Origin of the sequence: Streptomyces sp. NPDC015242 (genome assembly GCF_043079125.1) — a bacterium.
GTDB lineage: Bacteria > Actinomycetota > Actinomycetes > Streptomycetales > Streptomycetaceae > Streptomyces.
Genome location: NZ_JBIBUF010000012.1, coordinates 226,248 through 283,259 on the forward strand (window position 1 = coordinate 226,248; position 57,012 = coordinate 283,259).

Genomic DNA, 57,012 nt, shown 5'->3' on the forward strand with positions numbered 1-57,012 from the left:
CCGAAGGTCCGGCTGCCGAGCGCGAGCACCATCGCGCCGGTCAGCGTCGCCACGTCCACGATCGCGTCCGGCTTCTCCTGCGACGCGGCCCACAGCGCGTCGGCCAGCACCAGCCGGCCCTCGGCGTCGGTGTTGAGCACCTCGACCGTCTTGCCGCTGTACATCCGCAGCACGTCACCCGGACGGGTCGCCGACCCGGACGGCATGTTCTCGGCCAGGGCCAGCCAGCCGGTGACGTTGACCTCGAGGCCGAGCCGCGCGGCGGCGACGACCGCGGCGAACACCGAGGCCGCACCGCTCATGTCGCACTTCATCGTCTCGTTGTGACCGGCCGGCTTCAGCGAGATGCCGCCCGAGTCGTACGTGATGCCCTTGCCGACGAAGGCGAGGTGCTTCTTCGCCTTGGACGAGGTGTACGACAGCTTCACCAGGCGCGGTCCCGCGGCCGAGCCGGCCCCGACGCCGAGGATGCCGCCGTAGCCGCCCTTGGCCAGCGCCTTCTCGTCGAGCACCTGCACCTTGATGCCGTGCTCCTTGGCCGCGGCCTGGGCGATCGCGGCGAAGGACTCGGGGTTGAGGTCGTTGGGCGGGGTGTTGACCAGGTCGCGGGCGCGGTTGAGCTCCTCGGCGACGGCGACGGCGCGCTCGACCGCGGCCTTGTACGCCCTGTCGCGGGGCTTGCCGCCGAGCAGGGTGACCTCGGCGAGCGGGGCCTTGCCGTTCCTCGCCTTGGGGTCCCTGCCGTTCTCCTTGTAGGCGTCGAAGGAGTACGCGCCGAGCAGCGCGCCCTCCCCGAGGGCACCGGCGTCGGCTGCGTCGGCCACCGGCAGGGCGAAGGCGGCCTTCTTGGCGCCGGCCAGGGTGCGCGCGGCGACGCCGGCCGCCTTGCGCAGGGCTTCGGCGTCGTAGCCGGCGTCCTTCTCGGGCACCGCGCCCAGGCCCACCGCCAGCACGAGCGGTGCCTTGAAGCCGGACGGCGCCGGCAGCTTCGTCACCTCGCCCTCGGCACCGGAGGCGCCGAGCGTCTCCAGGACGCCGGCGAGCCTGCCGTCGTACGCCTTGTCCACGGCCTCGGCGCCCGGTGCGACGACCGGCCCCTTGGCTCCCTTGGCGACACCGATCACGATCGCGTCGGCCCGCAGACCGGACGCCGCGGCGGTGCTGAGAGTGAGAGCAGTCACGGTGGTGAAATCTCGCTTCCGATGTGAAGTTGCACGTGGTCGAACGGTGTGGGTCGACCGGGCCCGACAGCCGACCCTATGCGGACCTCGCAGAGCGGGTCTCACAGGGCCTTTCCCGGTGCGGCGAACACTCGACGACGAGACTACGCGCGTGGCCCGGTTCGCTCATTCCTGCGGGCGTTCACCTGACGGTGGCACAGTGGCCATTTCTTGATCCCTCACACCGGTGAACCAGGTCACACTCGTCGAAGATCCGGTGAGCGTCCCGCTCACCGCTGCGCGATCCCCGCGGTCCCTGCTCCCATGACGCACGAGGACCCCGGGGGATCTTCTGGGGGAGGGACCATGGCGCTGCGTGCGCGCAGATGGAGAAACACGGCCGCCGCCGTGACGGTGGCGGGCATGATCGGGACGGGGGCACCGGCCCCGGGGGCGGTGGCCGCGGAGGTGCCGCGCGTCGATCTGCGGGTGCTGGTGGTCGACAACGGCGACAGCCCCGTCAGGGCGGTCACCGCCCGGCTCAGGGAGACGGGCGTCCCGTACACCACGGTCGACCTGAACGACACCGGGCGACCGAGGATCACCGAGTCGTTCCTGAGCGACACGGTCGACGGCCGGCCCCGCGCCAAGTACCAGGGCGTCGTCCTGCCGAACGAGGCCCCGTTCGGCGCCGGCTCCGCCGAGCAGACCGCCCTGGAGACCTACGAGCGGACGTACGGCGTCCCGCAGGTCGACGCCTACACCTGGGCCCACCCGGCGGTCGGCCTCGACTACACGAGCGAGGGCGGCTGGGCCGGCACCCTCGACGGGCGCGAGGCGTCCGTCACCGCGGCCGGGAAGGCCGGCTGGTTCGGCTACCTCGACGGCGCCTTCCGCTTCGAGGACAACGCGCCCGGCGTCCAGGAGAGCTACGGCTACGTCGCCCGGCCCCGGGCCGGGTACACCAGCTACGTCGACCTCCCCGTGCCCGGCGGCACCGGCCGCGGCAGCCTGGTCGGCGAGTACGCGCACGACGGCCGCCGCGAACTCGTCGTCACGTTCGCCTACAACGGCAACCAGCAGCAGTTCCGCCTGCTGGCCCGCGGCATCGTCGAGTGGCTCACCCAGGGCGTGCACCTTGGCCGGACGCGCAACTCCTTCGCGGTCCACGTCGACGACGTCCTCGCCCCGGACAGCCGCTGGGACACCGTCCGCAACTGCACCCCGGGCGACTTCGACTGCGCGGACGGCGACGGCGAGGGCACCACGCCGATCCGCATGACCGCGGCCGACGCCGCCCACGCCGCGCAGTGGCAGCGCGAGCACGGCTTCACCATGGACATGGTCTTCAACGCCGGGTCGGGCGAGGAGTGGAGGGCCCAGCACGGCGGCACCGACGCCCTCGCCGACCGGCTGCTCGCCGACAAGGCGCAGTACCGCTGGGTCAACCACACCTGGACGCACCCCTTCCTGGGCTGCGTCCAGGACACCTCCACCGTGCCGTGGAGGTGCGCGAAGAACCCCGACGGCTCGACGGCGTACATGAGCCGCGCCGAGATCGCCGCGCAGATCCGCGACAACCACACCTGGGCCGTGAACAAGGGCCTGGCCGTCGACCGCACCGAGCTGGTCACCGGTGAGCACTCGGGCCTCAGGACGCTGCCGCAGCAGCCGGACGACAACCCGAACCTGGCCGGCGCCCTCGCCGACACCGGTGTCCGGTGGATCGCCTCGGACAACTCCCGCGAGCCCGGGCAGCGGACCGTCGGCAGGGCACTGACCGTGCCGCGCCACCCGATGAACGTGTACTACAACGTGGGCACGGCGGCCGAGATGGCCGACGAGTACAACTGGGTCTACACCTCACGCGCCGACGGCGGCAGCGGCGTCTGCGAGGACAACCCCACCTCGACGTGTCTCGACGAGCCGCTCGACCCGGCCACCGGCTACGCCGAGCACATCGTCCCGCAGGAGGCGCGCACCGCCCTCGGGCACGTCCTCGCGGGCGACCCCCGGCCGCACTACGCCCACCAGTCCAACCTGGCCGAGGACCGGCTGCTCTACCCGGTCATGGAGCGGGTGCTCGACGGCTACCGGGCCCTGTTCGCCGACAACACCCCGCTGGAGAACCCCCGGCACAGCGCCATCGGCACCGAGGTGCAGCGCCGCGCCGCCTGGCAGAAAGCCCTGGCCGACAACCGTGTCACGGCGTACCGCGTCGGGAACACGGTCACCGTCACCGCCCCGTCCGGGACGCAGATCCCGGTGACCGCCCCGGAGGGCACCAGGCAGCAACTCGTCCTGGGCACCACCGCCTTCGGCACCCCGTACGCGGGAGCCCGCTCGGCCTGGGCGACGCCGGCCGCACTCCGGTCGGACCTGACGCTGAAACTCCCGTAGAGGGAGCGCCCGAAGGGGCGCGGGGAACTGCGCGACCAGCCACGAAGAGCCCGCACCCGGGATCCGGCAGCAGTTCCCCGCCCGCCGTCCGCACACAGGGGGAAACACCGCATGAGGCGCACAGGCCGTCATGTCACCATGCTCACCGAAGGCACCTACCCGCACGTCCACGGCGGCGTCAGCACCTGGTGCGACCAGCTCGTCAAGGGCATGCCGGAGGTCGACTTCCACCTCGTCTCGCTCACCGGCAGCGGCCGCGAGCCCGTCACCTGGGAGCTGCCGCCCAACGTCCGGCAGCACACCGCGGTCCCCCTGTGGGGCCCGCGTCCCGGCCGGCGCCGGCCCCCGTACGGCAGGGCCCGCCGCCGCTTCACCGAGACCTACGAGCGCTTCCTGCTCTCCTTCCTCGACCCCGGCTCCCACGCCGACTTCGGCGAGTCCCTGAGCGAGCTGGCCGAACCGGCCAGGGACGGGCACCTGCCGGCGGCCCTGCGCACCGAGGGGGCGCTGCGGTCACTGATGTGGATCTGGACCATGCCGCATCTGCCGACGGCCGCCGCCCGCCCCACCCTGCACGACGCGCTCACCGCGACCGACCTGCTGGAACACGCCCTGCGCCCGCTCGGTGTGCGCATACCCGCGCACACCGACGTGGCCCACGCCGTGAGCAGCGGCCTGGCGACCCTGCCCGCGCTCGCCGCCCGGCACCTGGACGGCGTGCCGTTCCTCCTCACCGAGCACGGCATCTACCTGCGCGAGCGCTATCTCGGCCACCGCCGTGACACCCGGCGCTGGCCCGTGAAGGCGTTCATGCTGGGCTTCCACCGCGAACTGAACTCCCACGGCTACCGGTCCGCCGACCTGATCACCCCGTGCAACCGGTACAACCGCCGCTGGGAGGAGCGCGGCGGCGCCGACGCCGACCGCATCCGCACGGTCTACAACGGCGTCGACCCGGCCGCCTTCCCGCACGCAGGCCCCGAGCCCGAGGTCCCGACCCTGTCCTGGTGCGGCCGGATCGACCCCATCAAGGACCTGGAGACGCTGATCCGCGCCTACGCCCTGGTGCGCGCCGGGATCCCGGCGGCCCGGCTCAGGCTCTTCGGCCCGGTCCCGCCCGGCGGTGAGGCCTACCGCACCCGCCTGGAGAAGCTCGCCGCCGAACTGGGCGTCACCGACGGCCTGACGTTCGAGGGCCGCGTCAGCGAGGTCTGGCGGGCCTACGCGGCCGGGCACCTCGTCATGCTGTCGTCGATCTCGGAGGGCTTCCCGTTCTCCGTCATCGAGGCCATGTCGTGCGGCCGTACCACGGTGTCCACGGACGTCGGCGGCGTGCGCGAGGCCGTCGGCGACACGGGTCTGGTGGTGCCGCCGCGCGAGCCCGAGAAGATGGCCGCCGCGGCGCTGGCCCTGCTCCGGGACGGCCGGCGGCGCCGCGAACTGGGGGAGTTGTCACGGCAGCGGGTCATCGACCGGTTCACGCTGCGCCGCTCGGTGGACGCCTTCCGCACCATCTACGAGGAACTCGCGGGCGGGGACGAGGTGTACGAGCCGGCGCTGGAGACCGTGGCCGACTGGACCCTGGAGCTGCGCGACCCCTGGTACGCGGCCGTCGCGACGGACGGAGCCGACTGGTGAGCGAAGACGTCCGGACGCCCCCGGGCCCCCGCCCCGGCACCACCCCCCTGCCCGGCGTCCCCCGGCAGCGCACCCCCGGCTGGGCCCGCCCCGACCCGGTCGACGAACTCGCCGGCCGGCTGGAGGACTTCATCGCCGCCGCCGTCCACCCGGACGAGATAGCCGCCCTGCTGGAGTCCGACGGCCTCTCCGACGACCGGATACGCGAGCAGTACGGCGAGAAGAGCTCCTTCGCGCTCGCCGAGACCCTCTACGCGCGCGTCGCGCGCCGCCATCCCGAACCCGAAGGCCCGGCCCCCGACCCCTGGCGGATCGGCCTGCTCGGCTGCCTGCTGCGCGGCGTCGTCTTCGCCCTGCCCGGCCTCGCCCACGTGCTCGGCGCACCGCTGTTCACCGGCCCGGACGACCTCGGCCTCCCCGCCGGCACCGTCCCGCTGCTGGCCGGTGCCCTGTGCGGCTGGACGTGGAACCAGGGCCTCGCCCACCGCGCGTACACCTGGCTGGGGCTGGGCGACCGCACGGCCGCCCGGCGCGCCCTGCTGCTCGGCGCCCCGGCGGGCGCGCTGCTCGGTGCCCTGGTCGCCCTGGTGTGCGCGGGCGGCGCCGGTCCTGCCGTGCTCGCCTTCGCCGCCGGACAGTCCTGCTACCTGGCCGCGGCGACCGTCCTGCTGGTGCTGGGCCGTGAACGGCACCTGCTCACCGCCCTCGCGCCGATGGCGGCGGGCGCGGTGCTGTCGCTGGTCCACCCGCTGCCCCGGACCGCCGGACTCGCCCTGCTGCTCGGTTCCCTGGCCGCGGTCGCGGTGCTCGCCCTGCGCGAGGTGGCGCCCGCACTGAAGAACGCGGGCGGCTGGACCGCGGGCCTCGCCGCCCTGCTCCCGCTCGGCGCGCCGGGCACCGTCCCCGCGCCCCGCGGCCCCGCCGGCCCCCGCCTCACCACCTCCCTGCCCTACGCCCTGTTCGGCCTGGGCACGGGCGTCCTCGTGCTGTACGCGGCCCTCGGCGATGTGCTCGCCGGCGAGACGCACAGCGCCGTCTCCGCCCCCGCCGCCGTGGCGCTCACCCTCTCCATGGGCCCCGCCGAATGGCTGCTGTACCGCTTCCGCAGCGGCAGCCTGGCCGGGCTGCGCGCCTCCGGCACCGCCCGGGAGTTCCGGCGCGGGACGGTCCTCACGCTCGGCAGGTGCCTGGCCGCCTACCTCGCCGCGCTCCTCGCGCTGAGCGTCGCGGCGGCGGCCCTGTGGCCGCACGCCCCCGTCCCGGGCGGGGTCCGGACGGCCGGGCTGCTCCTGCTGGGCGTCCTGCTGTGGACCGGCCTGCTGCTCCAGTCGTTCGGCGCGGTCACCGGCGCGACGGCGGTGTGCTGTGCCGCGGCCCTCGCCCAGACCCTGCATATGGCCACCGGCACCGGAGACCCGCACGCGGCGGGCGCGGTGGTGTACGGCACGGCGGCCGCCGTCCAGACCCTCGTGGTGTGCGCCCTGCTGGGAAGGGCGACCGCCCACCGATGAGCACTCTCCTGGTCCCCTACTACGAGCACCCCGCGCTGCGCCCCGCCGAGTGGGACGCGATCGTCGCGGCCGCACCGCGCCTCTACGGCGTCGTGCTCAACCCGGCCAGCGGCCCCGGCGACCGCCCCGACCCGGCGTTCGCCGAGGTCGCCGGCCGGCTGCGGGCCGCGGGCGTGCGGGTCCTCGGGTACACGGACACCGGCTACGGCCGCCGCGCCGCCGCCGACGTCGTCCGCGACCTCACCCGGCACCGCGACTGGTACGGCACCGACGGCGCCTTCCTCGACCAAGTAGCGTCCGGACCCGGGGACTTCGCGCACTACCAGCGGCTCGCCGTCACGGCCTGGGGCGTGGGCTGCGGCACCCTCGTCCTCAACCACGGCACGGCACCGCATCCCTGCTACGCCCGTATCGCCGACGTGCTGGTCACCTTCGAGGGCACCTGGGAGACGTACCGGACGCTGCCTCCGCCGGCCTGGCCCGGCGGCCCGGACGTACGCCTGTGCCACCTGGTCCACGCCGTTCCGCCCGGCGCCGACCCGGCGAGCCTGGCGCGGGCGCGGGGCGCGGCGGTGTACTGCGCGGTGCCCGGGGCGGGGGATCATCCATGGGGCACCCTGCCGCACACCCTGGAGACCACCTCGTGAGACACCCGCTGCTGCCCGTCGTCCTGCTGCTCCTGCTCCTCGCGGGGTGCACCCAGGCCCCCGACGACAAACCCCGCCCCCGCTGGCAGCCCCGCCCCGGCACCGCCTGGCAGTGGCAGCTCAGCGGGCGCCTGGACACCTCCGTCGACGTGCCCGTGTACGACATCGACGGCTTCGACCACTCCGCGGACACGGTCGCCGGGCTGCACGACGACGGCCGCAAGGTCATCTGCTACCTGTCGACGGGCGCCTGGGAGGAATTCCGCCCGGACGCGGGGAAGTTCCCGAAGACCGTCCTCGGCCGGGGCAACGGCTGGCGGGGCGAGCGCTGGCTCGACATCCGCCGCACCGACGTGCTGGAACCCCTCATGGCGGCCCGTCTCGACATGTGCCGCGACAAGGGCTTCGACGCGGTCGAGCCCGACAACATGGACGGCTACCGCAACGACACCGGCTTCCCGCTCACCGCCGCCGACCAGCTCCGCTACAACCGCCTCATCGCCCGTCTCGCCCACGACCGGGGCCTGGCCGTCGGGTTGAAGAACGACCTCGACCAGATCCCGGAACTGGTCGGCGACTTCGACTTCGCGGTCAACGAACAGTGCGCCCAGTACGGCGAGTGCGGGGCCATGAAGCCGTTCATCGCGGCCGGCAAGGCGGTCTTCCACGTCGAGTACGAGGTGCCCACCGGCCGCTTCTGCGCCGAGTCACGGAAGCTGAAGCTGAGTTCACTGCTCAAGAAGTACGAACTGGACGCGTGGCGGCAGGAGTGCTGAGCCCGATCCCCGTGACCGTGGTGCCCGCCACCCGGTCGGCGAGGGACCGCCGGGCGGGCAGGAGGACCGGCAGCGCGTTCAGCAGGAACAGCGCCACGGCCACCGCCCACACCAGCACCGACAGCATGACCAGGCCCTCGATCAGCAGCACGCAGGCCACGGCGTAGACGGCGACGTCGGCGGCGGTGGTGACGGCGGCCCGCCGCGCGGCCCTGACCCGGCGCGGCGGGTACGGGCCGACCCGCAGCCCGACGACGGCCTTGCCCACGGTGCTCCCGGTCAGGGCCAGGCACGCCCACTGGTAGAGGAACACCGTCAGCACCAGCAGCCCGAAGGCCTGCTCGGCGTAGAGCACCGACGTGTTCCACAGGGACAGCCCGAGCTCCCGGGAGGCGCCGGCCACGTCACCGCGCGAGGAGAGCAGATCGAGGCCGCCGCGGGCGGCCAGCTCGGGCACGTCGGTGACCAGGGCCGATATCCGGTGGAAGGTCAGCGCGGCCAGCGCCGAGACCAGCACCAGCACCAGAGCGAAGTCGACCGACCAGGCCACGGCGCGGCGCAGCTTCGGCATGAGCGTCCCCCGATCGCGTGATGTGTCCGGGTCACGAAGCTAGCGGCCGGACGGCCGGGGCGGGACGGGGGCGCAAAGACCGTTTCAGTCCAGTGACAGAACGACCAGCGCCGTCGTCGCGGCCGTCTCCGCCAGTGCGCCGAAGACGTCCCCGGTCACTCCGCCGAACCGCCGTGTGCAGTGCCGCAGCAGCGCCTCGGCGGCGGCCGGGGCGAGCAGGGCCGCCGACGCGGTCCGCACCGCGTCGTACGGCCCGAGGACAGCCCCGGCCGCCGTCGCCACCGCGGTGACGGCGACCGCGGCGACGAGTGCCGCCCGCGCCGGCACCACACCCGCGACGGCCGCCCCCAGCCCCTCCGGCCGCGCCGCCGGCACCCCGGCGCGGGCCGCCAGCGTCAGGGCCAGCCGGGCGAGCGTCGCGGAGACGACGGCGGCGCACGCGCCGCGGGCCCAGGAGACCTCGTAGGCGTGGGCGAGCGCGGCGACCTGCGCGAGCAGGGCCAGGACGAGGGCGATCACCCCGAACGGGCCGATGTCCGACCGCTTCATGATCCGCAGCGCGTCCTCGGCGGGCTTCGCGCTGCCCAGCCCGTCGGCGGTGTCGGCGAGCCCGTCCAGATGGAGCCCCCGGGTGAGCACGGCCGGCACGGCGACGCCCGCCACGGCGGCGAGCAGCGGGCCCGCGCCGAGGAGCAGCAGCACCAGCCCGGTGGCGGCGGCCGCGGCGCCGACCGCGAGACCGGCCAGCGGCGCGCACAGCATGCCGCCGCGCGCCGCCTCCCGGTCCCACCGCGTCACCCGGACCGGGAACACCGTGAGCGTGCCGAAGGCGAAGCGGACACCGTCGAGGGGCGAGGTTCCGGTCACCGGCGCAGGCTACCGGCCGGTCAGGAGAGGGGAGACGGGGGGCGAGGATAAAGTTCACATATGGGATGGCTGGAGCGGAACATCATCGAACCCGGCAAGCTTCCGCTGCTCCTGGCCCTCCTCGCCTTCGTGCTGACCTTCGTGATCACCCGGGCCATCACCCGTCTCATCCGGGCGGGCAAGGGCCCCTTCCGCAACATCAGCGGCAGCGGCGGCGTCCACGTCCACCACGTCGTCCCCGGCGTCATCCTCACCATCATCGGCGGCTTCGGCGCGGTCGCGGGCGGACAGCACGGCTTCGGCTCGTGTCTCGCGGCCGTGCTCTTCGGCATCGGCGCGGGCCTCGTCCTCGACGAGTTCGCCCTGGTGCTGCACCTCGCCGACGTCTACTGGACGCCGGACGGCCGCAAGAGCGTGGAGATGGTCGTCCTGACCGCCTCCCTCGTCGGACTGCTCCTGCTCGGCTTCTCGCCGCTGGGCGTCGACGACCTCTCCGAGGACCAGCAGGACAACCGTGCCGCCGTCCTCGGGAACATCCTGGTGAACTTCGCCTTCGCCCTCGTCGCTCTGTTCAAGGGCAAACTCCGCCTCGCGGTCGTGGGCCTGGTCATCCCGCTGGTCGCCCTGGTCGCCGCCGTGCGGCTGGCCCGGCCGGCCTCTCCCTGGGCGAAACGGTTCTACCGCAACCGGCCCAGGGCCCGGGCCCGGTCCGGACTGCGGGCCTACCGCCACGACCGACGCTGGGCCGGCCCCCGGCGCGCCTTCCAGGACTGGATCGGCGGCGCCCCCGACCCGCGGCCGACCCGGTCCCTGGAACGCCGCTGACCCGCCGGGCGGGCCCCGCCTAGTCCGTCAGCCCCGCCGGCTTCCCGGCTGCCGCCGGCCCCCCGTCCGGCGCCGGCTCCGGCACGGAAGCCGCGTCTTCGCCGGCTGCCGCGCCCTCGACGACCGAGGTGCCCGCGACGACCGAGGTGCCCGCGACGGCCGCCGGGTCCTCGGCGGCCGCCGTGTCCTCCGGCGTCTCCGACTCCTTGGGCTTCTCCGGCAGTTCCGCCGCCAGGGCCGCGGCCGCCTGGACCAGGGGCAGTGCCAGCAGGCCCCCCGTGGCCTCGCCGACCGTCACCCCGTGGGTGAGGAGCGGTTCCAGGGCCATCCGGTCCAGGGCCTTCGCCTGCCCGGGCTCCCCGCTGTCGTGCGCGGCCAGCCACCAGTCCGGAGCCCGGAACGCGATCCGCTGCCCGACCAGCGCGCACGCGGCCGTCACGACCCCGTCGAGCACCACCGGCAGCTTCCGCACCGCGCTCTGCAGCAGGAAGCCCGTCATCGCGGCGAAGTCGGCGCCGCCCACCGTCGCCAGCAGCTGCAGCTGGTCCCCGAGCACCGGCCGGGCCCGGCGCAGCGCGTCCCGGATCGCCGCGCACTTGCGCATCCACGCCAGGTCGTCGACGGCCAGCCCGCCACGCCCGGTCACGACCGACGCGTCGACCCCGCACAGCGCCGCGACCAGCACGCCCGCCACCGTCGTCCCGCCGACGCTCACATCACCGAGGACGACGAGATCCGTACCCGAGTCGGCCTCCTCGTCGGCCACCGCGATCCCGGCCCGGAACGCCGCCTCGGCCTCCTCGAGGGTCAGCGCGTCCTCGATGTCGATGCGCCCGCTGCCGCGCCGCACCCGGTGCCGTACGGCGTCCTCGGGCAGGGTCTCGGGGTCGCAGTCCAGGCCCATGTCGACGACCCGCACCGGCACGCCCAGCCGGCGGGCCAGCACCGACACCGGCCGGCCGCCCTCCAGCACCTCGCGCACCAGCTCCCCGGCGCTGCCCGCCGGCCGGGCCGAGACGCCCAGCTCGGCGACGCCGTGGTCACCGGCGAAGAGCACCACCCGCGGACGTTCGACCGGCCGTACCGGCACGGCCGATTGCGCCGCCGCCAGCCACTCGCCCAGTTCGTCGAGGCGGCCCAGCGATCCGGGCGGCACGATCTGCCGCTCCCGGCGTGCCTCGGCGTCACGGCGGACCCCGCCGTCCGGACGCTCGATCAGATCGGTGAAGTCGTCGAGATTAAGCGAGCTCATTCGCCGAACAGTACCGGCACCGGCCGAACGGCAGGGCGCCACATCACCACACCGCGGAGGCGACGTCGTTGCACCCGGGATCGGCATCCCCTACGTTCCGGTTTGCAGTGGATTGTCGGGATCTGGTGGTCCGGTGGTCGTCCACCGGCCCGGCCGTCCGTCCCTGCGCACGCCCTCGCGCCCGGGAGCCGCCCATGACCGCCCGTCCCGCCTCCTCCGCAGCCCACGTCCCGCAGGCGACCGCACGGGTCCACGAACCGCGCCGCGAGGACTGCCCCTGGTGCGGTTCCGCCCGGCTGCGCAACCGGCTGCGCACCGGCGACCTGCGGCAGTACAAGCCGGGCGGTTTCACGGTCGACGAGTGCCGGGACTGCGGCCACACCTTCCAGAACCCCCGCCTGACGGCCGAGGGACTCGCCCTCTACCACCGCACCGTGCGCGGGGCGCCCAGGGACCCGGCGAGCGACGGCCTCCTCGCCCTGCGCGGCAGCCGGGGGCGGCACCGCTCGGCCGCCCGCGCGATGCGGCGCTTCGGGGAACCGGAGAGCTGGCTGGACGTCGGCACGGGCCACGCGCGCTTCCCCGCCACCGCCCGGGAGTTCTTCCCCTACACCGCCTTCGACGGCCTGGACCCCACTCCCCGCGTGGTCCGGGCCCGCTCCGCCGACCGCGTGGAGGAGGCCCACGTCGGCAGCCTGACCGACCCCCGCGTCACCGCACCGCTGCGCGGCCGCTACGACGTCGTCAGCATGCTCCACCACCTGGAGGGCACGCCGGACCCGCGCGCCGAACTCCAGGCGGCCCTCGGCGTCCTGCGCCCCGGCGGCCACCTCCTGGTCGAGACCCTGGACCCCCGCAGCGTCTTCGCCGCGCTCCTGGGCCGCTGGTGGCTCGCCTACGACCAGCCCCGCCACCTCCACCTGATCCCGCCGCGCAACCTGCGGGCCCAGCTGGAGGCGGCCGGCTGCACGATCGTCACCCTGGACCACCGCCCCGCCCACGTCCCCCACGACCTCTCCGGCGCGCTGGCCCTGTCCCTGTCGCACGCCCTGCCCGCCCCGGACACGCCCTGGCGCGCCATCCCCCCGCCCCCCGTCCACCGCCACGCCCGTGAGGCACTGCTGCGCGCGGGAGTCCCCCTGGTGGCCCTGGCGGCGGCGGCCGACCACCTCATCGCCCCGGTGGCGCGCCGCACCCGTTTCGCCAACGCGTACCGGCTGATCGCGCGCAAGGCGGCCTGAGGGCGGGCCCCCGCGCCGTCAGCCCCGCAACACCACGGCCTGCCCCGCCACCACCAGCAGGACGTGCTCGCACTCGTCCGCGAACCGCGCGTTCAGCCGCCCGAGTTCGTCCCGGTACCGCCGCCCCGACGCCGTCGCCGGCACGATGCCCGAGCCCACCTCGTTGGACACGGCGACCACGGTCCGGCGGGTGGCCCGGACCGCGTCCGTCAGCTCCCGCACCCGCTCCCGCAGCACCTTCTCGCCCCGCTCCGCCCACACCGCGTCGTCCCACGCCCCGGCCGCGTCCATCGCGTCCGTCAGCCACAGCGACAGGCAGTCGATGAGCAGCGGCGGCCCCTCGGCCGCCAGCAGCGGCACCAGATCGCAGGTCTCGGCCGTCCGCCACGACCCGGGCCGCCGCTCCCGGTGCGCGGACACCCGCGCCGACCACTCGGTGTCCCCGTTGCGCGACCCGCCCGTCGCCACGTACAGCACGTCCGGGAAGGCCTCCAGACGCCGCTCGGCCTCCACCGACTTCCCGGACCGGGCCCCGCCCAGCACCAGCGTCCGGCGCGGCACGTCCGGCACGTCCTCGTACGCCCCGACCGCCAGCGTCGCCCCGTCCGGCACGGCCCGCGCCCCGGCCGCTGCGAGCCGCCGCCCGAGCTCGGGGCCCGGCGGCACGTCGTGGTCCAGGTGCACGGCGACCACGTCGGTCGTCGGCCCCACCGCCCCCACCGCCCGCAGCCTCGCCAGCGCGTCCGGCCGCCCCACGACGTCCGTGAGCACCATGTCGTACGGCTCGGCCGGCTCCCCCAGACCCGCCGGCGCCCCACCCGGCGGCAGGTACAGCAGCCGCTGCCCCTCCGGTCCGGTCACCGCGTACCCGGTGCCCGGCGCGTCCAGGGCCACCGCCCGCACCCGGTGCCCGGTCAGCAGCGTCAACTCGCGTCCGTCCGGCACCCGCCCCGGCTGCGGCAGCCCCGCCGGCACCTCCACCGCCGGCCCGTCGTGCGGATGCGACAGCAGCACCTGCCGTACGCCGGTCAGCGAGCGGCCCGCGCGCGCCGCGGCGAACGCCGCCCCGGGCGTCAGGTCCAGCAGCAGCACCCCGTCCACGAGCAGCGCGGTCGCCGCCCGCGCGTCCGGGCCCACGGCGGCCGCACAGGCCGCGCAGGGGCAGTCGGGGCGGGGCAGTCCCGCCGGGGCGCCGGTGCCGAGCAGAGTCAGTTCCACGCCCCGATTCTCACCCCTGCGCCTGCGACACGCGTGACGGAGACGCCCCTCCAGGGGCGGGGGGAACTGCGCGAACACCCCCCACGGCCCGCGCCCGCCCCACACCCCGCGCTCCCGCGGGGCCTGTGACGCCCCACCGGCGGAGCGCATAGGCTCGGGTCGGGAGCCGGACCGGGATCCGGCTCCCGCTGTGCAGTGTGCTCACACACCTGGGAGGCGTACATGGCGGCATGGACGTGGCGGTTCGAGAAGACCGACGGGACGGAGGTCGAGCCCGCGGTGCCGCCGGAGGAGTTCCCCACCCAGGGGGACGCCGAGTCCTGGATCGGGGAGCACTGGAAGGCGCTGAAGGAGGGCGGCGCCGACCAGGTGCGGCTGTTCGAGGACGCGACGGAGATCTACGGGCCGATGAGCCTGCACGCGGCCGAGGCCTGAGCCCCCGGGCGGGGGCCGACGGCCCTCGCCCACCCCCCACCGCGGGTGGGTCAGCCCCGCACGCCGCACAGGTGCAGCAGTGCCGCCACCCCGCGGTACGGGTCCGTCCGCCCGGCCTTCTCCTCCACCGCGAGGAGGGTCTCCACGTCGGCCGGGACCCCGGCGCCGTCCGCCGCCGTGTCGGTGAACACCCGCACCCCGTACCAGGCGTGCAGCGGCGCCCCGATCCCGGCGAGCGTCGCCGTGAGGTCCTTCAGCCGGTCGGCCCGTACGTCGAGCCCCAGCCGGTTGCGGTAGCCGACCGTGTCGAACGCGGCCAGCGCGCCTGCCCAGTCGCCCGACAGCCCGGGCCGGATCGCGAGCGCGTCGCCGTTGCGCACGAGGAGCGACAGCAGCCCGCCCGGCGCGAGCACCCGGGCCAGGCCCGCCAGCAGCGGGTCGGGCTCCTCCACGTACATCAGCACCCCGTGGCAGAGCACCACGTCGAAACTGCCGGGCAGGAAGTGCACGCCGGTGTCCCGGCCGTCGCCCTCGATGATCCGCATCCGCTCCCGGATGCCCTCGGGTTCCCCGGCGAGGGACTCCCGGGCCGCTGCGATCATCGTCGCGTCCTGCTCCAGGCCGGTCACCTCGTGCCCGGCCCGGGCCAGCCGCAGCGCCTGCGTGCCCTGGCCCATGCCGACGTCGAGCACCCGCAGGCGTCGGCCGACCGGAAAGCGCCCGACTATCTGCTCGTCCAGCTGGCGGGCCACCAGCTCCTGCCGGACGACATCGCGCAGCCCGCCCAGCCTTTCCAGCCAGGCATCCGCCGCACCCCCGGAGAACGGCGTCGTGGTCAGGGCCGCTCCCCGCGCTTGACCTGCGGCTTGGGCAGCCGGAGCCGGCGCATCTGGAGAGAGCGCATCAGGGCGTAGGCGACCGCGCCGCGCCGGTTCTCACCCGCGAAGCGCTCGTTCAGCTGCTTCTTCAGGCGGAAGGCCGTGACGAACGAGTCGAGCACGATCAGCACGATCACCACCAGCCACAGCAGCAGCGCGATGTTCTGCAGCGCCGCCACCCGCACCATGCTCAGCACGAGGATGACCACGGCCATCGGCAGGAAGAACTCCGCGATGTTGAACCGGGAGTCGACGAAGTCCCGGGCGAACCGGCGCACCGGACCCTTGTCCCGCGCGGGCAGGTAGCGCTCGTCGCCACTGGCCAGCGCCTGGCGCTGGCGCTCCAGCGCGGCACGGCGCTCCTCACGCTGGCGCTTGGCGGCCTCCTTGCGCGTCATCGACGTGTTGGCCACGCTGCGGCGCTGGCTCTGGGCCTGGCTGCGCTTCGGCGTGGGGCGGCCCTTGGGGGCCTGGGGGTCGCGGGGCTGCTTGGAGAAGTTCACCGGCGCCTTGTCGGCGTCCTGGGCCTTCTCGTCCTTGGCACGGCTACGGAACACAAAACCCAAGGGTAAGGGCTTCCGGGCATGGACCCCAGCCCGGTGGGGAACGATCCGGCAACACCAGTCGTCTGTAAGGGGACAGAGGGGACGTTGTGTACGCACCCGGTCGTCTCCGGGCCGTGCACCCCGGGTGACCCCGGGGATCACCTACTCCCTACGCCGGATCGGGAGCGTACGCAGTCGTCCTTGGGGATGAGCGCATCCGTCCCCGAACAGTGCGGTAATGGATGCAGGGCCCGTACTGTGGGTTCTGTCGCTGGAGCTGGAACCGGAGTCGGTCAGAAGGGGGCGCGCGAAGCCCATGAGCGGTGTCATGAAGCGTATGGGAATGATCTTCCGCGCGAAGGCGAACAAGGCCCTTGACCGGGCCGAGGACCCGCGCGAGACCCTCGATTACTCGTACCAGAAGCAGCTGGAGCTGCTCCAGAAGGTACGGCGCGGTGTCGCCGACGTGGCGACCAGCCGCAAGCGCCTGGAGCTCCAGCTGAACCAGCTGCAGTCGCAGTCCGGCAAGCTGGAGGACCAGGGCCGCAAGGCCCTCGCGCTGGGCCGCGAGGACCTGGCCCGCGAGGCGCTCTCCCGCCGGGCCGCGCTCCAGCAGCAGGTGACCGACCTGGAGACCCAGCACGCGACGCTCCAGGGCGAGGAGGAGAAGCTCACCCTCGCGGCCCAGCGGCTCCAGGCCAAGGTCGACGCCTTCCGCACGAAGAAGGAGACGATCAAGGCGACGTACACGGCGGCCCAGGCGCAGACCCGCATCGGTGAGGCCTTCTCCGGCATCTCCGAGGAGATGGGCGACGTCGGGCTGGCGATCCAGCGCGCCGAGGACAAGACGGCTCAGCTCCAGGCCCGCGCCGGCGCGATCGACGAACTGCTCGCCTCCGGTGCCCTGGACGACCCCTCCGGCATGCACAAGGACGACATCCAGGCCGAGCTGGACCGCCTCTCGGGTGGTACGGATGTAGAGCTGGAGCTGCAGCGCATGAAGGCCGAGCTCGCCGGTGGGACCGGTGGCGGGCAGCAGGCCATCGAAGGCGGTGGCACGAGCCAGCAGCAGTCCTCGCAGCAGCCGCAGGACACCCCGCGTTTCGACAAGCAGTAGGGGCCCACGCCTAGGAGGGCGACGTGATCGTACGGATCATGGGGGAGGGGCAGGTGAGGCTGGCCGACGGCCACCTCGCCGAGCTGGACAAGCTGGACGACGAGCTCCTGGCCGAAATGGAGAACGGCGACGGCCCCGGCTTCCGCCGCACGCTCCAGGCCCTGCTGACCAGGGTTCGCGACCTGGGCGAACCGCTTCCCGACGACTCCCTGGAACCGTCGGAACTGATCCTGCCCTCCCCGGACGCGACCCTGGAGGAGGTCCGGGAACTGCTCAGCGACGACGGCCTGATCCCCGGTTCGTGATCCGCGGGCGGCACCCCGCACCGCCCGGTCGCGGGCCCGCCCGCCGCCGGGCCGGCGCCGCGCACCCCGCACCCGGCGCCGTGTCCCCGCGCACCGGCCCCGGCTACCGTGAGTCCCCGTGAGCACCCTCCAGCGGGTCAGATGCAAGGCCACGGCACACCCCCTGGCCATGGACGCGGTCCTGGCCGCGAGCGTCCTGGTCTGCATGGTCGCCGGCTCGTTCGTCGAACCCCGCCACCGCGACAACGTCAGCTGGGTCCTGCGCACCCCCGACGTCCTCAGCCTCGTCCTCATGGCCCTCGGCGCCGCCGCCCTGGTCTTCCGCCGCCGCGCCCCGATGACCGTCCTCGCCCTCACCTGCGCGGTCTCCGTCGTCGAGTCCGTCACCGGCGACCCCCGCGCCCCCGTCGCCATGTCCGCGGTCATCGCCCTGTACACCGTCGCCTCCACCACCGACCGCCCCACGACCTGGCGCGTCGGCCTGCTCACCATGACCGTGCTGACCGGCACCGCCATGGCCGTCGGCAGCCTCCCCTGGTACGCCCAGGAGAACCTCGCGATCTTCGCCTGGACCGGCATCGGCGCCACCGCCGGCGACGCCGTCCGCAGCCGCCGCGCCTTCGTCCAGGCCATCCGGGAACGTGCCGAGCGCGCCGAACGCACCCGCGAGGAGGAGGCCCGCCGCCGGGTCGCCGAGGAGCGGCTGCGCATCGCCCGGGACCTGCACGACGTCGTCGCCCACCACATCGCCCTGGTCAACGTCCAGGCCGGGGTCGCCGCCCACGTCATGGACAAGCGCCCCGACCAGGCCAAGGAGGCCCTGGCCCACGTCCGCGAGGCCAGCCGCTCCGCGCTCAACGAACTGCGCGCCACCGTCGGACTGCTCCGCCAGTCCGGCGACCCGGAGGCCCCCACCGAACCCGCCCCGGGCCTGGACCGCCTCGACGAACTCACCGGCACCTTCCGCAGCGCCGGCCTGCACGTCGAAGTGGCCCGCGCCGACCAGGGCACCGCCCTGCCCGCGGCCGTCGGCCTGGCCGCCTACCGGATCATCCAGGAGGCGCTCACCAACGTGCAGAAGCACGCCGGGCCGCAGGCGAAGGCCGAGGTCAGCGTCGTCCGGGTCGGGCCGAACATCGAGATCACCGTACTCGACGACGGCACGGGCGAGGGCGAGACCCCGGCCGGCGGCGGCGGGCACGGGCTGCTCGGCATGCGCGAGCGGGTCACCGCCCTGCGCGGCACCCTCACCACCGGTCCCCGCTACGGCGGCGGCTTCCGCGTCCATGCGATCCTGCCCGTCAAGAGCCGCACACCCACCGGGGAGGACCCCGCATGACCATCCGTGTCCTGCTCGCCGACGATCAGGCGCTGCTGCGCAGCGCCTTCCGCGTGCTCGTCGACTCCGAGCCCGACATGGAGGTGGTGGGTGAGGCCTCCGACGGCGCGGAGGCGGTACGGCTGACCAAGGAGCAGCGCGCCGACGTCGTCCTGATGGACATCCGCATGCCCGGCACCGACGGCCTCGCCGCGACCCGCATGATCAGCGCCGACCCCGCCCTGGCCGGCGTCCGCGTGGTCATCCTGACGACGTTCGAGGTGGACGACTACGTCGTGCAGTCGCTGCGCGCCGGCGCCTCCGGCTTCCTCGGCAAGGGTTCCGAGCCCGAGGAACTGCTGAGCGCCATCCGGATCGCGGCCGGCGGCCAGGCCCTGCTCTCCCCGGCGGCCACCACCGGCCTGATCGCCCGCTTCCTCGCCCAGGGCGACCCGTCCGACGGCGACCGCGACCCGGCCCGCGGCGAGCGGCTCGACTCGCTGACCGTGCGGGAGCGCGAGGTGCTCGTCCAGGTCGCCGGCGGCCACTCCAACGACGAGATCGCCGAGCGGCTCGAGGTCAGCCCGCTGACGGTGAAGACACACGTCAACCGCGCCATGGCCAAGTTGGGCGCCCGCGACCGGGCCCAGCTGGTGGTCATCGCGTACGAGTCGGGCCTGGTCCGTCCGAGGGTGGAGTGAACCCGGCCCGGCCGTACTGCGCCGGGAGTATGCGCCGCATAAGGAACGGGACCTGGGGCCTACGGAACCGGCCCCACGCATGGCCCAGGGTGTAGGGGCGGGCGCTCGTCTGCGCGCCCGCTGCCGCTTCTGCCGTTAAACAGAAGAGAGACCCTGACCCATGTCCTGGCTGTCGAGATTCAGCCTCGCCCAACGGGCCCTGATAGGGCTGATGTCGATCATCGCGCTCGTCTTCGGGGCGATCGCGATACCCCAGCTCAAGCAGCAGCTGCTGCCCACCATCGAACTGCCCATGGTGTCCGTGCTGGCGCCGTACCAGGGCGCGTCCCCGGACGTGGTCGAGAAGCAGGTCGTCGAACCCATCGAGGACAGTCTCGAAGCCGTCGACGGCATCAGCGGCGTCACCTCCACCGCCAGCGAGGGCAACGCCGTGATCATGGCGTCCTTCGACTACGGCAACGGCACCGAGCAGCTGGTCGCCGACGTCCAGCAGGCCGTCAACCGGGCCCGTGCGCAGCTTCCCGACGACGTCGACCCGCAGGTCGTCGCCGGCTCCACGGACGACATCCCCACCGTCGTCCTCGCCGTCACCTCCGACCGCGACCAGCAGGCCCTGGCCGACCAGCTCGACAAGACGGTCGTGCCCGACCTGAAGAGCATCGACGGCGTCGGCCAGGTCACCGTCGACGGCGTGCGCGACGTCCAGGTCACCGTCACGCCCGACGACGCGAAGCTGGCGAAGGCCGGTCTGACCGCGCAGTCCCTCTCCCAGGCGCTCCAGGCGGGCGGCGCCACCGTCCCGGCCGGCTCCTTCGACGAGGACGGCGCCAATCGCACCGTCCAGGTCGGCGGCGGCTTCACCTCGCTGCGGCAGATCCAGGACCTGAGGGTCACGGGCGAGCCCGGCAAGGGCGAGCCGGTGCGCCTCGGCGACGTCGCCACGGTGAAGCAGCAGGAGGCCCCGGCCGACTCCATCACCCGCACCGACGGCAGGCCCAGTCTCGCCGTCGCCGTCACGATGGACCGCGACGGCAGTGCGGTCGCCATCTCCGACGCCGTCCAGGACAAGCTCCCCGACCTGCGCAAGGACCTCGGCTCCGGGGCGACCCTGACGGTGGTCAGCGACCAGGGCCCGGCCGTCTCCAAGTCCATCAAGGGCCTGACCACCGAAGGCGCGCTGGGTCTGCTCTTCGCGGTCCTGGTGATCCTGGTCTTCCTGGCCTCGATCCGCTCCACCCTCGTGACGGCGGTGTCCATCCCGCTGTCCGTGGTCCTCGCCCTGATCGTGCTGTGGACGCGCGACCTGTCGCTGAACGTCCTCACCCTGGGCGCGCTGACCATCGCCATCGGCCGGGTCGTCGACGACTCGATCGTGGTCCTGGAGAACATCAAGCGCCACCTCGGCTACGGCGAGGAGCGTCACTCGGCCATCCTCACCGCGGTGCGCGAGGTCGCGGGCGCGGTGACGTCGTCCACGCTGACCACGGTCGCCGTGTTCCTGCCGATCGGCCTGGTCGGCGGCATGGTGGGCGAGCTGTTCGGCTCGTTCAGCCTCACCGTGACGGCCGCGCTGCTGGCGTCGCTGCTCGTCTCCCTGACGGTCGTGCCGGTCCTGTCGTACTGGTTCCTGCGTCCCCCCAAGGGCACTCCCGAGGACGCGGACGAGGCGCGCCGGCTGGCCGAGGAGAAGGAGGCCAGGAGCCGTCTGCAGCGGATCTACGTCCCGGTCCTGCGCTTCGCCACCCGCCGCCGCCTCACCAGCGTGGCCATCGCCCTCGTCGTCCTGGTCGGCACCTTCGCCATGACGCCCCTGCTGAAGACGAACTTCTTCGACCAGGGCGAGCAGGAGGTCCTCACCGTCAAGCAGGAGCTGAAGCCCGGCACCAGCCTGGCTGCCACCGACGCCCAGGCGAGGAAGGTGGAGAAGCTGCTCGCCGGCACCGAGGGCGTGAAGGACTACCAGGTCACGATCGGCTCGTCCGGTTTCATGGCGGCCTTCGGCGGCGGCACGGACAGCAACCAGGCCTCGTACCAGGTGATGCTGGAGGACTCCGCGTCCTTCGAGGACGTCCAGGACCGCATCGAGAAGGGCCTGGCCGGGCTGGAGGGCATCGGCACCACCACCATCGCGGCCGGTGACGGATTCGGCGCCCAGGATCTGAGCGTCGTGGTGAAGGCCGCCGACGCCGAGGTCCTGCGCACGGCCTCCGAGCAGGTCCGCAAGACGGTCGCCTCCCTCGACGACGTCACGGACGTCACCAGCGACCTGGCGACCAGCGTCCCGCGCATCTCGGTGAAGGCCAACGACAAGGCGGCCGCGGCCGGCTTCACCGACCAGACCCTCGGTGCGGCCGTCGCCCAGGCCGTCCGCGGCACCACCGCCGCCAAGGCGGTCCTGGACGACACCGAGCGCGACGTCGTCATCCGCTCGGCGAAGCCCGCGCGGACCCTGAAGGAGCTTCAGGACCTGCGTCTGGGCGGTGCGGTGAAGCTCGGCGACATCGCGACGGTCAAGGTGGTCGACGGGCCGGTCTCCATGACCCGCATCGACGGCCAGCGCGCCGCCACCGTCACGGCCAAGCCGACCGGCGACAACACCGGCGCGGTCAGCGCCCAGCTCCAGTCGAAGATCAACGCGCTGAAGCTCCCGGACGGCGCCACGGCGTCGATCGGTGGTGTCTCCGAGGACCAGGACGAGGCCTTCGCCAACCTGGGCCTGGCGATGCTGGCGGCCATCGCGATCGTCTTCCTGCTGCTGGTCGGCACGTTCCGGTCCCTGGTGCAGCCGCTGATCCTGCTCGTCTCCATCCCGTTCGCCGCCACCGGCGCCATCGGTCTGCTGGTGGCGACCGGCACCCCGATGGGCGTCCCGGCGATGATCGGCATGCTGATGCTGATCGGCATCGTGGTGACGAACGCGATCGTGCTGATCGACCTGATCAACCAGTACCGCAAGCAGGGCCACGGCGTCGTCGAAGCCGTGGTCGAGGGCGGCCGGCACCGTCTGCGGCCCATTCTGATGACCGCCCTGGCGACCATCTTCGCCCTGCTGCCGATGGCCCTCGGCATCACCGGCGAGGGCGGGTTCATCGCCCAGCCGCTCGCGGTGGTGGTGATCGGCGGCCTGGTCACCTCGACGCTGCTGACCCTGCTGCTGGTGCCGACGCTGTACGCGATGCTCGAACTCCGCAAGGAGCGCCGGGCGAAGAAGCGCGCGGCGAAGAAGGGCCGCACGGCCGAGGCGGCGGACACGCAGGAGCCGGAGCCGGCGAACGCGTGACGGTCCCGCGGCGGCCGGGCACCGACCCCCACGGTCGGTGCCCGGCCGCCGCCGTTCGTGCCGTTCCGTATCCTGTGGGCTCGAACTGCTTTACGGGGGAAGGGGTTCCGGGCGTGCCGCTGCACAGGGACGACCCGAAGTCGGTCGGCGGCTACCGGCTGCTCGACCGGCTGGGGGCCGGAGGCATGGGCGTGGTGTACCGGGGCAGGGCGCGTTCCGGGCGGGACGTGGCGCTGAAGGTGGTGCACGCCCAGTACGCCGAGGACCCGGTGTTCCGCAGCCGTTTCCGGCAGGAGATCGCGGCCGTCCGCAAGGTCAGCGGCGCCTTCACGGCCCCGGTCCTGGACGCGGACCCGGACGCGGCGCGGCCCTGGATGGCCACCCAGTACGTGCCCGGGCCCTCCCTCGCCCGGCGGGTCCGCGACCACGGCGCGCTCGGCCCGGCCGAACTGCGCGGGCTGGCGCTGGGCCTGGTGGAGGCGCTGCGGGACATCCACGGGGCCGGGGTGGTCCACCGGGACCTGAAACCGGCCAACGTGCTGCTCGCCCAGGACGGCCCGCGCGTCATCGACTTCGGCATCTCCCGCGCGGCGGAGAACCACCTGACGCTCACCGAGACCGGCCAGATGATCGGCACCCCGCCGTTCATGTCCCCGGAGCAGCTCGCCGACGCCCGCGAGGTCGGCCCGGCGTCGGACGTCTTCTCCCTGGGCTCCCTGCTGGCGTACGCCGTCACGGGGCGGGGCCCGTTCGACACGGACAGCCCGTACCTCACGGCCTACCGGGTGGTCCACGACGTGCCCGCGCTGGACGGGGTGGGACAGCCGCTGCGGGCCCTGCTGGAGCGCTGCCTCGCCAAGGACGCCGCCGACCGGCCCGTACTGGAGGACCTGGCACAGGACCTGGCCGCCGTCCTGCCCGAGCGGGCGGACGGCGACCCGGCCACGGTGATCCTCGGCGGCGGCGCGGTCCCGGCCGCCGGCGTCACCCGCGCGGCCACGACCGCCGGCCCGCCGCAGCGCGTCCGCCCCGCCGCCCCGGAGCCCGTCCGCCCCCGCCGCCGCGTCCGTCCGCTGCTCGCGGCGGCGGGCACTGCCGGTGCCCTCGCCCTCGGCCTGACGGCCTATCTGACCCTCGGACCCGGGTGGGCGCGGAGCGCGGACCGGACCGGCCCGTCCGCGGCCTCCCGGTGGGCGGCTCCCCCCGCCGGCTGGAAGCCCTGGCAGACCACCGTGTACGAGACGGCCGCGCGGGGCGTGCGCACGACGCCGAGGCCGCCGGCCGTCGGCGGGCTCCGGGGCGGGCCGCAGTGCCATGTGTACGAGGGCGCCGTCTACTGCGCGGGTGACGGGGTCCTGCCCGTGCGCCTGGACGGCAGGACGGGCCGCACCGTCTGGCGGGCCGGCCCGCCGGCGGCCGTCACCGGCGACGACCCGTCGCGGTTCGTGATCCTCGGAGTGCGGGACGACGCGGTCCTGGTCGAGCAGCAGCCACCGGGGGAAGGGGCGACCCGCGTCTTCGCCTTCGACACCACCACCGGCGACCGGCTGTGGGACCGCGCCGTGAACGACGAGTGGACGGAGGCGTTCCTCTCCCACGAGGTCGTCGTGATCCCGGAGGGCGACGGCACCTCGGTGACGGCCCGCTCGCCGCGCACCGGCGCCGAGCGCTGGACGGAACGGCTGCCCGCGCAGCACGCCTGCGGGATGACGGAGGCCGTCCGGACGCTGTACCTGCACTGCGCCCCGATGGAGGGAACGGGGGACAACCTGGTCAGGGAGGTGCGCCCGGCCGACGGCCCGGCCCGCCTGCTGACCGTACCGGGCGGCGCCGAGTACGTCGGCGCCTTCGACGGCCGGCTCCTGTTCCTCGAACTGACGCAGGACGAGGAGGGGAACGTGCTCGTCGGGCAGGACGCGCCGTACGCCCGCGTCCGGTGGCTGGACCCCGTCACCGGCGCGCACCGGACGGTGAAGCTGGCCGAGGAGTACGGGGGACAGGTGACGCTGGGGAACGGCACCCTGTGGTTCGCCACCTCCAGCGGACGCGTCACCGCCGTGTCGGTCCGCACGGGCGCGCCCCTGTGGCAGACGCCGACCAGCCTGGAACAGCCGGGCGAGGCGACCTACGACCCCCGCACCGGGGCCGTGTACCTCGCCAGTGCCAGCGGCCGGGTCGGGGCGCTCGACGCGAAGAAGGGCACGCTGCTGTGGGAGACGCTGCCGCGGGCCGAGCGCAACGACACCGACTGGGGAGCTACCAAGGTGCGGTCCGTCGACGGCGCCCTGGTCACGGCCGCCCCCGACGGCACCGTCTTCAGTCTCGACCCCGCCCACCCCGGGCGGAAACCGCACCCGGGGTGACGACGGGGCCGGGTGAGCGCTACGGCAGCGCCAGCATCCGCTCCAGGGCCAGCTTCGCGAACGCCTCCGTCTCCTTGTCCACCTCGATGCGGTTGACCAGGTTGCCCTCGGCCAGCGACTCCAGGGTCCAGACCAGGTGGGGCAGGTCGATGCGGTTCATCGTCGAGCAGAAGCAGACCGTCTTGTCGAGGAAGACGATCTCCTTGCCCTCGGGCGCGAAACGGTTCGCCAGGCGGCGCACCAGGTTCAGCTCCGTGCCGATGGCCCACTTCGAGCCGGCCGGCGCGGCCTCCAGGGCCTTGATGATGTACTCCGTCGAACCGACGTAGTCGGCCGCGGCCACGACCTCGTGCTTGCACTCGGGGTGCACCAGGACGTTCACGCCCGGGATGCGCTCGCGCACGTCGTTGACCGAGTCCAGGCTGAAGCGGCCGTGCACCGAGCAGTGCCCGCGCCACAGGATCATCTTCGCCCCGCGCAGCTCCTCGGCGGTCAGGCCGCCGTTCGGCTTGTGCGGGTTGTAGACGACGCAGTCCTCCAGGGACATGCCCATGTCGCGGACCGCGGTGTTGCGCCCGAGGTGCTGGTCGGGCAGGAACAGCACCTTCTCGCCCTGCTCGAAGGCCCAGTCCAGGGCCCGCTTGGCGTTGGACGAGGTGCAGATCGTGCCGCCGTGCTTGCCCGTGAACGCCTTGATGTCGGCGGACGAGTTCATGTACGAGACGGGCACGACCTGCTCGGCTATGCCGGCCTCGGTCAGCACGTCCCAGCACTCGGCGACCTGCTCGGCGGTGGCCATGTCGGCCATCGAGCAGCCTGCGGCCAGGTCGGGCAGCACGACCTTCTGGTCGTCGGACGTCAGGATGTCGGCGGACTCCGCCATGAAGTGCACACCGCAGAACACGATGTACTCGGCCTCCGGACGCGCCGCCGCGTCCCGGGCCAGCTTGAACGAGTCACCGGTCACGTCGGCGAACTGGATGACCTCGTCGCGCTGGTAGTGGTGGCCGAGCACGAAGACCTTGTTCCCGAGCTTCTCCTTCGCCCGGCGAGCGCGCTCGACCAGGTCCGGGTCGGACGGCGAGGGCAGGTCGCCGGGACACTCCACGCCGCGCTCGCTCCTCGGGTCGGCCTCGCGGCCGAGGAGCAGCAGGGCGAGGGGCGTCGGCTGTACGTCGAGCTCCTGGGTCTGGGCGGTGGTCACGACACGCACCCTTTCTGTTTCCGGCGACTTTTCGTCGATTTGACGCTATCTATCATAACCGCTTCACGTCACTTTGACGATGCCCATAGCGTCTGTGTGACGTGAATCCCGGAGGGCCGCCGTTCATTCCCGGGAGGACCGGGAAAGAGGCGTTTTCCGGTTCCCGGCGTGTGTGCGAGCATGAAAAGGAGCCGAGATCGAGCGCCCGGCCCGGAATGAATCCGTGGCCCCGCCGGTTGGAACCGTCGGCAAGCAGTCTCCGTACAACCCGGGAGAGATGTAGATGTCCGTATCGGACGAGACCAGCACCGTCACCGACGGCATCATCCTGACCGACGCCGCCGCGTCCAAGGTCAAGGCGCTGCTCGACCAGGAAGGCCGCGACGACCTCGCGCTGCGCGTCGCCGTCCAGCCCGGCGGCTGCTCCGGCCTGCGCTACCAGCTCTTCTTCGACGAGCGTTCCCTCGACGGCGACGTCGAGAAGGACTTCGGCGGTGTGAAGGTCGTCACCGACCGCATGAGCGCCCCCTACCTCGGTGGCGCCACGATCGACTTCGTGGACACCATCGAGAAGCAGGGCTTCACGATCGACAACCCGAACGCGACGGGTTCCTGCGCCTGCGGCGACTCCTTCAGCTGAGCCGCCGGGCCGCCCCGCGGCGGCAGCGGACATGACGAAGGCGGCGGCCCCTCCACGGGGCCGCCGCCTTCGCGCCGTACCGGCCCGTCCTTCAGCCGGCCACGCTCCGCGTCACGGGCGCGTCGGCGGCGCCGGCAGCCGTGCGCCCTCCTTGGCCAGCGGGATCGCCTCGCCGTCCCCGCCCACGACCTTCCGGTCGCCGAGCGGCTCGTCGAGCTGCACCGTCTTCTGGAACTGCTTGGCGATCAGGATGCACACCGCGTCCGGCCACGCCTTCGACGTCACCGTGACCGTCACCTCGCCGTCCTTCTCCTCCGCCGTCACGTCGTAGTCGGCGCACACCCCGCCGGTGAACGTCACGGTCAGCTCCGCGCCCTCGGCCCGGTAGCCGTCCGCCTCCACCTCGCGCGGCCCGTCGGACGTCGGCCGCTCGTCCGGCTCGCTCGGCTCCGGGGAGGCCAGGTACTCCGGGTCGACCGCCGGGTACGTCACGGTGAACGGATCCTTCGCGCCCGGCGCCGTCACCTCGAACAGCCAGGACGGCACAAGCGCCTGGCGGCCGTCCACGACGTGCGCGGCCAGCCCGAACACCGCGTCCTGGACCGTCACGGTGTCCCGCTGCGGGGTGCCGCCCGCCGACGGCCGGCACGGGTCCTCCCGGCCGTCCTCCAGCGGCACGGGGCTCGCGCAGCCGCCGATGCCCGCGCGGGGGTCACTCTTCGGCCGCCCCTCCAGCAGCTTCAGCGCCTCCTCCGCGCCGACCACGGGGTAGGTGTCGCCCTTCACCGGCGTCTTGAGCTGACCACTGCCGCCGGCCACCGAACCGTCGGCACCGACCGTGATCCCGGTCGTCCAGCCGTGCGTGGGCAGGCCGCCGACCTCGGGGGCGGCGTTCACCACCCGCTGGGCGCCCATCACCTGGCTCGCGTCGACCTTCGCGTCGTCCTGACCCAAGGCCTTCAGCACCGGCGCCGCGGCCTTCCGCGCGACGTCCTCACTCACCGGCGTGCCGCCGTGCCGCGGCGCGGTGCAGGTGTCGGCGCCCTTGCAGTCGTCGGGGCCCGGGGCGTACCGGCTGAAGGTCCAGGCGCCCGGTGCCTGCCGGTTCACCTGCAGGCTCGGCCCCGAGCCGTCCTGGCCGCCGATCTTCCAGGCCTCGCCCTGCGCCACCGGCGTCCCCTCGACGCCGAGCGCCTGCGCCAGCCGGGCCACGTCGGCGGCGGCCACCTCACCCCGCGCCCGGTGGACCGGGGCCTCGTCCGGGCCCTTCGGCAGCGTGCCGTCGACCCGGTAGGTGGCGCCGTAGGGGTTGGGCTCACCGGGCGCGATGCCGCTGCCGCCGGTCGTGGAGTCCGAGTAGCCGTCGAGCGCGAGCGGCGGGGGAGTGCCGCCGTCCCCGCCGGGAGCGCCGGACGAGGTGCCGCCGCCCGACCCGCCGGACGCCTGGGAGGTGAGCCAGGCCCCGCCCCCGCCGACCAGCAGCACGGCGGCGGCGACGGAGGCGATCACCACGGGCGTACGCGGCCGCCCCCTGCCCTGCCGGGCCGGGTTCTCGCCGTGGCGGGGCAGTTCATGGACGGTGGCCGGGACGTCACGCCCCTCCGGGGCGCTGTCACCGGGCGTCGCCTCACGAGCCTGGGCGCCACGAGCGCTCTCCCGCGCCTCGGTGCTTTCACGAGCCTCGGCGCCACGGGCGGTCTCGGCGGAACCGCCGGACTCCTTAGTCTCGACCGCCCCGCCGGGTTCACCGGCCGCTGAAGCCTCCGAAGCGCTGTCGGTGCCGGTCGCGTCGGCCTCCGCCGTCCCGGCGGTGCCGGCCGTGACCGCGACCCCGTCCGACTCGGCGACCCCGTCCGACTCGGCGGGCTTCGCCGGAACCCCGGCCTCCGCCTCACCCGGTCCCGGGACGTCCGGGGTGCCGGCGCCGCCCGCTTCCCTGGCGTCGTCGTCGTTGTCGGGTCGCTCGGTGTTCACCGCATCGCTCCTTCGGCTGCGCAGCTGTCCCATGGGACCCGGCCCGGTCGGATTCGGGCCGCTGATGGGTCGTATCCCGCCTCCCCTTTACGGGGGACAGCGATGGGACGCAGCGGGGGAGCTCGCGGTTCCCGGGCGTGCGCCGCTCAGTCCCCGTAATCCGCCGAGGCGTCGAGCAGCCGCGCCGACGAGGGCGGCACCGTCACGCCGTGGATCAGCGCCGGCGACACCGGCCGGGCGGCGACCCGGTCGGGCACCGCCCAGTGCGGAGCCATCCGTGCCCCGTCCCCCGGCAGCGACGCCAGCTCGCCTTCGAGATCGACCGGAACGGGGGGCTGGACCTTGAGGTTCGTCATACCGGCACCGTATGCACGCCGGGACTCACGGAGAAAGATCTACTATCGGGTAGTTTCGCTGCCTTCAGGAGCGCCCCGCCCACCCGATAGCGTGAACCGTCCAGGTCCGCCTCCCTCAGGAGAATCCCCGCCGTGCGCATCGCAGTCACCGGCTCCATCGCCACCGACCACCTCATGACCTTCCCCGGCCGCTTCGCCGACCAGCTCGTGGCGGACCAGCTGCACACGGTCTCGTTGTCGTTCCTGGTCGACAAGCTCGACGTCCGCCGCGGCGGCGTCGCCGCGAACATCGCCTTCGGCATGGGACAGCTCGGCACCCGGCCGATCCTGGTCGGGGCCGCCGGCGCGGACTTCGACGAGTACCGGGCCTGGCTGGAGCGGCACGGCGTCGACACCGACTCCGTCCGCATCTCCGACACGCTGCACACCGCCCGCTTCGTGTGCACGACCGACGCGGACCACAACCAGATCGGCTCCTTCTACACGGGCGCCATGAGCGAGGCCCGCCTCATCGAGCTGAAGACCGTCGCCGACCGGGTCGGCGGTCTCGACCTGGTCTCCATCGGCGCGGACGACCCGGAGGCCATGCTCCGGCACACCGAGGAGTGCCGCGCCCGGTCCATCCCGTTCGCCGCCGACTTCTCCCAGCAGATCGCCCGGATGGACGGCGAGGAGATCCGCATCCTGCTGGACGGGGCGACGTACCTCTTCTCCAACGAGTACGAGAAGGGCCTCATCGAGACCAAGACCGGCTGGAGCGACGAGGAGATCCTCTCCCGGGTCGGCCACCGGGTGACCACCCTGGGCGCCCGGGGCGTCCGCATCGAGCGGGCCGGCGACGACCCGATCGAGGTCGGCACGCCGGACGAGGAGCGCAAGGCCGACCCCACGGGCGTCGGCGACGCCTTCCGCGCCGGGTTCCTCTCGGGCCTGGCCTGGGGCGTCTCCCTGGAGCGCGCCGCGCAGGTCGGCTGCATGCTGGCGACCCTCGTCATCGAGACCGTGGGGACGCAGGAGTACCAGCTGCGCCGGGGTCACTTCATGGAGCGCTTCACCAAGGCGTACGGGGACGAGGCGGCGGCGGAGGTCCAGGCGCACCTGTCCTGACCGGCGCCGCGAGCGGGGGCGCGGGGGCCGGCCGCGCCCGGCGGCGAAAGCCGCTGCCGGCACGGCCCCGCTTCCCCGAGCTGGTCAGGCGACCCGGCGGACCGAGTACGCCGTCCCCCGGTCCGCCGGCTCCTCCCCGACGTACTCCTGGCCCCTCATCTCGCACCACGCCGGGATGTCCAGCCGCGCCGCCTCGTCGTCCGACAGGACCCGGACCAGGCCGCCCACCGGTACGTCACCGATCACCTTGGCCAGCTCGATGACCGGAATGGGGCAGCGCTTGCCGAGGGAGTCCACGACGAGGACGTCCGCCTCGCGGGCGACCGCCGAGGCGGCCGGGGCGCCCAGCTTCTCCCGCACCTCCGCCACCACCCGGGGCAGCACGTCCAGGAACCTGTCCACCTCCTCCCCGGCCGCCCCCATCGGCAGCGACACCCGCACGTTTCCCTCACTCAGCACACCCATCGCCCGCAGCACATGGCTGGGCGTCAGGGTGCTGCTCGTGCAGGACGATCCGGACGAGACGGAAAAACCCTCCCGGTCCAGCTCGTGCAGCAGCGCCTCGCCGTCGACATAGAGACAGGAGAAGGTGACGATCCCGGGCACCCGGCGCACCGGATGGCCCACCACCTCGACATCGGGGACGAGCCGCGGCACCCGGGCCCGGATCCGCTCCGTCAGTTCCCGCAGCCGCGCGGCCTCCGCGGCCGCCTCGGCCCGTACGGCCCGCAGGGACGCGGCCGCCGCCACGATCGCCGGGAGGTTCTCGAAGCCGGGCGCCCGCCCCGACTCGCGCTCGTCCACCGGCCCTTGCGCCGCGAACCGCACCCCCTTGCGCACCACGAGCAGCCCGACCCCGGACGGCCCGCCCCACTTGTGCGCACTGGCCGTCAGCAGGGACCAGTCCCCGTCCACCGGCCCCCACCCCAGCGACTGCGCCGCGTCCACCAGCAACGGCACCCCGGCCTCCCGGCACACCCCGGCCACCTCGGCGACCGGCTGCTCGGTACCCACCTCGTGGTTGGCCGACTGCAGACACGCCAGCGCGGTGTCCCCGCGCAGGGCTTCGGCGTACGCCGCCGGGTCCACCGCCCCGCCCCGGTCCACCGCCACCCGGGCGACCGAACCGCCCGCCGCCTCGTGCGCCTCGGCCGAATGGAGTACCGAAGAGTGTTCGACCGCTGACACGATCAGGTGGCGCCCGACCCGCCGCCGCCCGGCCAACGCGCCCGCGATGCCCGTGTGCACGGCACGGGTCCCGGACGAGGTGAACACCAGCTCGTCCGGCCGGCACCCCACCGCCTCGGCGGCCGTCTCCCGCGCCGCGTCCAGCAGCATCCGGGCGCGCCGCCCTTCCCGGTACAACCGGGCGGGATCCGCCCACCCCTCGTCCAGAGAGGCCAGCAGCGCCTGGCGGGCGACGGAATGGAGCGGAGCGGCGGAAGCAGCGTCGAAGTAGGCCACACCGCAACGCTAGAACGCCCGGAAGCGGAACGGACCCCGGGGGCGCGGGGAACTGCGCGAACGACCACAAACAGCCCGCAGCCGCCAAACCAGCGAACCACCCACCCCACTAGGCACCCCTCCCCGAGAACCCCCGGAGGGCGTCGGCTAGGGTTTGGTCCGCATAAACATCCAAACCCCTGCCCGACGCAGGGCGGCGACCGACCAGCGAGAAGGCCAGGCCGCAGCCGATCCGCGCGGGCGAGACTCTCGGGAAGGCGCTACGTGAGTCCCAACGGCTCCGACCGCTCGCCGCGGCGCCCGATGCGGCGGAAGCTGCTGCAGGCACTGACCGCGGGCCTGGTCTTGGCGACAGCCACCGGTTGCTCGTACAACTGGGAAGACTTCCCCCGCCTTGGTATGCCCACCCCGACCACGGAAGAGGCTCCGCGGATCCTCTCCCTGTGGCAGGGGTCCTGGGCGGCTGCGCTCGCCGTCGGCGTGCTGGTGTGGGGTCTGATCCTGTGGAGTGCTTTCTTCCACCGGCGCAGCCGCACCAAGGTCGAGGTTCCTCCGCAGACCCGGTACAACATGCCCATCGAGGCGCTGTACACGGTCGTCCCGCTCATCATCGTCTCGGTGCTGTTCTACTTCACCGCCCGCGACGAGTCCGAGCTGCTCAGCCTCAAGAAGAAGCCCGACGTCACGGTCAACGTGGTCGGCTTCCAGTGGAGCTGGTGCTTCAACTACATCGAGCCGGTCGCCGGTTCCACGGGTGACGCCAAGAAGTCGCCGGAGCTGGAGGCGGTGCCGGAGCGCTTCAAGAAGGACTTCCCGGCGAACGCCGGCGGTGTCTACAACTGCGGCACGCCGGGTGAGCGCAACCCGCAGACCGGCAACCCCGGCCCCACCCTGTGGCTGCCCGAGGGCAAGACGGTCCGCTTCGTGCTGACCTCGCGTGACGTCATCCACTCCTTCTGGGTCGTGCCGTTCCTGATGAAGCAGGACGTCATCCCGGGCCACCCGAACGCCTTCCAGGTGACCCCCAACAAGCAGGGCACCTTCCTGGGCAAGTGCGCCGAGCTCTGCGGCGTCGACCACGCCCGGATGCTGTTCAACGTGAAGGTCGTCTCCCCGGAGCGTTACGAGCAGCACCTGAAGGAGCTCGCCGAGAAGGGCCAGACCGGTTACGTGCCTTCCGGTATCGAGCAGACGGAACACGAGAGGAACCGGGAGGCGAACATCCTGTGAGCATCCTCAACGAACCCCAGGGTGCCGCGGCAGCAGGGTCCCACTACGAGGACGAGCTGCCGGTCCGGCGCCAGAACCGCGGCAGCCTCGTGGTCAAGTGGCTGACGACGACGGACCACAAGACGATCGGCACGCTGTACCTGGTGACGTCGTTCGTGTTCTTCGTCATCGGCGGCGTGATGGCGCTGTTCATGCGCGCCGAGCTCGCCCGGCCCGGTCTGCAGATCATGTCGAACGAGCAGTTCAACCAGGCGTTCACGATGCACGGCACGATCATGCTGCTGATGTTCGCGACGCCGCTGTTCGCGGGCTTCGCGAACTGGATCATGCCGCTGCAGATCGGCGCGCCGGACGTGGCGTTCCCGCGGCTGAACATGTTCGCCTACTGGCTGTACCTGTTCGGCTCGCTCATCGCGGTGGGCGGTTTCCTCACCCCGCAGGGCGCGGCCGACTTCGGCTGGTTCGCCTACAGCCCGCTGTCGGACGCGGTGCGCTCCCCGGGCATCGGCGCCGACATGTGGATCATGGGTCTGGCCTTCTCCGGCTTCGGCACCATCCTCGGCTCGGTCAACTTCATCACCACGATCATCTGCATGCGCGCACCCGGCATGACGATGTTCCGCATGCCGATCTTCACCTGGAACGTGCTGCTGACCGGTGTGCTGGTCCTGCTGGCCTTCCCGGTGCTGGCCGCGGCGCTGTTCGCGCTGGAGGCGGACCGCAAGTTCGGTGCCCACGTCTTCGACTCCGCCAACGGCGGCGCGTTGCTGTGGCAGCACTTGTTCTGGTTCTTCGGGCATCCAGAGGTGTACATCATCGCGCTGCCGTTCTTCGGCATCATCAGTGAGGTCATCCCGGTCTTCTCCCGCAAGCCGATGTTCGGTTACACGGGTCTGATCGGCGCGACCATCGCGATCGCGGGTCTGTCCGTGACGGTGTGGGCGCACCACATGTATGTCACCGGCGGTGTGCTGCTGCCGTTCTTCTCCTTCATGACGTTCCTGATCGCGGTCCCGACCGGTGTGAAGTTCTTCAACTGGATCGGCACGATGTGGAAGGGCTCGCTGTCCTTCGAGACGCCGATGCTCTGGGCCACCGGCTTCCTGATCACCTTCACCTTCGGTGGTCTGACCGGTGTCATCCTGGCCTCGCCGCCGATGGACTTCCACGTCTCCGACTCGTACTTCGTGGTGGCCCACTTCCACTACGTCGTCTTCGGCACCGTGGTGTTCGCGATGTTCTCCGGCTTCCACTTCTGGTGGCCGAAGTGGACCGGCAAGATGCTGGACGAGCGCCTGGGCAAGATCACCTTCTGGACGCTGTTCATCGGCTTCCACGGCACGTTCCTGGTCCAGCACTGGCTGGGCGCCGAGGGCATGCCGCGCCGGTACGCCGACTACCTGGCGGCCGACGGCTTCACCGCGCTGAACACGATCTCGACGATCAGCTCCTTCCTGCTCGGCATGTCGATCCTGCCGTTCTTCTACAACGTGTGGAAGACGGCCAAGTACGGCAAGCCGGTCGGCGTCGACGACCCGTGGGGCTACGGCCGCTCCCTGGAGTGGGCCACCTCCTGCCCGCCGCCCCGCCACAACTTCATCACCATGCCGCGGATCCGCAGTGAATCCCCGGCGTTCGACCTGCACCACCCGGAGATCGCCGCCCTCGACCAGCTCGAGAACGTGGGCCACGGCGACAAGGCTCTGGCTGGCGGCAAGGAGGCCGGCAAGTGAAGATCCAGGGCAAGATGTTCATGTGGCTGAGCGTCTTCATCCTCGTCATGGCGATCGTCTATGGCTGGTGGTCGAAGGAGCCGGCCGGCACCACGGCGCTCTTCCTGGCGTTCGGCCTGGCCATCATGATCGGCTTCTACCTCGGCTTCACGGCCAAGCGGGTCGACGTGGGCGCCCAGGACGACAAGGAGGCGGACGTCGCCGACGACGCCGGCGAGGTCGGGTTCTTCAGCCCGCACAGCTGGCAGCCGCTCTCCCTGGCCATCGGTGGCGCGCTCGCCTTCCTGGCCGTCGCCATCGGCTGGTGGCTGATGTACTTCTCGCTGCCGATCATCCTGATCGGTATCTGGGGCTGGGTCTTCGAGTACTACCGCGGTGAGAACCGCACCCAGTAACCGGCACCGAGCGCCGCAGGGGCCCGGACACTCCGCACGGAGCGTCCGGGCCCCTCCGCGTGCGGCTCCTGCGTTCGACGCAATCCGTGTCACTCGTACGAGTCAGTCGGCGTGCCGCTGTTGACGTGGCTTCCTAGCGTGAGGCCATGAGCCACACAGCGATGCCCCGCCCCCGCACTGCCGTCAGCTGCACCCTGCTGGTCATAGCCCTCTGCGCGGGCGCCACCGCCTGCGGCTCCGACGGCAACCCCCTCGCCGCCCGCCCTTACGACGCGGCGGACCAGATCTCCTTCAACACCCCGGACGGCCACAAGAAGGCCGACCCGGACAAGCCCCTGGAAGTCGTCGCCGAGGACTCCGGCGGACGCATCACGGACGTCACGGCCCACGACGCCTCAGGACGCCACGTGGCGGGCGAACTCGCCGCCGACGGGGGCCGCTGGCACAGCACCTCCCCGCTCGCCGCCAACGCCACCTACACGGTCCGCGTGAGCACCGAGGACGAGGACGGCGCGCCCGGCCGCAAGGTCCTCACCTTCGACACCGGCCGGCCGGCCACCCAGAAGCGCCTGGACGTCACCTTCGGCCCGAAGAAGGGCACCTACGGCGTCGGCCAGCCCATCACGGCCGAGCTCAGCCAGCCGGTCAGGGACACGGCGCAGCGGGCCGTCGTCGAACGCGCCCTGAAGGTCACCTCCACGCCCGCCACGGACGGCGCCTGGCACTGGGTGGACGACAAGAAGCTCCACTACCGCCCGAAGGACTACTGGCCCGCCCAGGCCACCGTCCAGGTCCGCAGCAACCTGGAGGGCATCAAGATCGGTGACCGCATGCGGGGCGGCAAGGCCGAACCGCTGACCATCACCACGGCCGACAAGGTCGTCGCCGTCACGGACGCCGCGGCCCACCAGATGACCGTCTACCGGAACGACGAGATCGTCCGCCAGATACCCGTCACCACGGGCATGCCCGGCTACGACACCCGCAACGGCGTCAAGGTCGTCCTGGCCAAGGAGGGCACCGTCCGCATGACCAGCGCCAGCATCGGCGCCTCGGACTTCTACGACCTGGTCGTCCACCACTCGGTCCGCGTCACCAACAGCGGCGAGTACGTCCACGCCGCCCCCTGGTCCGTGGGCTCCCAGGGCTACGCCAACGTCAGCCACGGCTGCACCGGCATGAGCACCGAGAACGCGGCCTGGTTCTACGAGAACGTCCGCGAGGGCGACATCGTCAAGGTCATCAACTCCGCCGGCGACACGATGGCCCCGTTCGGCAACGGCTACGGCGACTGGAACCTCGACTGGGCGAAGTGGCGCACCGGCAGCGCCCTGGTCGGCGGCACCCCCGAGGGCCCCGCCCCGGTGGACAGGGCCCGGCTGCGGCCGCAGAGCGTCTGAGCCGCCCGTCCGGGGGCGCGGCCAGGCTCCCTCAGGCGTTCAGAGCCGACTTCTCCCGCAGCAGGGAGGCCAGGGCGGAGGCGAACTCCACCGGCTCCACCGGCAGCGTCACGGCCGCCTCCGCACGGCTCCACGTCGCCAGCCACGCGTCCTGCGGCCGCCCGATCAGCAGCAGCACCGGAGGGCAGTCGAAGATCTCGTCCTTGATCTGCCGGCAGACGCCCATGCCGCCCATGGGCACGGCCTCCCCGTCGAGCACGCAGACGTCGATGCCGCCCCGGTCCAGCTCCTTGATCACCGCCGCCGGGGTCGCGCATTCCACGAACTCCACCACGGGGACGTCCGGGGCCGGCCGCCGGCCGGTCGCGAGCCGCACCTGTTCGCGGGTGTTGGAGTCGTCGCTGTAGACCAGCACCGTGGCGGTCGGCTGCATTGTTCCTCCGTGACGTCAGCGTCGTAAGGACAGGCCCGTTGGGCCGGATGCTACTCCCTTGAACACCACGTCAACACCGGTACGACCGGCTTAGACACTCCGAACGGCACCCCCCGGAGTGAGGGCGGGATAAGCGACCGACATAATGTCGGTCGTGGCGACAGCAACGACAGTAGAAACCGGGCACGCGCACCCGTCGGTCAACCGGCCGAACCTCACCAGCGTCGGAACCATCATCTGGTTGAGTTCCGAGCTGATGTTCTTCGCGGCCCTCTTCGCGATGTACTTCACCCTGCGATCGGTGACCGGTCCTGACTTCTGGCAGGAGAAGGCCGATGCCCTGAACTTCCCGTTCTCGGCGACGAACACCACGATCCTGGTGCTCTCCTCCCTCACCTGCCAGCTCGGCGTCTTCGCCGCCGAGCGCGGTGACGTGAAGAAGCTCCGGATGTGGTTCATCGTCACCTTCATCATGGGTGCGATCTTCATCGGAGGCCAGGTCTTCGAGTACACCGAGCTGGTCAAGCACGAGGGCCTGTCCCTCTCGTCCGACCCGTACGGCTCGGTCTTCTACCTGACCACCGGCTTCCACGGCCTGCACGTGACGGGCGGTCTCATCGCCTTCCTGCTGGTCCTCGGCCGGACCTACGCGGCCCGGAGGTTCACCCACGAGCAGGCGACCGCCGCGATCGTCGTGTCCTACTACTGGCACTTCGTCGATGTCGTCTGGATCGGCCTCTTCGCCACGATCTACATGATCAAGTAGCAGGGCCCGCATCCGCCGCGCCCGACGAGGCGCGCATCCCAGAAGCATCGACGCAGAAGATCCTGACACCGGGGTAATCCGTGAAAAAGCTCTCCGCACGACGACGCCACCCGATGGCGGCGCTCGTCGTCCTACTCCTCGCGCTGGCATGCACCGGGGGGCTGTACGCCGCGTTCGCACCCGCGAGCAAGGCGCAGGCCGACGAATCCGCCCAGTCCCTCACCATCGAGGAGGGCAAGAAGCTCTACTCGGTCGGCTGCGCCAGTTGCCACGGCACCGGCGGTCAGGGCACCTCCGACGGCCCGAGCCTGGTGGGTGTGGGCGCCGCGTCCGTCGACTTCCAGGTGGGCACGGGCCGCATGCCGGCCGCCACCTCCCAGGGCCCGCAGGTCCCGAAGAAGAAGAACATCTACACCCAGGCCGAGATCGACCAGCTCGCGGCGTACATCGCCTCCCTCGGCGCCGGCCCGGCCGTGCCGACGGAGGACCAGTACAGCCCCGAGGGTGCCGACATCGCCAAGGGCGGTGAGCTCTTCCGGACGAACTGCGCGCAGTGCCACAACTTCACCGGCAAGGGTGGCGCGCTGACGCACGGCAAGTACGCGCCGAGCCTCGAGGGCGTCTCCGAGAAGCACATCTACGAGGCCATGCAGACCGGCCCGCAGAACATGCCGTCCTTCCCCGACACCACCCTGTCGGAGAAGAACAAGAAGGACATCATCGCGTACCTCGACGCGGTCAACAGCGAGAGGACCGAGAGCCCCGGTGGCCTCGAACTGGGCGGTCTGGGACCGGTCAGCGAGGGCCTCTTCGGCTGGATCTTCGGTCTCGGCGGACTGATCGCCGTCGCCGTGTGGGTCGCCGCCCGGACCGCAAAGGCCAAGAAGTCATGAGTAGCCAAGACATTCCAGAAGAGAACCTGCCTGCCGCGCAGTCCGCAGGACATGACGAGCACGGCGTGGTCAGCGTCGCGGACGAGAAGCACCCGTTCGCCGACCCCGGCCTGCCGCCCCACGAGCACCGGATCCAGGACATCGACGAGCGGGCCGCCAAGCGGTCCGAGCGTTCGGTCGCCCTGATGTTCACGGTGTCGATGCTGGCCACCATCGCCTTCATCGCCGCGTTCGTGGCGATCCCGGTCGACAAGTCGGTCTACATCTTCCCGCTCGGCCACATCAGCGCCCTGAACTTCGCGCTGGGCATGACGCTCGGCATCGCGCTGTTCTGCATCGGCGCCGGCGCCGTCCACTGGGCGCGCACCCTGATGTCGGACGTGGAGATCGCCGACGAGCGGCACCCGATCGAGGCGGAGCCCGAGGTTCGCGAGAAGGTCTTCGCGGACTTCAAGCAGGGCGCCAAGGAGTCCGCGCTCGGCCGCCGCAAGCTGATCCGCAACACCATGCTCGGCGCGCTCACGCTGGTGCCGCTCTCCGGCGTCGTGCTCCTGCGCGACCTCGGCCCGCTGCCCGGCGAGAAGCTCCGCCACACCATGTGGTCCAAGGGCAAGCTGCTCGTGAACATGAACACGAACCAGCCGCTGCGTCCCTCGGACGTCGCGGTCGGTTCGCTGACCTTCGCCAAGCCCGAGGGCCTGGAGGAGCACAGCCACGAGTTCCAGAACGAGATCGCCAAGGCCGCCCTGATGATCGTCCGGATCCAGCCGGAGAACATCAAGGACAAGCGCGAGCTCGAGTGGTCGCACGAGGGCATCGTCGCGTACTCGAAGATCTGCACCCACGTCGGTTGCCCGATCTCCCTGTACGAGCAGCAGACGCACCACGTGCTCTGCCCCTGCCACCAGTCCACCTTCGACCTGTCCGACGGTGCCCGAGTGATCTTCGGTCCCGCCGGTCACGCCCTGCCGCAGCTGCGCATCGGCGTGAACGACGAGGGCTACCTCGAGGCGCTCGGCGACTTCGAAGAGCCCGTCGGTCCTGCCTTCTGGGAGCGCGGATGAGCAACAAGGACGACCGCCGCAAGGCGCCCGCCGGAGAGCGGGTCGCCGACTGGGCCGACGGCCGCCTGGGGATCTACTCCCTGGCCAAGGCCAACATGCGCAAGATCTTCCCGGACCACTGGTCCTTCATGCTGGGTGAGATCTGCCTCTACAGCTTCATCATCATCATCCTGACGGGTGTGTACCTGACGCTGTTCTTCCACCCGTCGATGAACGAGGTGGAGTACCACGGCAGTTACGTCCCGCTCCAGGGGCAGCTGATGTCGGAGGCGTTCGCCTCCACGCTGGACATCAGCTTCGACGTCCGCGGCGGTCTGCTCATCCGGCAGATCCACCACTGGGCGGCGATCATCTTCCTCGCCGGCATGTTCGTGCACATGATGCGCGTCTTCTTCACCGGCGCGTTCCGCAAGCCGCGCGAGATCAACTGGCTGTTCGGCTTCCTGCTGTTCGTCCTCGGCATGTTCACCGGTTTCACCGGCTACTCGCTCCCGGACGACCTGCTCTCCGGCACCGGTGTCCGCTTCACGCAGGGCGCGATCCTGTCCGTGCCGATCGTCGGCACGTACATCTCGATGTTCCTGTTCGGCGGGGAGTTCCCGGGCACCGACTTCGTCGCCCGGTTCTACTCGATCCACATCCTGCTGCTGCCGGGCATCATGCTCGGGCTCGTGGTCGGCCACCTGATCCTGGTCTTCTACCACAAGCACACGCAGTTCGCGGGTCCCGGCCGGACCAACAAGAACGTCGTCGGCATGCCGCTGCTGCCGGTCTACATGGCCAAGGCCGGAGGCTTCTTCTTCCTGGTCTTCGGTGTCATCGCGGCCATCGCCGGCATCGCGACCGTCAACCCGATCTGGGTCCTGGGCCCCTACCGGCCCGACCAGGTGTCGACCGGTGCCCAGCCCGACTGGTACATGGGCTTCGCCGAGGGCCTGGTCCGCGCCATGCCGGGCTGGGAGATCAACCTCTGGGGTCACACGCTGGTCCTGGGCGTGTTCATCCCGCTGGTCCTGTTCGGCCTGTTCCTCGCGATCATCGCCCTGTACCCGTTCATCGAGTCCTGGGTCACCGGGGACAAGCGCGAGCACCACATCCTGGACCGGCCGCGCAACGCCCCGACGCGCACCGCCTTCGGTGTCGCCTGGATCACCGGCTACATCATCATGCTGATCGGCGGTGGCAACGACATCGTCGCCACGCACTTCCACCTGTCGATCAACGCGGTCACCTGGTTCGTCCGGATCGGGTTCTTCGCCGGGCCGGTCATCGCGTTCGTCATCACCAAGCGCATCTGCCTCGGCCTGCAGCGCCGGGACAAGGACAAGGTGCTGCACGGCCGCGAGTCGGGCATCATCAAGCGCCTGCCGCACGGTGAGTTCATCGAGGTGCACGAGCCGCTCAGCCAGGAGCAGATGTACACGCTCACGGCGCACGAGCAGTACAAGCCGGTCGAGCTCGGCCCGACGGTCGACGAGAACGGTGTCGAGCGCAAGGTGAAGGGCTCCGAGAAGCTGCGCGCCAAGCTCAGCGACGCCTACTACGGCGAGGGCGCCCAGATCCCGAAGCCCACCGTCGAGGAGTACCGGGAGATCACGAGCGGCCACGGCCACCACTGATCACTGCTTCGCCACGCCACACGAGGGCCCCGTCCGGTGTTCGGACGGGGCCCTTCGCGGTGCCGGGGGCTGGATAGGGTGGACCTCGTTGAGACTCTCGTCCCGTAGTGCGGGACACCTGACCCTGGAGCGGCTTATGAGCGCTGTGACCCCCGCTGGAGGCGACACCGCGGCGGGCCGCTCCTGGCCCCTGCTGTTGAACGGCCTGCTCGAAGGCCGCGACCTGACCGCCGACGACACCGCCTGGGCGATGGACCTGATCATGCGCGGCGAGGCGACGGACGCGCAGATCGCCGGGTTCGTGGTGGCGCTGCGCGCCAAGGGCGAGACGGTCGAGGAGATCGCCGGGTTCGTCCGGGCGATGTACGCGCACGCCAACGTCATCGAGGTGCCGGGCCCGGCGGTCGACATCGTCGGCACGGGCGGCGACGGCGCCAAGACCGTCAACATCTCCACGATGTCGGCGATCGTCATCGCCGGCACCGGCGCGAAGGTCGTCAAGCACGGCAACCGCGCCGCCTCCTCCGCGTCCGGCGCCTCGGACGTCCTGGAGAAGCTCGGCGTCAACCTGGAGCTGCCGACGCACCGGGTGGCGGCGGTGGCCGAGGAGGCCGGGATCACCTTCTGCTTCGCGGCGAAGTTCCACCCGTCGATGCGGTACGCGGGCGCGGCTCGCGGCCAGTTGGGCATCCGGACGATCTTCAACGTCCTCGGCCCGCTGACCAACCCCGCGAAGGTCCGGGCCCAGGCGGTCGGCGTGGCCGACCCGCGCATGGCGCCGATCGTGGCCGGGGTCTTCGCCGAGCGCGGCCACTCCTCCCTGGTCTTCCGCGGCGACGACGGTCTCGACGAGCTGACCACCACGGCCACCTCCCGGGTCTGGATCGTCCGCGACGGCAAGGTGACCGAGGAGGCCTTCGACCCGCGCGACGTCGGTCTGGAACTGGTCCCGGTGGAGGCCCTGCGCGGCGCGGACGCGTCCTACAACGCCGAGGTCGCCCGCCGCCTGCTGGACGGCGAGAGGGGCCCGGTGCGGGACGCGGTGCTGCTGAACTCGGCGGCGGCGCTGATGGCGCTGGAGCCGGGCACGGGCACGCTGGCCGAGCAGATCGGCGCGGGCATGGCGAGGGCGGCGGAGTCGCTCGACTCCGGGGCCGCCAAGCGGACCCTGGAGCGGTGGGTGGCCGCCAGCAACGCGTAGCCGGGCGCGACGTGCGGCGTCCCGCGATCCGGACTCGGGTTGCGGGACGCCGATCTTTTCGCGTACGTTCCTGGCCAGGTCATGAGTGACAGTCATGAGGCCCCGGCCGACTGTCCGGCAACCCTCCGTCCGTGGCGGGGTGCCCCGGGTGAAGACCAGGCCGCAGGCAGCGAGGTCTGCGGCAAGCGCGGACCCCTCGCGATACCAGGGGTCCTGGTCGTCGAGGAGTTCTTCGTGAGTCAGCGAATGCGATAGGGCCGCAGAGCCCCGCCTCCGCATCCCTTCTTCCTTCACCCCCGCCGGCAGCCCATGGGCTCGCGGGCGGAGTCACCTGATCTCACGGGAGTTCACCGATGTCCGTCTCCACCGTTGCCGCAGACCAGTCCGTTTGTGCCCCGCTGCCCGTTCTGGGACGGGATGTCACCGTGCCGCTGGTGACCGGCGGAGAGGTCACCTACGCCGCGCTGGACTACGCCGCCAGCGCCCCGGCGCTCCAGCGGGTCTGGGACGACGTGGCCGCCTACGCGCCGTACTACGGCAGCGTCCACCGCGGTGCCGGGTACCTGTCCCAGCTGTCGACCGACCTGTTCGAGAACGCCCGCCGGACCGTCGCGGAGTTCCTCGGCTGCCGCGCCGGCGACCAGGTCGTCTTCACCCGCTCCACCACCGACTCCCTCAACCTGCTCGCCGCCGCGCTGCCCCAGGACTGCCAGGTGTTCGTGTTCGAGACCGAGCACCACGCCTCCCTGCTGCCCTGGCGCGACGCCCGCGTCACGTACCTCGACGCCCCGCGCAGTCACCACGAGGCCGTCGAGACGCTGGAGCGCGCCCTCGCCGGCCGGGACCCCCACGGGCCGGCCCTGGTCTGCGTCACAGGCGCCTCGAACGTCACCGGCGAGCTGTGGCCGGTACGGGAACTCGCGGCCGCGGCGCACGCCCACGGCGCCCGGATCGTGCTGGACGCCGCCCAGCTGGCCCCGCACCACCCGGTGTCCGTCGCGGACCTCGACGTCGACTGGGTCGCCTTCTCCGGGCACAAGCTCTACGCGCCCTTCGGCTCCGGCGTGCTGGCCGGGCGGTCCGACTGGCTGCGCGAGGCCGAGCCGTACCTCGCGGGCGGCGGAGCCTCCCGGAAGGTCACGCGCCGCGCGGACGGGGGCGTGGACGTGGAGTGGCACGAGAGCGCCGCCCGCCACGAGGCCGGCTCCCCGAACGTCATCGGCGCCTACTCCATCGCCTCCGCCTGCAAGGCCCTCACCGAGGCCGGCTTCGACACCCTGGTCGCCCGCGAGCGGTACCTGATCGAGCAGGTGCGCGCGGGTCTCGCCGAGGTGCCCGAGGTGCGGATCCTGTCCCTGTTCGGGGACGACGCCCCGCGCGTCGGCGTGATCTCCTTCGTCGTCGACGGCTGGAACAGCTCCCACTTCGCCGCCGCCCTCTCCGCCGAGTACGGCATCGGCGTGCGGGACGGGCTGTTCTGCGCCCATCCGCTGGTGCGCACGCTGCTGGGCAGCGACCCGCAGACGCAGGGCGAGTGCGGGGCGCCCGAGGCCGCGCCGGGGGAGAAGTCGCTCAACGCCATCCGGGTCAGCTTCGGCGCCGGCACGCCCGACGAGCACGTGGAGCGGTTCGTGCGGGCCGTGCGCGAGCTCGTGGCGGACGGGGCGAAGTGGAACTACCGCACGGAGGACGGGCGGTGCGTGCCGGACACCTCCGCGTGAAGGGCCCGGCTACCGGCGGCCGCCGGTAGCCGGGCGCCCAGGACGATCATCCGCAGGGCCCGTTCGGTGGCGTCGGTGAGCAGCTCGTTCGCCCGCAGCAGCGCCTCCGCCAGCTCCATGGGGCCGGGCAGGATGCCGTGGCAGGCGTCCACGCCCGGCACCTGGTGCGCGCCCTCGCCGAGGGTGCCGGCCAGGGCCAGCACCGGGCGGCCGTACAGCTTCGCCCGGCGCGCCACCTCGGCCGGGACCTTGCCGCGCGGCGTCTGGTGGTCCAGGGCGCCCTCGGCGGTGACGACCAGGTCGGCGCGGGCCAGCCGGGCGTCCAGGTCGAGGTGGTCCAGCAGCACGTCGAAGCGGGGCAGGAGCCGGGCGCCCAGGGCGGCGAGCCCGGCGCCCAGCCCGCCGGAGGCTCCCGTCCCCGGGTCGGAGCGCAGCGCGGTGCCCGGCACGGCGGCGTCGCGGGTGAGGACGAACGCCCAGTTCTCCAGGGCCGCCGACAGCTCCTCCACCTGCGCGGGCGTCGCCCCCTTCTGCGGCCCGAAGACCCGGGCCACGCCCCGCTCGCCGCACAGCACGTTGTACGGGTTGCAGGCCACGAGGAGTTCCACGCCCGTGAGACGGGGGTCGAGGCCGGTCGGGTCGACCCGGTGCAGCCGGATCAGCTCCCGGCCGCCGCGGGGGAGTTCGCGCCCCTGCTCGTCCAGCAGCCGGGCCCCGAGCGCCTGCAGCGCGCCCGCGCCGCCGTCACAGGTGCCCGAGTCCCCGCAGCCGACCAGGATCCGCCGGACGCCCGAGTCCAGGGCGGCGCGGAGCAGTTCGCCGACGCCGTACGTGGTCGTGGCGCCCGGGTCGCGCAGGTCCCGGGGGACCAGGGAGAGGCCCGCGACCGCCGCCATCTCCACCACGGCCGTGTCCCCGGAGCCCAGCAGGGCGAAGTGCGCGGCGACGGTCTCCCCGACCGGGCCGGTCGCCGGCACGGTGACGAGCACGCCGCCGGTCGCGGCGGCCAGGGCCGCGGCCGTGCCCTCACCGCCGTCCACCAGCGGGACGAGGTCGAGTTCGGCGCCGGGCAGCACGCGGCGCACACCGGCCGCGATGGCCTCGGCGGCGGCCCCGGCCGACAGGGACTCCTTGAAGCCGCTGGGGGCTACGACGACACGGTTCAGCACGGAAGGCTCCTCAACGGGTGACGGGCACGCCGAGCAGCGGCCACACCGCGACGGCGAACAACAGGACGAGCAGGGCGGTCAGCGGGGCCAGGACGGCGGACAGGCGCAGCAGGTCGCGCGGGGCGTAGGTGGGGGTGCCGGGGAGCTGCGCGAAGAGCGTGACCGGCTTGGCCGAGGCGGGCAGCGTGTGGCAGAAGCCCGCGGCGGCGGTGGAGGCCAGGGCGGTGGCGACCGGGTTGACGCCGGCACCGACGGCGGCGGCCACGACCAGCGGCACCAGGACCGACGAGCGGGCCGAGCGGGACTGCAGCACCAGGTGGGCCGCCGTGCTCACGGCGATCACGACCGCCAGGAAGACCACGGGGGTCGCGCCCGCCGGAAGCCCCGAGACCAGCCACCCGGCCGCGCCCGAGTCGGCGAGCGCGACGCCCATCGCCGTCGTCGCCGCCATGAACAGCAGCAGCGACCAGGGGACGGTCCTCAGCGCGTCCTTCAGCCGCACGGTGCCCAGCGCCGGCGAGGAGGCGATGACGGCACCGGTCAGCGCGACCAGGGCCGGCGGCACCCGGTGCAGCGGCTCACTGCACCACAGCACGACCACGGTGGCCAGCAGCAGGGCGCAGCGCTTCTCGGCCTGGCTCCAGGGGCCCGTCACCGGCTGCTCGCTGTGCTCCTGGATCCGCTCGGCGGTGATGCGGACCGGGCCGCGGCGGTCCGCGCGCCGGGTCGTCGTCAGCAGGACCGCCTCGGCGGCCAGGTGCGAGGAGACCACGGCCAGCGGCAGCCCCAGCAGCAGCCACTCCGTGAAGCCGATGTGCTGTCCCGTCGTCTCCCACAGCACCGACACGGTGATCAGATGCGCTCCCGCGCCGATCAGGGTCGCCACCGCCGACAGAAGGATCACGGTCGGAAACAGCAGTGCCAGCATCACGACCAGTCGCTTCCGGTCGGCCAGGACCTTCGCCAGCGCGAGGAACACCGGCAGCGCGAGCGCGGCCCGGCCGGAGGTGGCGGGCACCGCGAACGCCGTGACGACCAGCGCGGCGGTGGTCAGGTGCACGAGCTGCCGCACGCCACGGGCCCCGCTGACCAGGAACACCGCGGCCCGCCCTGCGAGCCCGGTCCGGCCCACCGCGGCCGCCAGCACGAACGCGCAGATCAGCAGCCAGACCGTGGCGTCACCGAGCGTCCCGAACAGGGTGTCGCTGCTGATCACCCCGGTCACGGTGAGCGCGAGCCCGGCCCCCAGCGCGACGTAGGTGTCGTCGATCGGCGTGCCGATCCAGGCGCAGGTCGCGAGGACGAACGCGGCGAGGGTGAGCCGCGCGTCGGCGCCGAGCCCCGGGAAGTTCGCCGGCACGGCCAGCAGCGCGCACAGGGACAGGGCGACGCACAGGGCGGCGGTGGTGCGGAGGGTCGGCGTCACACCGTCGAGGATCTGCACGGCCGGTGAGCCGTCGATGAGCCCCACATGAAGGAACGTTCAGGTGCCGCGCCCCACCCGGCGCTACGGCAGCCGGTACCCCATCCCGCGCACCGTCTCCACCCGCTCCGCGCCCAGCTTCCTGCGCAGCGTCCGCACGTACACGTCCACGATGTTGGACCCCGGATCGAAGTCGTACCCCCACACGTGCGAGAGGATCTGCTCCCGCGACAGCACCTGCCCGGGGTGCCGCAGGAACAGCTCCAGCAGCACGAACTCACGTGCCGTCAGATCGACCGTGCGCTCCCCGGACCGGGCCCGCCGGGTACGGAGGTCCAGGCTCAGGGTGCCCGACCTGAGCACCGTCACCTCCGGCGCCCGCGCCGCCGTACGGAGCCTGAGCCGCACCCGCGCCAGCAGTTCCTCGAACCGGAACGGCTTGGTCATCCAGTCGTCGGCGCCGCCCTCCAGGCCGGCCACCGTGTCCCGCACGGAGTCCCGCGCGGTCAGCACGATCACCGGCACCGAAACCCGGGCCTCGCGCAGCTCGCGCAGGATCGTGAAGCCGTCCCGGCCGGGCAGCCCGATGTCCAGGACGACGAGGTCGAAGCCGCCGGTCAGGGCGTACTCGTAGCCGGCGTCGCCGTCGGTGACGACGGTCGTGGTGAAGCCGTTGGAGCGCAGGCCCTTCTCCACGAAGGAGGCGATGCGCTCCTCGTCCTCGACGATGAGGATGCGGTTCACGGCAGGTTCCCTTCCGGTGTCCGGGGCGCGTGCAGCACCAGGGTGAAGGTGGCGCCGCCGCCGGGCGTCCCGTCGAGCCGTACCCGCCCCCGGTGGCCCTCCGCGATCGCCTTCACGATGGACAGCCCGAGCCCGGCCCCGGAGCCCCGGGCGCCGCGTCGGGCCGTGCCGCGGCGGAAGCGCTCGAAGATCACCGCGGTGTCCTGGGGCTGCACACCGGGGCCCGAGTCGGCGACGTACAGCTCCAGGTCCGGGCCGTCGGCGCGGGAGCCGATGCGGATGGTCTGGCCGGTGGTGGTGTGCTGCACGGCGTTCTGCGCGAGCTGCACCATGGCCTGGGTGATCCGCTGCGGGTCCAGCTCGGCCTCCAGGTCGGCGACCGTGTCGAGCCGCCAGTCGCGCTCGCCCAGGGTGCGCGCCTTGACGTAGACGTCGGCGGTCAGTTCGGCGACCTGGACCGGCTCGGGCGTGACGAAGTCGGGGCGTTCGGCCTTGGCGAGCAGCAGCAGGTCCTCGACGATGCGGCTCATGCGGTCCAGCTCGTCGGTGACCAGCCGGACCGTCTCCTCGCGCTCGGCCGGGTCGTCGCCCATGACCTCCAGGTGGCCGCGCACGATGGTGATGGGCGTGCGCAGTTCGTGCCCGGCGTCGTCGACGAACTCGCGCTGCGCCGCGAAGGCCCGCTCCAGCCGGTCGAGCATGCCGTTGAAGGTCTCGGCGAGGGCCGCTATGTCGTCGCGGCCGTGCACCGGGATGCGGCGCGTGAGGTCCTGCTCGGTGAGCTGCGCGGCGGCCGTGCGCACCACCCGCACGGGCCGCAGGATCCGCCCGGCGACCGCCCAGGCGATGCCGGTGGTCAGCAGCAGGGCGGCCCCGGAGATCACGAGCAGCGTGCGGAACACGGTGTTCACCCGCGCCTGCTCCCGCTCCGGGTGGAAGGCGACGACGAACGCGGCGTCCGGCTCCCGGTCCGGCCGGCCCACGGTGACCTTGGCCCAGCGGATCTCGCCCTGCGGCCGGCGCAGCACGCCGGAGGACGCGGGCGAGTCGTAGATGCGGCGCCGGGCCTCGGGGTCGCGGTGCAGGGGCAGGGCCACGGGCAGGTCGTGCGGCCGGCGGATCTGCCGCGGGCCGCCGTCCGCCCGCCCGACCAGGCCGATCAGCTCCTCGTCCGCGTCCGGGTACTGCCGCTCCAGGAAGACCGTGAGCAGCCGGTCCGCGTCCGTGAACGGCAGGCCGGTCTGCGGGTCGCCGCCGCGCTCCTCGAAGTTGGCGAACTCGCCGGTCTCCTGCGTGAGCAGCCGGTCGACCCGGTTGTCGACGTCCCGCAGCAGGTAGGAGCGGGTGGTCATGGCCACGGAGGCGAGGGCGACCGCCATCACCAGCAGCAGCCACAGCAGGATCCGGACCCGGGCGGAGATCCGGCGGAGGCCGGGGTCAGCCGTCGGAGCCGGGGCCGTCGTCGTCGCCCGGTCCGTCGTCCGAGCCGCCCTGGCCGTCGTCGTCGTCATCGTCACTCGCTGAGCTGTCGGTCACCGGGGGCCGCGAGACCACCTCGTCGCCGGGGGCGGATCCGCGCGGCGCGGGCTGGGAGGGGGGCCGGAGCGTGGAGGTGGGCGTGGGCGTGCCGCGGTCCAGTTCGACCTGCTGGGGCGGCACCCGGGGCGCCTCGGGGCGGTCCGCGAGCGCGTAGCTGGTCGCGGCGATGCCCAGCGGGATCAGCACGACGGCGGACAGGGCCGCCATACGACGGGAGAAGGCCATGGGCCCGATCCTGCGGACCCGGGCGCGGCAGCGGGATGAAGCCCGGATGAAGAACTCTTCATCATCCGCGTCCCGGGGAGGGTCTCAGTTGTCGAGGCCGATCGCGAAGGCGGCCTCCAGGTCGTGCTGGGAGTACGTGCGGAACGCCACGTGCGTGTCCGTGCCCTCCACGCCGGGGATCTTGCTGATCCGGCCGGGGATGACCTCGGCCAGGTCCTCGTGGTCCTTGACCCGGACCATCGCGATCAGGTCGTAGGTGCCGGTGACGGAGAAGACCTCGCTGACGTTCTCCAGCGCCGCGATCGACTCGGCGATCTCGGGGATCCGGTCCACGCTGGTCTTGATCAGGACGATCGCGGTGATCACGGCTGGTTCTCTCCCTCGGGGGCCGGAGCTGGGGCGGCTTTCACTCTAGTCGGGCCGGTCGGGCGGCCGTAGCGGACGGAGGCGTAGCCGAAGCCCAGGGCGAATCCGATGAGGTGGGCCAGGTAGGCCACCCCCGGCCCGGCCGGGGCCCGCCCCGCCGCCACCCACTGCAGGGCCGCCCAGAACGGCAGCACGATCCACGCCGGGAAACGCACCGGCAGGAAGAACAGGAACGGCAGGAGACTGGTCACCCGGGCCCGGGGGAACAGGTACAGGAACGCGCCGAGGACCGCCGAGATCGCTCCCGAGGCACCGACCAGGGACTGTCCGGAGTCCGCGTGGGCGACGGCGTAGCCCAGCAGGGCCAGGTAGCCGCAGCCGACGTAGAACAGGGTGAACTGCACACGGCCCATCCGTTCCTCGGTCATCGCCCCGAAGACGTAGAGGAAGAGCATGTTGCCCAGCAGGTGCACCCAGCTGCCGTGGACGAACAGGGCCGTCGCCGGGGTGAGGGGCGAGCCCCCGGACCCGTCGAACAGTTCTGCGGGGATCACGCCCCAGCGCCGGAAGTAGGCCCGCTGCGCGGCGAGCAGCTCGTCGCCCGTGCCGTACGCCGGATTCAGGCCCGAGGCGGGTCCCGCCAGGAAGACCGCGCAGCACAGGGCGATCAGCGCGTACGTCACCGGCGCCGACGACCCCCTGATCGCTCTGCCGCTCCGGACGATCGACGCGCTCCACTTGCTGATCATGGCTACAGAGCATGACGTAACCGGACGCAACCGCACAGACCGCCTCGCCGCCGTGGACACGCGGGCGGCGAGCACCCGCCAGGCCGTAGGGTTACGGACCACACGCACCGGGGATGCCGGTCGCGTCACGGACACTAGAAGGAAAGAGAACAGGTCACGATGACGGTTCCCCTGCCGACCGCCTCGACGCGGTGGCGCTGCACCCTCTGCGGCAACCTCACGAGGTTCGACGTGACCCGCTCGTCCAAGGTCGTCGAGTACGTCCACCTGGACCTGGCCGGGGAGCCCGAGGTCGAGGAGCGCGAGGTGCTCAGTGAGACCATCGAGTCGGTGCGCTGCCGCTGGTGCAACGCGGTGGACCAGGTGGAACTCGTGGACAGGCCGGGTGCCGGCTCCTGACAGGAGCGGGCCCCGCACAGCATTGGGGTGTGACGGATGGCGGAGACCACGGGCGGGGGGCCGGGCGACGGCGCCGCCGAGGTGCTCGACCGTCCGCTGCCCGACGGCGTGCGCCGCAGGGTCGTGCAGATCGTCTCGGACGGCTTCGGCTCCCTGACGGTGAGCGAGCTGCCCGCGCAGTTGCGGCAGTACGCGCGGTTCGCCCCGAACCGCCGGGCCAAGTTCGCCGGCAACGCCATGGCCGCGGCGCTGGAGACCGATCCGCTGTTCCGGCAGCGCATCGCGGAGAAGCTCAGAGAGACCCAGCCGGAGCTGACCGGCGCCCTCGACTCAGGATCCCCGCCCCCGGCCGCGGACCCGCTCGACGTGGCGGCCGCGGCCTACGTGCTCCGGCCGCCGGGCTGGGTGAAGCTGGTGACCGCGGCGGGCGAGGAGGCGCAGCGGGCCGACGCCGAGCGCGCCGACGAGGAGAACCGCGCGGAGCTGGAGCGGCTGCGCGCCGAACTCGACCGGGCCCGCGACCACACCCGCGCCGAGACCGAGCGGCTGCGCGCCGAGCTGGATTCGGCCAAGAGGGAAACCGAGTCGCTGCACCGCAAGCTCCGCGCCGCCCTCAGCGACGTCAAGCGCGGCGAGGCCGCCCTGCGCAAGGTCCAGGGCGAGGTCGAGGCGGTCCGCGCGGAGGCGCACGCCCAGGTCTCCGCGGCCGAGAGCGAGACCCGGCGGCTCAAGGCCCGGCTGGGGGAGACCGAGGCCGCCCTGGAGGCCGCCCGGCGTGCCGCCCGCGAGGGGCGCAGCGTCGAGGACATGCGCGTGAGGCTGCTGCTGGACACCCTGCTGGACGCCACCCAGGGGCTCCGCCGCGAACTCGCCCTGCCGCCGGTGTCGGTGCGGCCCGCCGAGACCGTCGACGCCGTCGAGCCGGGCCGGATGACCCCCAAGGACATCGCCGCGCGCGCCCTGTCGGAGCACGACCCGCAGGTGCTCGACCAGCTGCTCGCGCTGCCGCAGGCCCATCTGGTCGTCGACGGCTACAACGTCACCAAGACCGGCTATCCGCAGATGCCGCTGGAGAAGCAGCGTCTCAGGCTGCTCGGCCAGCTGTCCCAGCTGGCCGCCCAGAGCGGCGCCGAGGTGACCTGCGTCTTCGACGGCGCCGAACTGGCCGCGCCGGTGCTGCTCGCGCCCCCGCGCGGCGTGCGCGTGCTGTTCTCGAAGCCGGGCGTCACCGCGGACGAGCTCATCCGCCAGCTGGTGCGCGCCGAACCGCCGGGCCGCCCGGTCATCGTCGCCTCCACCGACCGTGAGGTCGCCGACGGCGTGGCCCGCGCCGGGGCCCGGCCCGTCGCCTCGGCGATGCTGCTGAAGCGCCTTTCGAGGGCCTAGGGGGCGTACGCCCCATGCGTAACCTCCGGGCGTGATGCCCGCATTGGTGAGACCTGTGGGCCACGGTGCGTCAAGTGGGTCTCACCGCCTGTGAGTCCAGGGGAAAAGATGGCCTACCGTGACGTGATTTTTCATCTGAGGATTTGAACTGATCACAGGAAGGTCACTAGGGTCAGGCCCCAGACCTCCGCTCGGGTGATCACTCATCGGGAGAGACGGCGGAGGGGCCGAGAAGGAGCTTTTCACCCGTGGCGTCCCACCGTCGTCCCAAGCAGCCGAGCCGCGCACGTGTGACCGTGCTGACCACCGCCGCCGCCGCTGCCGTCGCCTTCAGCTCGCAGGCCGCCAACGCGGCTCCCAGTGAGAAGCCGAGCAAGGACGAGGTCAAGACCAAGGTCGACAAGCTGTACCAGGAGGCCGAGCAGGCCACCGAGAAGTACAACGGCGCCAAGGAGAAGCAGGAGAAGCTCCAGAAGGAGATCTCCACCATCCAGGACAACGTCGCCCGCGGCCAGGAGGAGCTCAACGAGCTGCGCGACAGCCTCGGCCTCGCCGCCGCCTCGCAGTACCGCACCGGCAGCATCGACCCCTCGGTCCAGCTCTTCCTCTCCTCCGACCCGGACGACTACCTCGACAAGGCCTCCACGCTCGACCAGTTGAGCGGCCAGCAGGTCGAGGCACTGAAGAAGGTCCAGGAGAAGCAGCGCGAACTCGCCCAGGAGCGCGCCGAGGCCGCCGAGAAGCTCAAGGACCTCGCCTCCACCCGCGCCGAGCTGGGCAAGAAGAAGAAGGAGGTCCAGGGCAAGCTCGCCTCCGCGCAGAAGCTGCTCAACAGCCTCTCCGCCGCCGAGAAGGCCAAGCTGGCCGAGGACCAGAACCGCGCCAGCCGGACCGCCGAGCGCGACGCCCTCACCAGCAACGTGCCGCCCGGCTCCGGCCGTGCCGCCGCCGCCTTCGCCTTCGCCCAGAGCCAGCTCGGCAAGCCCTACGTCTACGGCGCCACCGGCATGAGCTCCTACGACTGCTCCGGCCTCACCTCCCGGGCCTACGCCGCGGCCGGCGTGCAGATCCCGCGCACCTCCGAGGCGCAGACCGGGGCCGGCACCAAGATCTACTCGGTCAGCCAGCTCAAGGTCGGCGACCTGGTCTTCTTCTTCAACGACCTGCACCATGTGGGCCTCTACGCCGGCAACGGGCAGATCATCCACGCCCCGCGCACCGGCACGGTCGTCCGCTACGAGTCGATGAACACCATCGGCGGCCCCTTCATGTTCGGCGTCCGGGTCTGACCCCGGCCCTCCGGAGCCTTCCTCACCGGTCCGCCGTGTCCGCCGTTCGGGCGAATCGCGACAGCGCCGCGTGAGCCCCCGCCCCGCCGGTGACCTGCGTCAGCGGTGGGGCGTCCTGCCGCACACCCACGGATGGTCGTTGGCGGTCCCCTGCCACAGGGCTACTGTCTGCCGCGTTCCAAGTCCGTCAGCGGAAGGAGAGCGGCTTCCCGTGGGGTCCCATCGCCGCCTTGCACCGTCCGGGTCCGACCGGGGCGCCACCGTCGCGGTCGGCATCCTGTCCGTCGCGGCCGCCGCCCTGGGCGCGGTACCGGCCGCGGCCGCACCGCACGACGACACCCGGGCCGCGGTGGACCGGCTCTACGCGCAGGCCGAGAAGGCGACCGAGGCCTACAACGAGGCCGACGAGCGGGCCGACGCGCTGCGCGCGGAGGTCGGCACCGCCCGGGACCGGATCGCCCGGCAGCAGCAGCGCGTCAACTCCCTGCGGGAATCGCTCGGTTCACTCGCCGGCGCCCAGTACCGCTCGGGCGGCATCGACCCGGCCGTGGCGCTGCTGTTCTCCGACGACCCGGACGACTACCTCGACAAGGCGTCCAGGCTCGACCGCGTCACCGCCCACCAGGCCGGCGAACTGAAGGAACTCCAGCACGCCATGCGCGAACTCGCCCAGGACCGCGAGGAGACGGCGGACAAGCTCCGCGAACTGGAGCGGAGCCGCAAGGCCGTCGCCGCCCACAAGAAGAGCGTCGAGCGCAAACTCGCCTCGGCGCGGCGGCTGCTGAACTCCCTGCCCGACGCCGAGCGCGACGCCTACGGCCGGGCCTCCCGCGCCGGGCGCGGCGACCTGCCCGACTTCGGTGGCGCCGGCGCCGCCTCGGGACGCGGGGCCGCCGCCGTCGCCGCCGCCCGCAGCGCCCTCGGCAAGCCCTACGTGTGGGGCGCCAGCGGGCCCACCGGTTTCGACTGTTCAGGCCTCATGCAGTGGTCGTACGCGCAGGCCGGGGTCTCCCTGCCGCGCACCTCGCAGGCCCAGCGGTTCGCCGGCCGGCAGGTCCCGCTGTCCGAGGCCCGGCCGGGCGACCTGGTCGTCTACCGGTCCGACGCCAGCCACGTCGGGATGTACATGGGCAACGGCCAGGTCATCCACGCGCCCTACCCCGGCGCGCCCGTGCGCTACGACCCGGTCGGGATGATGCCCGTCTCGTCGGTGACCAGGGTCTGACCGACGCGGCCCCGCGCCCGTATTCTCGGGAACGTGGCTGGTCGACGGTGGGGCTCCGGGGTGGTGGCGCTGGTGCTGCTGCTCGCCGCCCTCGTGGGGTGCGGCGGGCCGTCCGCGACCGACAGGGCCACGGCCGACGTCCAGCGCCTCCTGGACCGGCGGGCCGCGGCCGTCGTCGACCGGGACGAGCGGGCCTACGCGCGCACGGGCGCCGGGACCGACTTCGGCCGGCTGCGGGCCGTGCCCGTGGCCGACTGGTCCTACCGCGTGACCGCGCTGCGCCGCGACGGCGACACGGCCACCGCCGACGCCGAACTGCGCTACAGCGTGGCGGGCTACGACCGGGCCCCGGTGACCGCCGGGCGCACCCTGCGGCTGAGCCGGCACGCGGACGGGCGGTGGTCCGTCGTCGAGGACCGGCCCGCGAGGAAGTCGGCCCAGCAGCTCTGGGACCAGGGGACGGTGCGGATCATGCGGGGCGCGCACAGTCTCGTCCTCGGGGTCGGGCAGTCCGACCGGTCGCTGCGCGGCTTCGCCGACCTGGCCGACCGGGCGGTGCCGGCCGTGTCGGAGGCGTGGGGCGCGCAGTGGAGCCGGCGCGTCGTCGTGCTCGTACCGAAGTCGCTGGAGGGGATGGCCGGGCTGCTCGGCTCGCCCGCCTCCTCCTACCGCGGCATCGCGGCCGTCACGACCGGTGAGACGGGCGCCCCGGCCCGGGCGCCCGCGGACCGGGTCATCGTCAACCCGGACGCGTTCGCCCTCCTCGGCAGCCTCGGCGAGCAGGTCGTCGTCACCCACGAGACCACCCATGTCGCCACCCGCTCCCGGACCACCGCGGCCACGCCGCTGTGGCTGTCCGAGGGCTTCGCCGACTGGGTCGGCTACCGCTCCGTGGGCCGCACGCCCGCCGAGGCGGCCCCCGAACTGGCCCGCGCGGTGGACCGGGACCGCCTGCCGGCGGCGCTGCCGTCCGACAAGGACTTCGGCTTCACCGGCGACGCGAGCCGGCTGGCCCGGGCCTACGAGAGCGGCTGGACGGCGTGCCGGATGATCGCCGACCGCTGGGGCGAGTCACGGCTGCGCGCGTTCTACCGGGCCGTGGGCGAGCACGGGAAGCGGGACGGGGCGGTGGAGCAGGCGATGCGCGAGGTCCTGGGGACGACGCCGGAGGCCTTCACCCGGGAGTGGCGCGGATACCTGCGGACGCAGCTGGGCTGAAGCGGCGCCGTCCCGCGGGCGGCGGGCCGGTCAGGGCTGTGGCCCGGGCGGGTCCAGCCGCTCGACGGCCTCCCGCAGCCAGGCGCGTTCCGCCTCGCCGGTGGCGCGGGCCACCCGGAGCATGCCCTGGCGGAACAGGTCCGTCGCCTCCTCGGCGCGGACCGGCTTGCCGGAGGCGTAGAAGAAGCTCGTCGGGGCTTGCAGGAAGTCCAGCCGGCGGCGCAGCACCGCCGCCTGCTCGCGCGGGTCGGGCAGGTGGCGCAGGAAGGCCAGGACCGTGTTGAAGCGGACCTGGTCGGTGATCTCGGTCTGCTTCGGGTGGCGCAGCCGCTCCAGCAGCTCCGCACGGCCCTTGCCGGTGAGGGCGAGGATGCGCCGCGGGGCCGCGCCCGCGCCCGGTTCGGTGCGCTGGTCGAGCAGGCCTGCCGCGACCAGCCGGGTGATCGCCGGGTAGAGGGCGCCGTCGCTCACCGGCCGGACGTGCCCGGTCAGCGCCTTGATGCGCTCCTTCAGCTCGTAGCCGTGCAAGGGCTCCTCGGCCAGGAAGCCGAGGATCGACAGCTCCAGCATGGTCCTCCTTGCGGACGTGCGAGGCCCCATGCTACCTCTTAACGAGTTACCTCGAATCGATATAGCTCGTGTAGAGGTAGGCATCCGTCAGGACTCCGGGGGGACCGTCACCGTGAACGCACACCGCGCCCAGCTCGTCCTGCTAGCCCGCCCCGTCTACTTCTCCCTGCTCGCCTCGGTCGCCGCCGGGATCGTCAACACCGTCTGGGTCACCCCGCTGGGCGGGCCGGCCGTGGCCGCCGTCGCCGTGGCCACCACCACGGAGAACGTGCTGCTCGGCATCGCCCTGGTCTTCGGCTCCGGCACGACCGTGCTGGTCGCCCACGCCCGGGGCGCCCGCGACCCCGCCGCCGTACGGGCCGCGGCGCGCGGCGGCTGGGCGCTGTGGGCGCTGGTGACGCCCCTGGTCGTGGCGGGTGGCCTGCTCGGGCGCGAGCCGCTCGCCCGGCTGGTGCTCGGCGC

52 protein-coding genes and 1 riboswitch (2 of these 53 running past the window's edge) are annotated in these 57,012 nt (G+C 72.7%); of the genes, 32 read left to right on the forward strand and 20 right to left on the reverse strand.

What is annotated here, in order from left to right:
• Positions 1 to 1,181: the 5' portion of a leucyl aminopeptidase gene (locus ACF07N_RS33970; protein ID WP_392120461.1), read on the reverse strand. Its footprint begins 346 nt before the window's first position; only the first 1,181 of its 1,527 coding nucleotides appear in the window; the start codon lies at positions 1,179 to 1,181; its stop codon lies beyond the left edge, outside the window.
• Positions 1,182 to 1,526: 345 nt separating this feature from the next.
• Between ACF07N_RS33970 and ACF07N_RS33975 the strand changes: the two genes are divergently transcribed.
• The 5 genes from ACF07N_RS33975 (at position 1,527) to ACF07N_RS33995 (ending at position 8,132) form a co-directional block, all read left to right on the forward strand.
• Positions 1,527 to 3,560, forward strand: a complete 2,034-nt coding sequence (locus ACF07N_RS33975) for a hypothetical protein (RefSeq protein WP_392120463.1) — start codon at positions 1,527 to 1,529, stop codon at positions 3,558 to 3,560.
• 111 nt (positions 3,561 to 3,671) lie between these two features.
• The gene (gene pelF / locus ACF07N_RS33980) at positions 3,672 to 5,198 is read left to right on the forward strand and encodes a GT4 family glycosyltransferase PelF (protein ID WP_392120465.1); all 1,527 of its coding nucleotides are present in this window, start codon (positions 3,672 to 3,674) and stop codon (positions 5,196 to 5,198) included.
• Positions 5,195 to 6,709 carry a hypothetical protein gene (locus ACF07N_RS33985; protein WP_392120467.1) on the forward strand — a complete coding sequence of 505 codons (1,515 nt, stop codon included), beginning with the start codon at positions 5,195 to 5,197 and terminating at the stop codon, positions 6,707 to 6,709. Before pelF ends, ACF07N_RS33985 begins: the two co-directional genes overlap by 4 nt.
• Positions 6,706 to 7,356: a spherulation-specific family 4 protein gene (locus tag ACF07N_RS33990; RefSeq protein ID WP_392120469.1), complete on the forward strand. Its 651-nt coding sequence runs from the start codon at positions 6,706 to 6,708 to the stop codon at positions 7,354 to 7,356. The genes ACF07N_RS33985 and ACF07N_RS33990 overlap by 4 nt, the downstream gene beginning before the upstream one ends.
• On the forward strand, positions 7,317 to 8,132 hold the full coding sequence (locus ACF07N_RS33995; protein ID WP_392120471.1) for an endo alpha-1,4 polygalactosaminidase: 816 nt from the start codon (positions 7,317 to 7,319) through the stop codon (positions 8,130 to 8,132). Before ACF07N_RS33990 ends, ACF07N_RS33995 begins: the two co-directional genes overlap by 40 nt.
• Here ACF07N_RS33995 and ACF07N_RS34000 read toward each other — a convergent pair.
• The gene (locus tag ACF07N_RS34000; protein WP_392120473.1) at positions 8,092 to 8,703 is read right to left on the reverse strand and encodes an RDD family protein; all 612 of its coding nucleotides are present in this window, start codon (positions 8,701 to 8,703) and stop codon (positions 8,092 to 8,094) included. The genes ACF07N_RS33995 and ACF07N_RS34000 overlap by 41 nt on opposite strands.
• Before the next feature lie 84 nt (positions 8,704 to 8,787).
• The gene (locus ACF07N_RS34005; RefSeq protein WP_392120475.1) at positions 8,788 to 9,570 is read right to left on the reverse strand and encodes an adenosylcobinamide-GDP ribazoletransferase; all 783 of its coding nucleotides are present in this window, start codon (positions 9,568 to 9,570) and stop codon (positions 8,788 to 8,790) included.
• A gap of 60 nt (positions 9,571 to 9,630) precedes the next feature.
• On the opposite strand from ACF07N_RS34005, the gene ACF07N_RS34010 reads away from it, so the two are divergent.
• Positions 9,631 to 10,395, forward strand: a complete 765-nt coding sequence (locus tag ACF07N_RS34010; RefSeq protein WP_392120477.1) for a hypothetical protein — start codon at positions 9,631 to 9,633, stop codon at positions 10,393 to 10,395.
• A 19-nt stretch (positions 10,396 to 10,414) separates the two neighbouring features.
• Here ACF07N_RS34010 and cobT read toward each other — a convergent pair whose 3' ends face one another.
• A complete protein-coding gene (gene cobT / locus ACF07N_RS34015; protein WP_392120479.1) occupies positions 10,415 to 11,647 on the reverse strand; it encodes a nicotinate-nucleotide--dimethylbenzimidazole phosphoribosyltransferase in 1,233 nt (410 codons plus the stop codon).
• A gap of 194 nt (positions 11,648 to 11,841) precedes the next feature.
• On the opposite strand from cobT, the gene ACF07N_RS34020 reads away from it, so the two are divergent.
• On the forward strand, positions 11,842 to 12,888 hold the full coding sequence (locus ACF07N_RS34020) for a class I SAM-dependent methyltransferase (protein ID WP_392120481.1): 1,047 nt from the start codon (positions 11,842 to 11,844) through the stop codon (positions 12,886 to 12,888).
• An 18-nt stretch (positions 12,889 to 12,906) separates the two neighbouring features.
• Here ACF07N_RS34020 and ACF07N_RS34025 read toward each other — a convergent pair whose 3' ends face one another.
• Positions 12,907 to 14,106, reverse strand: a complete 1,200-nt coding sequence (locus ACF07N_RS34025) for a bifunctional adenosylcobinamide kinase/adenosylcobinamide-phosphate guanylyltransferase (RefSeq protein ID WP_383323645.1) — start codon at positions 14,104 to 14,106, stop codon at positions 12,907 to 12,909.
• Between the two features lie 222 nt (positions 14,107 to 14,328).
• Between ACF07N_RS34025 and ACF07N_RS34030 the strand changes: the two genes are divergently transcribed.
• On the forward strand, positions 14,329 to 14,541 hold the full coding sequence (locus ACF07N_RS34030) for a hypothetical protein (protein WP_031115848.1): 213 nt from the start codon (positions 14,329 to 14,331) through the stop codon (positions 14,539 to 14,541).
• A gap of 50 nt (positions 14,542 to 14,591) precedes the next feature.
• Here ACF07N_RS34030 and ACF07N_RS34035 read toward each other — a convergent pair whose 3' ends face one another.
• Entirely contained in the window at positions 14,592 to 15,293 is a 702-nt protein-coding gene (locus tag ACF07N_RS34035) for a class I SAM-dependent methyltransferase (RefSeq protein ID WP_383323650.1), read from the reverse strand.
• An 83-nt stretch (positions 15,294 to 15,376) separates the two neighbouring features.
• The gene (locus ACF07N_RS34040) at positions 15,377 to 15,976 is read right to left on the reverse strand and encodes a DUF3043 domain-containing protein (protein WP_383323653.1); all 600 of its coding nucleotides are present in this window, start codon (positions 15,974 to 15,976) and stop codon (positions 15,377 to 15,379) included.
• Between the two features lie 304 nt (positions 15,977 to 16,280).
• Here ACF07N_RS34040 and ACF07N_RS34045 point away from each other — a divergent pair, with 304 nt between their 5' ends.
• From ACF07N_RS34045 to ACF07N_RS34070, 6 genes are all read left to right on the forward strand, one after another.
• Positions 16,281 to 17,081 carry a PspA/IM30 family protein gene (locus ACF07N_RS34045; protein WP_383323656.1) on the forward strand — a complete coding sequence of 267 codons (801 nt, stop codon included), beginning with the start codon at positions 16,281 to 16,283 and terminating at the stop codon, positions 17,079 to 17,081.
• A 23-nt stretch (positions 17,082 to 17,104) separates the two neighbouring features.
• Complete coding sequence (locus ACF07N_RS34050; protein WP_383323659.1) at positions 17,105 to 17,386, forward strand: hypothetical protein; 282 nt, start codon at positions 17,105 to 17,107, stop codon at positions 17,384 to 17,386.
• Positions 17,387 to 17,504: 118 nt separating this feature from the next.
• Positions 17,505 to 18,725, forward strand: coding sequence for a sensor histidine kinase (locus ACF07N_RS34055; RefSeq protein WP_392120484.1), 1,221 nt, complete (start codon positions 17,505 to 17,507; stop codon positions 18,723 to 18,725).
• Positions 18,722 to 19,405, forward strand: a complete 684-nt coding sequence (locus ACF07N_RS34060) for a response regulator (protein ID WP_392120486.1) — start codon at positions 18,722 to 18,724, stop codon at positions 19,403 to 19,405. Before ACF07N_RS34055 ends, ACF07N_RS34060 begins: the two co-directional genes overlap by 4 nt.
• 160 nt (positions 19,406 to 19,565) lie before the next feature.
• On the forward strand, positions 19,566 to 22,685 hold the full coding sequence (locus tag ACF07N_RS34065) for an efflux RND transporter permease subunit (RefSeq protein ID WP_392120488.1): 3,120 nt from the start codon (positions 19,566 to 19,568) through the stop codon (positions 22,683 to 22,685).
• Between the two features lie 113 nt (positions 22,686 to 22,798).
• Positions 22,799 to 25,048, forward strand: coding sequence for a protein kinase (locus tag ACF07N_RS34070; protein ID WP_392120490.1), 2,250 nt, complete (start codon positions 22,799 to 22,801; stop codon positions 25,046 to 25,048).
• A 19-nt stretch (positions 25,049 to 25,067) separates the two neighbouring features.
• Here ACF07N_RS34070 and nadA read toward each other — a convergent pair whose 3' ends face one another.
• Positions 25,068 to 26,252 (reverse strand): quinolinate synthase NadA, encoded by a 1,185-nt coding sequence (gene nadA / locus ACF07N_RS34075; protein WP_383336608.1) that lies wholly within the window; start codon positions 26,250 to 26,252, stop codon positions 25,068 to 25,070.
• A gap of 283 nt (positions 26,253 to 26,535) precedes the next feature.
• Between nadA and ACF07N_RS34080 the strand changes: the two genes are divergently transcribed.
• Positions 26,536 to 26,892, forward strand: coding sequence for an iron-sulfur cluster assembly accessory protein (locus ACF07N_RS34080; RefSeq protein WP_010037217.1), 357 nt, complete (start codon positions 26,536 to 26,538; stop codon positions 26,890 to 26,892).
• A gap of 111 nt (positions 26,893 to 27,003) precedes the next feature.
• Here ACF07N_RS34080 and ACF07N_RS34085 read toward each other — a convergent pair whose 3' ends face one another.
• A complete protein-coding gene (locus ACF07N_RS34085; protein ID WP_392120492.1) occupies positions 27,004 to 28,866 on the reverse strand; it encodes a hypothetical protein in 1,863 nt (620 codons plus the stop codon).
• Between the two features lie 146 nt (positions 28,867 to 29,012).
• Complete coding sequence (locus tag ACF07N_RS34090) at positions 29,013 to 29,222, reverse strand: hypothetical protein (RefSeq protein ID WP_392120494.1); 210 nt, start codon at positions 29,220 to 29,222, stop codon at positions 29,013 to 29,015.
• Between the two features lie 132 nt (positions 29,223 to 29,354).
• Here ACF07N_RS34090 and ACF07N_RS34095 point away from each other — a divergent pair, with 132 nt between their 5' ends.
• A complete protein-coding gene (locus ACF07N_RS34095) occupies positions 29,355 to 30,329 on the forward strand; it encodes a carbohydrate kinase family protein (RefSeq protein WP_383349578.1) in 975 nt (324 codons plus the stop codon).
• A gap of 84 nt (positions 30,330 to 30,413) precedes the next feature.
• On the opposite strand, the gene ACF07N_RS34100 is transcribed toward ACF07N_RS34095, so the two are convergent.
• Positions 30,414 to 31,793, reverse strand: coding sequence for a cysteine desulfurase/sulfurtransferase TusA family protein (locus tag ACF07N_RS34100; protein WP_392120497.1), 1,380 nt, complete (start codon positions 31,791 to 31,793; stop codon positions 30,414 to 30,416).
• Positions 31,794 to 32,057: 264 nt separating this feature from the next.
• Between ACF07N_RS34100 and coxB the strand changes: the two genes are divergently transcribed.
• The 4 genes from coxB to ACF07N_RS34120 all read left to right on the forward strand — a co-directional run bounded on the left by coxB (position 32,058) and on the right by ACF07N_RS34120 (position 36,551).
• Positions 32,058 to 33,023, forward strand: coding sequence for a cytochrome c oxidase subunit II (gene coxB, locus ACF07N_RS34105; protein ID WP_383336613.1), 966 nt, complete (start codon positions 32,058 to 32,060; stop codon positions 33,021 to 33,023).
• Positions 33,020 to 34,756 (forward strand): cytochrome c oxidase subunit I, encoded by a 1,737-nt coding sequence (ctaD, locus tag ACF07N_RS34110; protein ID WP_392120499.1) that lies wholly within the window; start codon positions 33,020 to 33,022, stop codon positions 34,754 to 34,756. The genes coxB and ctaD overlap by 4 nt, the downstream gene beginning before the upstream one ends.
• Positions 34,753 to 35,151, forward strand: a complete 399-nt coding sequence (locus ACF07N_RS34115; protein WP_351355614.1) for a cytochrome c oxidase subunit 4 — start codon at positions 34,753 to 34,755, stop codon at positions 35,149 to 35,151. The genes ctaD and ACF07N_RS34115 overlap by 4 nt, the downstream gene beginning before the upstream one ends.
• A 146-nt stretch (positions 35,152 to 35,297) precedes the next feature.
• The gene (locus ACF07N_RS34120) at positions 35,298 to 36,551 is read left to right on the forward strand and encodes an Ig-like domain-containing protein (RefSeq protein ID WP_392120501.1); all 1,254 of its coding nucleotides are present in this window, start codon (positions 35,298 to 35,300) and stop codon (positions 36,549 to 36,551) included.
• Between the two features lie 31 nt (positions 36,552 to 36,582).
• Here ACF07N_RS34120 and ACF07N_RS34125 read toward each other — a convergent pair whose 3' ends face one another.
• The gene (locus ACF07N_RS34125; RefSeq protein WP_383333049.1) at positions 36,583 to 36,984 is read right to left on the reverse strand and encodes a hypothetical protein; all 402 of its coding nucleotides are present in this window, start codon (positions 36,982 to 36,984) and stop codon (positions 36,583 to 36,585) included.
• Between the two features lie 145 nt (positions 36,985 to 37,129).
• Here ACF07N_RS34125 and ACF07N_RS34130 point away from each other — a divergent pair, with 145 nt between their 5' ends.
• From ACF07N_RS34130 to ACF07N_RS34155, 6 genes are all read left to right on the forward strand, one after another.
• The gene (locus tag ACF07N_RS34130) at positions 37,130 to 37,750 is read left to right on the forward strand and encodes a heme-copper oxidase subunit III (RefSeq protein ID WP_309095172.1); all 621 of its coding nucleotides are present in this window, start codon (positions 37,130 to 37,132) and stop codon (positions 37,748 to 37,750) included.
• Between the two features lie 80 nt (positions 37,751 to 37,830).
• Positions 37,831 to 38,643 carry a c-type cytochrome gene (locus ACF07N_RS34135; protein WP_383333052.1) on the forward strand — a complete coding sequence of 271 codons (813 nt, stop codon included), beginning with the start codon at positions 37,831 to 37,833 and terminating at the stop codon, positions 38,641 to 38,643.
• The gene (locus ACF07N_RS34140) at positions 38,640 to 39,707 is read left to right on the forward strand and encodes a Rieske 2Fe-2S domain-containing protein (RefSeq protein ID WP_383333054.1); all 1,068 of its coding nucleotides are present in this window, start codon (positions 38,640 to 38,642) and stop codon (positions 39,705 to 39,707) included. Before ACF07N_RS34135 ends, ACF07N_RS34140 begins: the two co-directional genes overlap by 4 nt.
• A complete protein-coding gene (locus ACF07N_RS34145) occupies positions 39,704 to 41,326 on the forward strand; it encodes a cytochrome bc complex cytochrome b subunit (RefSeq protein ID WP_392120504.1) in 1,623 nt (540 codons plus the stop codon). Before ACF07N_RS34140 ends, ACF07N_RS34145 begins: the two co-directional genes overlap by 4 nt.
• Before the next feature lie 136 nt (positions 41,327 to 41,462).
• On the forward strand, positions 41,463 to 42,527 hold the full coding sequence (gene trpD / locus ACF07N_RS34150; RefSeq protein ID WP_383333058.1) for an anthranilate phosphoribosyltransferase: 1,065 nt from the start codon (positions 41,463 to 41,465) through the stop codon (positions 42,525 to 42,527).
• 77 nt (positions 42,528 to 42,604) lie between these two features.
• Positions 42,605 to 42,721: riboswitch (SAM riboswitch) on the forward strand.
• Positions 42,722 to 42,880: 159 nt separating this feature from the next.
• Positions 42,881 to 44,248, forward strand: coding sequence for an aminotransferase class V-fold PLP-dependent enzyme (locus ACF07N_RS34155; protein ID WP_392120506.1), 1,368 nt, complete (start codon positions 42,881 to 42,883; stop codon positions 44,246 to 44,248).
• On the opposite strand, the gene ACF07N_RS34160 is transcribed toward ACF07N_RS34155, so the two are convergent.
• The 7 genes from ACF07N_RS34160 to ACF07N_RS34190 all read right to left on the reverse strand — a co-directional run bounded on the left by ACF07N_RS34160 (position 44,203) and on the right by ACF07N_RS34190 (position 50,463).
• Complete coding sequence (locus ACF07N_RS34160; RefSeq protein WP_392120508.1) at positions 44,203 to 45,417, reverse strand: glycerate kinase; 1,215 nt, start codon at positions 45,415 to 45,417, stop codon at positions 44,203 to 44,205. The genes ACF07N_RS34155 and ACF07N_RS34160 overlap by 46 nt on opposite strands.
• Before the next feature lie 10 nt (positions 45,418 to 45,427).
• Entirely contained in the window at positions 45,428 to 46,843 is a 1,416-nt protein-coding gene (locus ACF07N_RS34165; RefSeq protein WP_392120543.1) for an SLC13 family permease, read from the reverse strand.
• A gap of 81 nt (positions 46,844 to 46,924) precedes the next feature.
• The gene (locus ACF07N_RS34170) at positions 46,925 to 47,584 is read right to left on the reverse strand and encodes a response regulator transcription factor (protein WP_383333066.1); all 660 of its coding nucleotides are present in this window, start codon (positions 47,582 to 47,584) and stop codon (positions 46,925 to 46,927) included.
• Positions 47,581 to 49,095 carry an ATP-binding protein gene (locus ACF07N_RS34175; RefSeq protein WP_392120510.1) on the reverse strand — a complete coding sequence of 505 codons (1,515 nt, stop codon included), beginning with the start codon at positions 49,093 to 49,095 and terminating at the stop codon, positions 47,581 to 47,583. The genes ACF07N_RS34170 and ACF07N_RS34175 overlap by 4 nt, the downstream gene beginning before the upstream one ends.
• Positions 49,022 to 49,348: a small secreted hydrophilic protein gene (locus ACF07N_RS34180; protein WP_383333070.1), complete on the reverse strand. Its 327-nt coding sequence runs from the start codon at positions 49,346 to 49,348 to the stop codon at positions 49,022 to 49,024. Before ACF07N_RS34180 ends, ACF07N_RS34175 begins: the two co-directional genes overlap by 74 nt.
• Positions 49,349 to 49,432: 84 nt before the next feature.
• Positions 49,433 to 49,714, reverse strand: a complete 282-nt coding sequence (locus ACF07N_RS34185; protein WP_392120512.1) for an Lrp/AsnC family transcriptional regulator — start codon at positions 49,712 to 49,714, stop codon at positions 49,433 to 49,435.
• Positions 49,711 to 50,463 (reverse strand): rhomboid family intramembrane serine protease, encoded by a 753-nt coding sequence (locus ACF07N_RS34190; protein ID WP_383349550.1) that lies wholly within the window; start codon positions 50,461 to 50,463, stop codon positions 49,711 to 49,713. The genes ACF07N_RS34185 and ACF07N_RS34190 overlap by 4 nt, the downstream gene beginning before the upstream one ends.
• A 159-nt stretch (positions 50,464 to 50,622) precedes the next feature.
• On the opposite strand from ACF07N_RS34190, the gene ACF07N_RS34195 reads away from it, so the two are divergent.
• From ACF07N_RS34195 to ACF07N_RS34215, 5 genes are all read left to right on the forward strand, one after another.
• Positions 50,623 to 50,862, forward strand: a complete 240-nt coding sequence (locus ACF07N_RS34195) for a hypothetical protein (RefSeq protein ID WP_383333074.1) — start codon at positions 50,623 to 50,625, stop codon at positions 50,860 to 50,862.
• 36 nt (positions 50,863 to 50,898) lie between these two features.
• Positions 50,899 to 52,248, forward strand: a complete 1,350-nt coding sequence (locus tag ACF07N_RS34200; RefSeq protein ID WP_392120515.1) for an NYN domain-containing protein — start codon at positions 50,899 to 50,901, stop codon at positions 52,246 to 52,248.
• A gap of 248 nt (positions 52,249 to 52,496) precedes the next feature.
• On the forward strand, positions 52,497 to 53,537 hold the full coding sequence (locus tag ACF07N_RS34205; RefSeq protein WP_383333078.1) for an NlpC/P60 family protein: 1,041 nt from the start codon (positions 52,497 to 52,499) through the stop codon (positions 53,535 to 53,537).
• A 211-nt stretch (positions 53,538 to 53,748) separates the two neighbouring features.
• Positions 53,749 to 54,762, forward strand: coding sequence for an NlpC/P60 family protein (locus tag ACF07N_RS34210; RefSeq protein ID WP_392120517.1), 1,014 nt, complete (start codon positions 53,749 to 53,751; stop codon positions 54,760 to 54,762).
• Between the two features lie 33 nt (positions 54,763 to 54,795).
• Positions 54,796 to 55,980 (forward strand): hypothetical protein, encoded by a 1,185-nt coding sequence (locus tag ACF07N_RS34215; protein WP_392120519.1) that lies wholly within the window; start codon positions 54,796 to 54,798, stop codon positions 55,978 to 55,980.
• A gap of 30 nt (positions 55,981 to 56,010) precedes the next feature.
• Here ACF07N_RS34215 and ACF07N_RS34220 read toward each other — a convergent pair whose 3' ends face one another.
• Positions 56,011 to 56,550: a helix-turn-helix transcriptional regulator gene (locus ACF07N_RS34220; protein ID WP_392120521.1), complete on the reverse strand. Its 540-nt coding sequence runs from the start codon at positions 56,548 to 56,550 to the stop codon at positions 56,011 to 56,013.
• 112 nt (positions 56,551 to 56,662) lie between these two features.
• Here ACF07N_RS34220 and ACF07N_RS34225 point away from each other — a divergent pair, with 112 nt between their 5' ends.
• Positions 56,663 to 57,012, forward strand: partial view of an MATE family efflux transporter gene (locus ACF07N_RS34225; RefSeq protein WP_392120523.1) — the 5' portion only. The gene runs 973 nt beyond the window's last position; only the first 350 of its 1,323 coding nucleotides appear in the window; it begins with the start codon at positions 56,663 to 56,665; its stop codon lies beyond the right edge, outside the window.

Coding starts and splice junctions, on each gene's coding strand:
- ACF07N_RS33990 (WP_392120469.1), top strand. CDS start 6,706: ATGAGCACTCTCCTGGTCCCCTACTACGAGCACCCCGCGCTGCGCCCC.
- ACF07N_RS34090 (WP_392120494.1), bottom strand. CDS start 29,222: ATGACGAACCTCAAGGTCCAGCCCCCCGTTCCGGTCGATCTCGAAGGC.
- ACF07N_RS34060 (WP_392120486.1), top strand. CDS start 18,722: ATGACCATCCGTGTCCTGCTCGCCGACGATCAGGCGCTGCTGCGCAGC.
- ACF07N_RS34220 (WP_392120521.1), bottom strand. CDS start 56,550: ATGCTGGAGCTGTCGATCCTCGGCTTCCTGGCCGAGGAGCCCTTGCAC.
- ACF07N_RS34080 (WP_010037217.1), top strand. CDS start 26,536: ATGTCCGTATCGGACGAGACCAGCACCGTCACCGACGGCATCATCCTG.
- ACF07N_RS34030 (WP_031115848.1), top strand. CDS start 14,329: ATGGCGGCATGGACGTGGCGGTTCGAGAAGACCGACGGGACGGAGGTC.
- ACF07N_RS34010 (WP_392120477.1), top strand. CDS start 9,631: ATGGGATGGCTGGAGCGGAACATCATCGAACCCGGCAAGCTTCCGCTG.
- ACF07N_RS34130 (WP_309095172.1), top strand. CDS start 37,130: ATGTCGGTCGTGGCGACAGCAACGACAGTAGAAACCGGGCACGCGCAC.
- ACF07N_RS34180 (WP_383333070.1), bottom strand. CDS start 49,348: ATGGCCTTCTCCCGTCGTATGGCGGCCCTGTCCGCCGTCGTGCTGATC.
- ACF07N_RS34140 (WP_383333054.1), top strand. CDS start 38,640: ATGAGTAGCCAAGACATTCCAGAAGAGAACCTGCCTGCCGCGCAGTCC.
- ACF07N_RS34045 (WP_383323656.1), top strand. CDS start 16,281: ATGAGCGGTGTCATGAAGCGTATGGGAATGATCTTCCGCGCGAAGGCG.
- ACF07N_RS34200 (WP_392120515.1), top strand. CDS start 50,899: ATGGCGGAGACCACGGGCGGGGGGCCGGGCGACGGCGCCGCCGAGGTG.
- ACF07N_RS34155 (WP_392120506.1), top strand. CDS start 42,881: ATGTCCGTCTCCACCGTTGCCGCAGACCAGTCCGTTTGTGCCCCGCTG.
- ACF07N_RS34145 (WP_392120504.1), top strand. CDS start 39,704: ATGAGCAACAAGGACGACCGCCGCAAGGCGCCCGCCGGAGAGCGGGTC.
- trpD (WP_383333058.1), top strand. CDS start 41,463: ATGAGCGCTGTGACCCCCGCTGGAGGCGACACCGCGGCGGGCCGCTCC.
- ACF07N_RS33975 (WP_392120463.1), top strand. CDS start 1,527: ATGGCGCTGCGTGCGCGCAGATGGAGAAACACGGCCGCCGCCGTGACG.
- ACF07N_RS34125 (WP_383333049.1), bottom strand. CDS start 36,984: ATGCAGCCGACCGCCACGGTGCTGGTCTACAGCGACGACTCCAACACC.
- cobT (WP_392120479.1), bottom strand. CDS start 11,647: ATGAGCTCGCTTAATCTCGACGACTTCACCGATCTGATCGAGCGTCCG.
- ACF07N_RS34195 (WP_383333074.1), top strand. CDS start 50,623: ATGACGGTTCCCCTGCCGACCGCCTCGACGCGGTGGCGCTGCACCCTC.
- ACF07N_RS34190 (WP_383349550.1), bottom strand. CDS start 50,463: ATGATCAGCAAGTGGAGCGCGTCGATCGTCCGGAGCGGCAGAGCGATC.
- ACF07N_RS34000 (WP_392120473.1), bottom strand. CDS start 8,703: ATGCCGAAGCTGCGCCGCGCCGTGGCCTGGTCGGTCGACTTCGCTCTG.
- ACF07N_RS34065 (WP_392120488.1), top strand. CDS start 19,566: ATGTCCTGGCTGTCGAGATTCAGCCTCGCCCAACGGGCCCTGATAGGG.
- ACF07N_RS34020 (WP_392120481.1), top strand. CDS start 11,842: ATGACCGCCCGTCCCGCCTCCTCCGCAGCCCACGTCCCGCAGGCGACC.
- ACF07N_RS34175 (WP_392120510.1), bottom strand. CDS start 49,095: ATGACGACGACGACGGCCAGGGCGGCTCGGACGACGGACCGGGCGACG.
- ACF07N_RS33995 (WP_392120471.1), top strand. CDS start 7,317: ATGGGGCACCCTGCCGCACACCCTGGAGACCACCTCGTGAGACACCCG.
- pelF (WP_392120465.1), top strand. CDS start 3,672: ATGAGGCGCACAGGCCGTCATGTCACCATGCTCACCGAAGGCACCTAC.
- ACF07N_RS34120 (WP_392120501.1), top strand. CDS start 35,298: ATGAGCCACACAGCGATGCCCCGCCCCCGCACTGCCGTCAGCTGCACC.